The sequence below is a fragment of the Salmonella sp. 741265050_HSA genome (assembly GCF_046569445.1).
Classification (GTDB): Bacteria; Pseudomonadota; Gammaproteobacteria; order Enterobacterales; family Enterobacteriaceae; genus Salmonella; species Salmonella enterica.
The window spans coordinates 1-56,951 of record NZ_JBKFSV010000021.1 but is presented as its reverse complement, the minus strand read 5'-3'; the positions used below and the strand labels follow the sequence as shown (position 1 = coordinate 56,951).

52 protein-coding genes and 1 pseudogene are annotated in these 56,951 nt (G+C 53.8%); 22 read left to right on the top strand and 31 right to left on the bottom strand.

Features of this window, described 5'->3' with window-relative positions:
• Window positions 1-227: 227 nt before the first annotated feature.
• The 20 genes from cpoB to ACLD4F_RS20920 form a co-directional block, all read right to left on the bottom strand.
• On the bottom strand, window positions 228-1,016 hold the full coding sequence (gene cpoB / locus ACLD4F_RS21015; protein ID WP_000097553.1) for a cell division protein CpoB: 789 nt from the start codon (window positions 1,014-1,016) through the stop codon (window positions 228-230).
• Window positions 1,017-1,025: 9 nt separating this feature from the next.
• Entirely contained in the window at window positions 1,026-1,550 is a 525-nt protein-coding gene (gene pal / locus ACLD4F_RS21010; protein WP_001176621.1) for a peptidoglycan-associated lipoprotein Pal, read from the bottom strand.
• A 34-nt stretch (window positions 1,551-1,584) separates the two neighbouring features.
• Window positions 1,585-2,877: a Tol-Pal system beta propeller repeat protein TolB gene (gene tolB / locus ACLD4F_RS21005; protein WP_001562341.1), complete on the bottom strand. Its 1,293-nt coding sequence runs from the start codon at window positions 2,875-2,877 to the stop codon at window positions 1,585-1,587.
• A gap of 123 nt (window positions 2,878-3,000) precedes the next feature.
• Window positions 3,001-4,179: a cell envelope integrity protein TolA gene (gene tolA, locus ACLD4F_RS21000; protein ID WP_000030589.1), complete on the bottom strand. Its 1,179-nt coding sequence runs from the start codon at window positions 4,177-4,179 to the stop codon at window positions 3,001-3,003.
• Window positions 4,180-4,243: 64 nt separating this feature from the next.
• Window positions 4,244-4,672: a colicin uptake protein TolR gene (gene tolR / locus ACLD4F_RS20995; RefSeq protein WP_000124676.1), complete on the bottom strand. Its 429-nt coding sequence runs from the start codon at window positions 4,670-4,672 to the stop codon at window positions 4,244-4,246.
• 3 nt (window positions 4,673-4,675) lie between these two features.
• Window positions 4,676-5,368 carry a Tol-Pal system protein TolQ gene (tolQ, locus tag ACLD4F_RS20990; RefSeq protein WP_000131318.1) on the bottom strand — a complete coding sequence of 231 codons (693 nt, stop codon included), beginning with the start codon at window positions 5,366-5,368 and terminating at the stop codon, window positions 4,676-4,678.
• The gene (gene ybgC, locus ACLD4F_RS20985; protein ID WP_411011015.1) at window positions 5,365-5,769 is read right to left on the bottom strand and encodes a tol-pal system-associated acyl-CoA thioesterase; all 405 of its coding nucleotides are present in this window, start codon (window positions 5,767-5,769) and stop codon (window positions 5,365-5,367) included. Before ybgC ends, tolQ begins: the two co-directional genes overlap by 4 nt.
• A gap of 228 nt (window positions 5,770-5,997) precedes the next feature.
• Window positions 5,998-6,291, bottom strand: a complete 294-nt coding sequence (gene ybgE, locus ACLD4F_RS20980; protein WP_000148790.1) for a cyd operon protein YbgE — start codon at window positions 6,289-6,291, stop codon at window positions 5,998-6,000.
• Window positions 6,291-6,404 (bottom strand): cytochrome bd-I oxidase subunit CydX, encoded by a 114-nt coding sequence (gene cydX, locus ACLD4F_RS20975; RefSeq protein WP_000270278.1) that lies wholly within the window; start codon window positions 6,402-6,404, stop codon window positions 6,291-6,293. Before cydX ends, ybgE begins: the two co-directional genes overlap by 1 nt.
• Before the next feature lie 14 nt (window positions 6,405-6,418).
• Window positions 6,419-7,558 (bottom strand): cytochrome d ubiquinol oxidase subunit II, encoded by a 1,140-nt coding sequence (gene cydB / locus ACLD4F_RS20970; protein WP_000568258.1) that lies wholly within the window; start codon window positions 7,556-7,558, stop codon window positions 6,419-6,421.
• A 15-nt stretch (window positions 7,559-7,573) separates the two neighbouring features.
• The gene (cydA, locus tag ACLD4F_RS20965; RefSeq protein ID WP_000884369.1) at window positions 7,574-9,142 is read right to left on the bottom strand and encodes a cytochrome ubiquinol oxidase subunit I; all 1,569 of its coding nucleotides are present in this window, start codon (window positions 9,140-9,142) and stop codon (window positions 7,574-7,576) included.
• A gap of 1,582 nt (window positions 9,143-10,724) precedes the next feature.
• Window positions 10,725-11,594 carry a succinate--CoA ligase subunit alpha gene (gene sucD, locus ACLD4F_RS20960; RefSeq protein ID WP_000114631.1) on the bottom strand — a complete coding sequence of 290 codons (870 nt, stop codon included), beginning with the start codon at window positions 11,592-11,594 and terminating at the stop codon, window positions 10,725-10,727.
• Window positions 11,594-12,760: an ADP-forming succinate--CoA ligase subunit beta gene (gene sucC, locus ACLD4F_RS20955; protein WP_001048590.1), complete on the bottom strand. Its 1,167-nt coding sequence runs from the start codon at window positions 12,758-12,760 to the stop codon at window positions 11,594-11,596. The genes sucD and sucC overlap by 1 nt, the downstream gene beginning before the upstream one ends.
• Window positions 12,761-12,901: 141 nt before the next feature.
• Window positions 12,902-14,110: a 2-oxoglutarate dehydrogenase complex dihydrolipoyllysine-residue succinyltransferase gene (gene odhB, locus ACLD4F_RS20950; protein WP_000099858.1), complete on the bottom strand. Its 1,209-nt coding sequence runs from the start codon at window positions 14,108-14,110 to the stop codon at window positions 12,902-12,904.
• A 14-nt stretch (window positions 14,111-14,124) separates the two neighbouring features.
• On the bottom strand, window positions 14,125-16,926 hold the full coding sequence (gene sucA, locus ACLD4F_RS20945) for a 2-oxoglutarate dehydrogenase E1 component (protein ID WP_001181500.1): 2,802 nt from the start codon (window positions 16,924-16,926) through the stop codon (window positions 14,125-14,127).
• Window positions 16,927-17,451: 525 nt separating this feature from the next.
• On the bottom strand, window positions 17,452-18,168 hold the full coding sequence (gene sdhB / locus ACLD4F_RS20940) for a succinate dehydrogenase iron-sulfur subunit SdhB (RefSeq protein ID WP_001537859.1): 717 nt from the start codon (window positions 18,166-18,168) through the stop codon (window positions 17,452-17,454).
• A gap of 16 nt (window positions 18,169-18,184) precedes the next feature.
• Window positions 18,185-19,951: a succinate dehydrogenase flavoprotein subunit gene (gene sdhA, locus ACLD4F_RS20935; protein ID WP_000775561.1), complete on the bottom strand. Its 1,767-nt coding sequence runs from the start codon at window positions 19,949-19,951 to the stop codon at window positions 18,185-18,187.
• Complete coding sequence (gene sdhD, locus ACLD4F_RS20930) at window positions 19,951-20,298, bottom strand: succinate dehydrogenase membrane anchor subunit (RefSeq protein ID WP_000254356.1); 348 nt, start codon at window positions 20,296-20,298, stop codon at window positions 19,951-19,953. Before sdhD ends, sdhA begins: the two co-directional genes overlap by 1 nt.
• Window positions 20,292-20,696, bottom strand: coding sequence for a succinate dehydrogenase cytochrome b556 subunit (sdhC, locus tag ACLD4F_RS20925; protein WP_000263340.1), 405 nt, complete (start codon window positions 20,694-20,696; stop codon window positions 20,292-20,294). Before sdhC ends, sdhD begins: the two co-directional genes overlap by 7 nt.
• A 393-nt stretch (window positions 20,697-21,089) precedes the next feature.
• Window positions 21,090-21,335 carry a hypothetical protein gene (locus ACLD4F_RS20920; RefSeq protein ID WP_001539488.1) on the bottom strand — a complete coding sequence of 82 codons (246 nt, stop codon included), beginning with the start codon at window positions 21,333-21,335 and terminating at the stop codon, window positions 21,090-21,092.
• Window positions 21,336-21,435: 100 nt separating this feature from the next.
• Here ACLD4F_RS20920 and ACLD4F_RS20915 point away from each other — a divergent pair, with 100 nt between their 5' ends.
• Both ACLD4F_RS20915 and ACLD4F_RS20910 read left to right on the top strand, forming a co-directional pair.
• Window positions 21,436-22,719 (top strand): citrate synthase, encoded by a 1,284-nt coding sequence (locus ACLD4F_RS20915; RefSeq protein ID WP_000785811.1) that lies wholly within the window; start codon window positions 21,436-21,438, stop codon window positions 22,717-22,719.
• Window positions 22,720-22,854: 135 nt separating this feature from the next.
• A complete protein-coding gene (locus ACLD4F_RS20910; protein WP_411011014.1) occupies window positions 22,855-23,901 on the top strand; it encodes an AbrB family transcriptional regulator in 1,047 nt (348 codons plus the stop codon).
• 54 nt (window positions 23,902-23,955) lie between these two features.
• Here ACLD4F_RS20910 and nei read toward each other — a convergent pair whose 3' ends face one another.
• The 5 genes from nei to ybgI form a co-directional block, all read right to left on the bottom strand.
• Entirely contained in the window at window positions 23,956-24,747 is a 792-nt protein-coding gene (gene nei / locus ACLD4F_RS20905; RefSeq protein ID WP_020839475.1) for an endonuclease VIII, read from the bottom strand.
• Window positions 24,748-24,868: 121 nt separating this feature from the next.
• On the bottom strand, window positions 24,869-25,603 hold the full coding sequence (gene pxpA / locus ACLD4F_RS20900; protein WP_023218325.1) for a 5-oxoprolinase subunit PxpA: 735 nt from the start codon (window positions 25,601-25,603) through the stop codon (window positions 24,869-24,871).
• Window positions 25,593-26,525 carry a 5-oxoprolinase subunit PxpC gene (pxpC, locus tag ACLD4F_RS20895; RefSeq protein WP_080108224.1) on the bottom strand — a complete coding sequence of 311 codons (933 nt, stop codon included), beginning with the start codon at window positions 26,523-26,525 and terminating at the stop codon, window positions 25,593-25,595. The genes pxpA and pxpC overlap by 11 nt, the downstream gene beginning before the upstream one ends.
• Window positions 26,519-27,175 carry a 5-oxoprolinase subunit PxpB gene (pxpB, locus tag ACLD4F_RS20890; protein WP_001188371.1) on the bottom strand — a complete coding sequence of 219 codons (657 nt, stop codon included), beginning with the start codon at window positions 27,173-27,175 and terminating at the stop codon, window positions 26,519-26,521. Before pxpB ends, pxpC begins: the two co-directional genes overlap by 7 nt.
• Window positions 27,176-27,190: 15 nt before the next feature.
• Window positions 27,191-27,934: a radiation resistance protein YbgI gene (ybgI, locus tag ACLD4F_RS20885; protein WP_000798844.1), complete on the bottom strand. Its 744-nt coding sequence runs from the start codon at window positions 27,932-27,934 to the stop codon at window positions 27,191-27,193.
• 328 nt (window positions 27,935-28,262) lie between these two features.
• Here ybgI and ACLD4F_RS20880 point away from each other — a divergent pair, with 328 nt between their 5' ends.
• Window positions 28,263-29,744, top strand: coding sequence for an MFS transporter (locus tag ACLD4F_RS20880; RefSeq protein WP_001041123.1), 1,482 nt, complete (start codon window positions 28,263-28,265; stop codon window positions 29,742-29,744).
• A 38-nt stretch (window positions 29,745-29,782) separates the two neighbouring features.
• Here ACLD4F_RS20880 and phrB read toward each other — a convergent pair whose 3' ends face one another.
• Together phrB and ACLD4F_RS20870 are read right to left on the bottom strand one after the other, a co-directional pair.
• On the bottom strand, window positions 29,783-31,204 hold the full coding sequence (phrB, locus tag ACLD4F_RS20875) for a deoxyribodipyrimidine photo-lyase (protein WP_064012877.1): 1,422 nt from the start codon (window positions 31,202-31,204) through the stop codon (window positions 29,783-29,785).
• 110 nt (window positions 31,205-31,314) lie between these two features.
• The gene (locus ACLD4F_RS20870; protein WP_000401435.1) at window positions 31,315-31,521 is read right to left on the bottom strand and encodes a YbfA family protein; all 207 of its coding nucleotides are present in this window, start codon (window positions 31,519-31,521) and stop codon (window positions 31,315-31,317) included.
• Between the two features lie 336 nt (window positions 31,522-31,857).
• Here ACLD4F_RS20870 and kdpF point away from each other — a divergent pair, with 336 nt between their 5' ends.
• The 10 genes from kdpF to ACLD4F_RS20820 all read left to right on the top strand — a co-directional run bounded on the left by kdpF (window position 31,858) and on the right by ACLD4F_RS20820 (window position 44,470).
• Window positions 31,858-31,947 carry a K(+)-transporting ATPase subunit F gene (gene kdpF, locus ACLD4F_RS20865; RefSeq protein ID WP_001670793.1) on the top strand — a complete coding sequence of 30 codons (90 nt, stop codon included), beginning with the start codon at window positions 31,858-31,860 and terminating at the stop codon, window positions 31,945-31,947.
• Complete coding sequence (gene kdpA, locus ACLD4F_RS20860) at window positions 31,947-33,626, top strand: potassium-transporting ATPase subunit KdpA (protein WP_411011013.1); 1,680 nt, start codon at window positions 31,947-31,949, stop codon at window positions 33,624-33,626. The genes kdpF and kdpA overlap by 1 nt, the downstream gene beginning before the upstream one ends.
• Before the next feature lie 20 nt (window positions 33,627-33,646).
• Window positions 33,647-35,695 carry a potassium-transporting ATPase subunit KdpB gene (gene kdpB / locus ACLD4F_RS20855; RefSeq protein ID WP_000088039.1) on the top strand — a complete coding sequence of 683 codons (2,049 nt, stop codon included), beginning with the start codon at window positions 33,647-33,649 and terminating at the stop codon, window positions 35,693-35,695.
• Window positions 35,696-35,703: 8 nt separating this feature from the next.
• Complete coding sequence (kdpC, locus tag ACLD4F_RS20850; RefSeq protein WP_000579804.1) at window positions 35,704-36,288, top strand: potassium-transporting ATPase subunit KdpC; 585 nt, start codon at window positions 35,704-35,706, stop codon at window positions 36,286-36,288.
• Window positions 36,285-38,969, top strand: a complete 2,685-nt coding sequence (gene kdpD, locus ACLD4F_RS20845) for a two-component system sensor histidine kinase KdpD (protein ID WP_000997487.1) — start codon at window positions 36,285-36,287, stop codon at window positions 38,967-38,969. Before kdpC ends, kdpD begins: the two co-directional genes overlap by 4 nt.
• Complete coding sequence (gene kdpE, locus ACLD4F_RS20840) at window positions 38,966-39,643, top strand: two-component system response regulator KdpE (RefSeq protein WP_076726267.1); 678 nt, start codon at window positions 38,966-38,968, stop codon at window positions 39,641-39,643. The genes kdpD and kdpE overlap by 4 nt, the downstream gene beginning before the upstream one ends.
• Window positions 39,644-39,920: 277 nt before the next feature.
• Window positions 39,921-40,025 (top strand): leader peptide SpeFL, encoded by a 105-nt coding sequence (gene speFL / locus ACLD4F_RS20835; RefSeq protein WP_015632840.1) that lies wholly within the window; start codon window positions 39,921-39,923, stop codon window positions 40,023-40,025.
• A 380-nt stretch (window positions 40,026-40,405) separates the two neighbouring features.
• Window positions 40,406-42,604, top strand: a complete 2,199-nt coding sequence (gene speF, locus ACLD4F_RS20830) for an ornithine decarboxylase SpeF (protein WP_001292402.1) — start codon at window positions 40,406-40,408, stop codon at window positions 42,602-42,604.
• The gene (gene potE, locus ACLD4F_RS20825; protein ID WP_000042658.1) at window positions 42,601-43,920 is read left to right on the top strand and encodes a putrescine-ornithine antiporter; all 1,320 of its coding nucleotides are present in this window, start codon (window positions 42,601-42,603) and stop codon (window positions 43,918-43,920) included. Before speF ends, potE begins: the two co-directional genes overlap by 4 nt.
• A gap of 64 nt (window positions 43,921-43,984) precedes the next feature.
• On the top strand, window positions 43,985-44,470 hold the full coding sequence (locus tag ACLD4F_RS20820) for a pyridoxamine 5'-phosphate oxidase family protein (protein ID WP_000070056.1): 486 nt from the start codon (window positions 43,985-43,987) through the stop codon (window positions 44,468-44,470).
• Between the two features lie 114 nt (window positions 44,471-44,584).
• Here ACLD4F_RS20820 and pgm read toward each other — a convergent pair whose 3' ends face one another.
• A complete protein-coding gene (pgm, locus tag ACLD4F_RS20815; RefSeq protein WP_000974372.1) occupies window positions 44,585-46,225 on the bottom strand; it encodes a phosphoglucomutase (alpha-D-glucose-1,6-bisphosphate-dependent) in 1,641 nt (546 codons plus the stop codon).
• 24 nt (window positions 46,226-46,249) lie between these two features.
• Window positions 46,250-46,792: a replication initiation negative regulator SeqA gene (gene seqA / locus ACLD4F_RS20810; RefSeq protein ID WP_064044423.1), complete on the bottom strand. Its 543-nt coding sequence runs from the start codon at window positions 46,790-46,792 to the stop codon at window positions 46,250-46,252.
• A gap of 184 nt (window positions 46,793-46,976) precedes the next feature.
• On the opposite strand from seqA, the gene ybfF reads away from it, so the two are divergent.
• The 9 genes and pseudogenes from ybfF to tcuC all read left to right on the top strand — a co-directional run bounded on the left by ybfF (window position 46,977) and on the right by tcuC (window position 54,612).
• Entirely contained in the window at window positions 46,977-47,747 is a 771-nt protein-coding gene (gene ybfF, locus ACLD4F_RS20805; RefSeq protein WP_197390526.1) for an esterase, read from the top strand.
• A gap of 133 nt (window positions 47,748-47,880) precedes the next feature.
• A complete protein-coding gene (ybfE, locus tag ACLD4F_RS20800; protein ID WP_001040939.1) occupies window positions 47,881-48,174 on the top strand; it encodes a LexA regulated protein in 294 nt (97 codons plus the stop codon).
• A gap of 150 nt (window positions 48,175-48,324) precedes the next feature.
• A complete protein-coding gene (gene fldA, locus ACLD4F_RS20795) occupies window positions 48,325-48,855 on the top strand; it encodes a flavodoxin FldA (RefSeq protein ID WP_001018621.1) in 531 nt (176 codons plus the stop codon).
• A 203-nt stretch (window positions 48,856-49,058) separates the two neighbouring features.
• Window positions 49,059-49,144, top strand: a pseudogene (locus ACLD4F_RS20790) (ryhB-regulated fur leader peptide).
• Window positions 49,137-49,589, top strand: a complete 453-nt coding sequence (fur, locus tag ACLD4F_RS20785) for a ferric iron uptake transcriptional regulator (RefSeq protein WP_000131699.1) — start codon at window positions 49,137-49,139, stop codon at window positions 49,587-49,589. The pseudogene ACLD4F_RS20790 and the gene fur overlap by 8 nt, the downstream one beginning before the upstream one ends.
• A gap of 114 nt (window positions 49,590-49,703) precedes the next feature.
• Window positions 49,704-50,630: a tricarballylate utilization LysR family transcriptional regulator TcuR gene (gene tcuR, locus ACLD4F_RS20780; RefSeq protein WP_000423371.1), complete on the top strand. Its 927-nt coding sequence runs from the start codon at window positions 49,704-49,706 to the stop codon at window positions 50,628-50,630.
• A gap of 97 nt (window positions 50,631-50,727) precedes the next feature.
• The gene (gene tcuA, locus ACLD4F_RS20775) at window positions 50,728-52,131 is read left to right on the top strand and encodes an FAD-dependent tricarballylate dehydrogenase TcuA (protein ID WP_000228705.1); all 1,404 of its coding nucleotides are present in this window, start codon (window positions 50,728-50,730) and stop codon (window positions 52,129-52,131) included.
• Window positions 52,118-53,257 (top strand): tricarballylate utilization protein TcuB, encoded by a 1,140-nt coding sequence (tcuB, locus tag ACLD4F_RS20770; protein ID WP_020839477.1) that lies wholly within the window; start codon window positions 52,118-52,120, stop codon window positions 53,255-53,257. The genes tcuA and tcuB overlap by 14 nt, the downstream gene beginning before the upstream one ends.
• A 50-nt stretch (window positions 53,258-53,307) precedes the next feature.
• Window positions 53,308-54,612 carry a tricarballylate/proton symporter TcuC gene (gene tcuC, locus ACLD4F_RS20765; protein WP_000057014.1) on the top strand — a complete coding sequence of 435 codons (1,305 nt, stop codon included), beginning with the start codon at window positions 53,308-53,310 and terminating at the stop codon, window positions 54,610-54,612.
• 48 nt (window positions 54,613-54,660) lie between these two features.
• Here tcuC and chiQ read toward each other — a convergent pair whose 3' ends face one another.
• Both chiQ and chiP read right to left on the bottom strand, forming a co-directional pair.
• Window positions 54,661-54,993 carry a ChiQ/YbfN family lipoprotein gene (gene chiQ / locus ACLD4F_RS20760; protein ID WP_000722260.1) on the bottom strand — a complete coding sequence of 111 codons (333 nt, stop codon included), beginning with the start codon at window positions 54,991-54,993 and terminating at the stop codon, window positions 54,661-54,663.
• A 49-nt stretch (window positions 54,994-55,042) separates the two neighbouring features.
• Window positions 55,043-56,449 (bottom strand): chitoporin ChiP, encoded by a 1,407-nt coding sequence (chiP, locus tag ACLD4F_RS20755; protein WP_411011012.1) that lies wholly within the window; start codon window positions 56,447-56,449, stop codon window positions 55,043-55,045.
• Window positions 56,450-56,951 lie beyond the last annotated feature (502 nt).

The following is a 56,951-nucleotide window of genomic DNA, read 5'->3' as shown; positions in this document are numbered from 1 at the left end:
AGGATTCGAACCTGCGACCAATTGATTAAAAGTCAACTGCTCTACCAACTGAGCTAACGACCCACTTTTGCGTTGCTTTCGAGTTGTTTAATATCCCGTGGCAACGGCGGCATATATTACTGATTTCAGATTTGAGCGCAACAAAAATTTCGACGCAGGGGGCTCAACTGCTTAGGAATCGCACGACGCGACCAGAAAAAAGGCGTTTTCTGGTCGCATGGTACGCATTACATCGCGTTAAGACGCTTCTGCGCCTGTTTCGCGCCATCAGTGCCAGGATATTTGTTAATCACCTGCTGATAAACCGCTTTCGCTTTTGCCGTATCACCTTTGTCCTGCATGATAACGCCAACTTTGTACATCGCGTCCGCAGCCTTCGGCGACTTAGGATAGTTTTTTACTACCGAGGCGAAATAATAGGCGGCGTCATCTTTTTTACCCTTGTTGTAATTCAACTGGCCCAGCCAATAATTGGCGTTCGGCTGATAAGTAGAATCAGGGTATTTCTTGATGAAGTTCTGAAACGCCACAATCGCATCATCCTGGCGAGACTTATCCTGCACCAGCGCAATTGCCGCATTGTAATCGGTATTCGCATCGCCACTTTGTACCGGCGCCCCTGAGGTTGCCGTACCGGCATCCGGGGCGGGGGTCGCAGTGGTTGCCGTCCCGCTCTGGTCACCAGCCGCTGGCTGCGCTGCGCCGCCATTATTTAAGCTCCCCAGCTGCAGCATAATTTGCTTCTGGCGCTCCATCACCTGATTCAGTTGATACTGATTTTCCTGGATTTGGCCGCGCAAAGAATCGATATCGGACTGATTATCGGAGAGCTGCTGCTGAAGTTGGGTTAAAAGCTGGCTGTGAGCGTTAGAGATACGCTCAAGTTGAGTGACGCGGTCTTCGACCGAGCCTGAGCCGACACTACTGATTGGCGCCTGAGCAAAAGCGGCCCAGGGGGCCGCTATGCCAACCAGTAACGACAGACTCAACAGGTGATGTCTGAAGTTACTGCTCATGCAATTCTCTTAGTAAACCAGTACAGCGCGACGGTTCTTAGCGTAAGCCGCTTCGTCGTGGCCCAGTACGGCAGGTTTTTCTTTACCGTAAGAAACGATGGAGATCTGGTCAGCGGAAACGCCTTTACCCTGCAGGTACATTTTAACGGCGTTAGCACGACGTTCGCCCAGGGAGATGTTGTACTCCGGAGTACCGCGTTCGTCCGCGTGACCTTCTACGGTGACTTTGTAAGACGGGTTGCTACGCAGGAAGTTAGCGTGCGCATCCAGCATTGCCGCGAAGTCAGAACGGATATCGTACTTGTCGAGATCGAAGTAAACGATGTTGTTCTGCTGCAGCTGCTGCATCTGCAGACGCGCTTGCTCTTCAGATGACATGTTGCCGTTGCCGTTAGCGTCCATACCAGTGCCGGCGCCGTTCAGCATGCCGCCTTCGCTACCGTCATTGCTGGCGTTCTTGTTGGAAGAACATGCCGCGATTGCCATAACAGGCAGGGCAATCATCAGGCCCTTCAGCACTTTGTTCAGTTGCATTTCTTTAATTCCTTTAGTAATCAATTAATTATTATCACAGATACGGCGACCAGGCAGGCGATTTCACCTGACCATCAGTTGCCGGAAGACGCGCTTTGAAACGCCCATCTGTAGAAACCAAATTCAGCACAGATCCCATCCCCTGAGAAGAGCTGTAGATTACCATCGTGCCGTTAGGTGCCAGACTTGGCGTTTCATCCAGGAACGTTGACGACAGAACCTGTACGCCACCCGTCACCAGATCTTGTTTGGCAATGTGCTGCTGCCCGTTATTTGAGCTTACCATTACCATAAATTTACCGTCGCTGCTGACATCCGCATCCTGGTTTTGCGAACCTTCCCAGGTAATACGCTGCGCCGCACCGCCGTTAATGTTCATTTTATACACTTGCGGACGTCCAGCCTGGTCAGAGGTAAAGGCCAGAGTCTGGCTGTCCGGGAACCAGGTCGGCTCCGTATTGTTGCTACGCCCGTCCGTTATCTGACGAATCTGGCCGGAGGCGAGATCCATAACGTACAGGTTCAGACTTCCGGTTTTCGATAACGCGAACGCCAGTTTCGTCCCATCCGGCGAGAAGGCCGGCGCGCCGTTGTGACGCGGGAAGGACGCAACCTGACGCACTGCGCCGTTTGCCAGCGTCTGGATAACCAGCGCGGAGCGACCGCTTTCAAATGTCACGTAAGCCAGTTTTGAGCCGTCCGGAGACCACGCCGGAGACATCAGCGGCTGCGGAGAACGGTGCACTACGAACTGATTGTAGCCATCGTAATCCGACACACGCAGTTCATACGGGAACTGACCGCCGTTAGTCTGTACCACATAGGCGATACGAGTACGGAACGCGCCCTTAATGCCCGTCAGTTTTTCAAAGACTTCGTCACTGGCGGTGTGGCCTGCATAACGCAGCCACTGCTTGTTCACTTTATAAGAGTTTTGTGCCAGTACAGTCCCCGGCGCGCCGCCAGTGTCAACCAGCTGATAAGCAACATTGTAGGAACCGTCCGGATTCGGCGTGACCTGTCCAACAACGACAGCATCAATACCCAGCGCAGACCATGCGGTAGGCTGAACTTCCTGAGCGGTGGCTGGCTGCTGCGGCAGTCGGGACCGGTCTAACGGATTAAATTTACCGCTGTTGCGTAAATCTGCCGCCACGATGCCGCCGATATCTTCAGGCGCAGCGCCCGGCCCGGCCCATTTAAAAGGCACAACGCCAATCGGTCGCGCCGAGTCCACCCCCTGGGTGATCTCGATACGGACTTCTGCGTGCAGCACCGCCGCCCACAGCATCAGAAAACCAAATGCTACTCGTAATGCCTGCTTCATCATATCTCCCATACCTGGGCCTGCGACCCACGATAATTTAGCAGAATGTTAACAAACTCAAATACACAAAACCACCAGGACCAGTAACAACTCAACCGCTCCAACTTCCATAAAGAAAAGTATCTACAGTTTAAAGTCTAGTTTGGCATCCTTTATTTTCTCATAAACAGCCTGGCTTGGCGGTTTAGGAATTTTCGCGGTTTTTGCCGCCATTAACGCCGCCTGACAAAGCGCCGGATCGCCGCCCTCAGACGTAATGCTTTTTAATGAGCCATCCGGCGCCAGGCTAATATGCAAGACACATTGTTTGCCCTGATACAGGCTCGCATCATACAGACGGCTCTGAATGGCGACCTGAATCTGTTTCGCGTAGGCGCTGATATCAGCGCCTGTCGCCCCACCGTTAGCGCCCGATGTACCGCTATCTTTCGATGGCTGACCATTCCCTTTCGCGCCACCGCCGGTTTTCGGCGCATTCTTACCCGAGCTGAGATCGCCAAGCAGATCATCGACGCCTTCTGCGGCGGCCGCTTTTTCGGCAGCCGCTTTCTTCTTAGCGTCCGCCGCAGCTTTCGCCGCCGCGGCATCCGCTTTCTTCTTCGCCTCCGCCGCCGCTTTCGCCGCCTCGGCATCCGCTTTCTTCTTCGCCTCCGCCGCCGCTTTCGCCGCTTCGGCTTCCGCTTTCTTCTTCGCCTCCGCCGCCGCTTTCGCCGCTTCGGCTTCCGCTTTCTTCTTCGCGTCCGCCGCCGCTTTCGCCGCTTCGGCTTCCGCTTTCTTCTTCGCGTCCGCTGCCGCTTTTACCGCCTCGGCTTCCGCTTTCTTCTTCGCGTCCGCCGCCGCTTTCGCCGCCTCGGCCTCCGCTTTCTTCTTCGCGTCCGCCGCCGCTTTCGCCGCTTCTTCGGCCTGTTGCTGCTGCTGTTGCGCCAGTTTTGCAGCTTCTTCAGCCTGCTTTTGCTGCTCCTGAGCCGCTAAACGTTCTTTCTCAAGTTGTTTCAACCGCTCCTGTTCGGCAGCCTGCTTCTGCTGCAACTCCTCTGCTTGCTGCTGTTGCAGCTTTTTACGCTCTTCTTCCGCGCGTCTGGCGCTGGCCTGTTGATCCTGCTGACGGTTGTACTGCTGCACAACGGCGCCAGGATCGACCATCACCGCGTCGATAGCGGAACCACCGCCGCCGCCGGCAGAAGCCTCTATATGCTCATCAAACGAACTCCAGATCAGCACTGCAAATAAGATGATATGCAGCACGGCTGAAATAATTATCGCCCGTTTGAGCTTGTCGTTTTGTTCGGTTGCCTTTGACACTCTCGGTTCCCAAAAAACTGTTCGCCTGTTACTCGCCGTCTTTCAAGCCAACGGGACGCAGACTTCAGATTGGCTGCGTCATTAAGCCAACCGATTTTACGCCCGCGCTGTGTAACAAGTTCAGCGCTTTAATTATTTCATCGTACGGCACCTCTTTCGCGCCGCCGATTAAAAAGACTGTTTTCGGATTAGCCTGCAGATGACGCTTTACTTCTGCGATCACCTGTTCAGACGGCAGTTGATCCATTCGATCTTTATCAACCACTACGCTGTATTGCCCTACTCCGGAAACCTCAATAATGACCGGTGGATCGTCGTTACTACTGACCGCCTGCGACTGATTCGCCTCCGGCAAGTCGACTTCCACGCTCTGGGTAATGATCGGCGCGGTTGCCATAAAGATCAGCAGCAGCACCAACAGTACGTCGAGCAGCGGTACAATATTGATTTCGGACTTAAGTTCGCGACGACCTCGTCCACGCGTTCTGGCCATGGCTTACCCCTTGTTGCTTTCGCTTACGGTAAACGCCTGGCGGTGCAGAATCGCGGTGAACTCTTCCATAAAGTTGTCGTAATTCAGTTCCAGCTTGTTCACGCGCTGATTCAGTCGGTTGTAAGCCATAACCGCAGGGATGGCGGCAAACAGACCAATCGCCGTGGCAATCAATGCTTCGGCAATACCCGGCGCAACCATTTGCAGAGTCGCCTGTTTCACCGCGCCCAGGGCGATAAACGCATGCATAATCCCCCATACGGTGCCAAACAGACCGATATAAGGACTGATAGAGCCTACCGTGCCAAGAAACGGGATATGCGTTTCCAGCGTTTCCAGCTCTCGGTTCATGGAGATGCGCATCGCACGCGACGCCCCCTCTACCACTGCCTCCGGCGCATGGCTGTTGGCGCGATGGAGCCGGACAAACTCTTTGAACCCGCTATAAAAGATTTGCTCCGAGCCCGACAGACTATCGCGTCTCCCCTGGCTTTCCTGGTACAGACGCGATAGTTCGATTCCGGACCAGAATTTATCTTCAAACGCTTCCGCCTCACGCGCAGCGGCGTTCAGGATACGCGTTCGCTGGATAATGATGGCCCAGGATGCTATTGAAAAACCAATCAAAATCAACATGATAAGTTTAACCAGAAGGCTTGCCTTCAGGAACAAATCAAGGATATTCATGTCAGTCACTGCTTAAACTCCGCGACAATAGACTTAGGAAGCGCACGAGGCTTCATTTTGAGTGGATCAACGCAAACAATCAGAACCTCTGCTTCATTTAGCAGCGTGTTCTCTGCGTTGACAATGCGTTGCGTGAAAACCAAAGCGGTGCCACGCATTGACGTAATTTCTGTTTGAACTTCAAGCATATCGTCGAGCCGCGCAGGCGCATAGTATTCCAGCGTCATCTTGCGCACCACAAAGGCGACCCGCTCCGCCAGCAGCACCTGTTGGCTGAAGTGATGGTGACGCAGCATCTCCGTGCGCGCTCTTTCATAAAAAGCGACATAGCTGGCGTGATAAACCACACCGCCGGCGTCCGTGTCTTCGTAATAAACTCGAATTGGCCATCGAAATATATACTTATTCATCCCTGCAGCCTCTTTGTTGGCGTCATCCGCTTGCCGCCGTAATGCCTCAAGAATGCCGTTGTATATCGCCTTGTATTCACTTTACATCCCGGTAATGCAACAAAAGTAGAGCTTTTAAACGTTGCTACTATACGCGTGGGAATGAGGCTTGGGAATGGGGGGAAGTTAAGGGAGAGTAAAAATATATGGGCTTATGCAAGCCCCTATATTTTTAAGGAGGTTTCTTATTCACAAGAAGAAGAAAATCAGGCCGACGATAAGGACGATATCCGCAAGGAGCGGACAAAAAATCCCTTGCCAGTGTACGGATTCAGGGCGAAAACCCACGCCGTGGATTATGCCTGCGCAAACCGCCCACATCAGCAGTAATCCGTGCCAGATTTCAAGCGTGCTGGTCCTGGCGGCAAACCGTGACGGGTCCCAGAACATACATCCTGCCAGCACTATCGCCATCACGAAGGAAAGCGCCCTTAACGGGCGCTTGTCCATTACCGCATACAGTTTTGCGATAATATGGGTCATTAGCTTTCTTCTTGACCGGTTTTACCCGCTTCAACGTGCTCAAGCGCCAGGGCGGTAATGATCCCGAATGCACAGGCAAGAAGCGTTCCCAGAATCCATGCGAAATACCACATTTTAAGCTCCTTACTTAGTACAGAGAGTGGGTGTTGCTTTCAATATGTTCTTTAGTGATACGACCGAACATTTTCCAGTAACACCAGCTGGTGTAGATCAGAATGATCGGTACGAACACCGCCGCAACCCAGGTCATCAGGTTCAGCGTCATCTGGCTGGATGTCGCATCCCACATGGTCAGGCTGGCATTCATCATCGTGCTGGACGGCATCACAAATGGGAACATAGCGATACCCGCCGTCAGAATAATGCAGGCCAGGGTCAGCGAAGAGAACAGGAATGCCCACGCGCCTTTCTCCATACGGGAAGTCAGGATAGTCAGCAGCGGCAGAACCACGCCCAGAGCCGGAACCAACCACAGGATCGGAGCATTATTAAAGTTCACCAGCCAGGCGCCAGCTTCACGCGCCACTTCTTTAGTCAGCGGGTTAGAGGCGGCATGATGATCAATCGCGGATGTCACGACATAACCATCAATACCATACATTACCCAAACGCCCGCCAGCGCAAAGCACACTAATGTCACCAGCGCCGCAATCTGCGAGGTGGCGCGCGCGCGCAGGTGCAGTTCGCCAACGGTACGCATTTGCAGGTAAGTCGCCCCCTGCGTGATGATCATCCCTACGCTTACGATGCCCGCCAGCAGACCAAACGGGTTCAGCAACTGGAAGAAGTTACCGGTGTAGTACAGACGCAGATACTCATCTACATGGAACGGTACGCCCTGCAACAGGTTGCCAAAGGCCACGCCAATCACCAGCGGCGGCACAAAGCTACCGATGAACACGCCCCAGTCCCACATGTTGCGCCAGCGCGGGTCTTCAATCTTGGAACGGTAATCAAAACCGACCGGACGGAAGAACAAAGACGCCAGCACCAGGATCATCGCTACATAGAAACCGGAGAACGCCGCAGCGTAAACCATCGGCCAGGCAGCAAACAACGCACCGCCCGCGGTGATCAACCACACCTGGTTACCGTCCCAGTGCGGGGCGATAGAGTTAATCATAATTCGACGTTCGGTGTCGTTACGACCGAGGAAACGGGTGAGCATCCCCACCCCCATGTCGAACCCATCGGTGACGGCGAAACCAATTAGCAAAATGCCAACCAGCAGCCACCAGATAAAACGTAGTACTTCATAATCGATCATTTGACGACTCCTGTCTTAGCGTGCCGGCTGAGAAGTCACGGTGGACTGCTCAAAGTGATAGCGACCGGTTTTCAGGCTGCTTGGGCCAAGGCGTGCAAATTTGAACATCAGGAACAATTCTGCCACCAGGAACAGGGTATACAGGCCGCAAATCAGGAACATGGAGAACAGCAGATCGCCCACGGTCAGCGATGAGTTCGCCACGGCTGTCGGCAACACTTCGCCGATCGCCCACGGCTGACGACCATACTCGGCGACGAACCAACCTGCTTCAACCGCAATCCACGGCAGTGGAATACCGTACAGCGCCGCGCGCAACAGCCATTTTTTCTCACCGATGCGGTTACGAATCACGCTCCAGAAGGAGAGTGCGATAATCGCCAGCAGCAGGAAGCCGCACGCCACCATAATACGGAAAGCGAAGTACAGCGGCGCAACGCGAGGAATGGAATCTTTCGTCGCTTGCTGGATCTGCGCTTCGGTAGCGTCAGTCACATTAGGCGTATAGCGTTTCAGCAGCAGGCCGTAACCGAGATCTTTCTTCATGCTGTTGAACTGGTCGCGAACGGCCTGGTCGGTAGAACCGGCGCGCAGTTGTTCCAGCAGTTCATAGGCTTTCATCCCGTTACGGATACGCTCTTCATGCTGCACCATGAGATCTTTCAGGCCAATAACCGGCGTGTCCACGGAACGCGTAGCGATAATGCCGAGCGCATAAGGGATCTGAATCGCCAGATGGTTTTCCTGTTTGTCCTGGTCAGGAATGCCGAACAGGGTAAAGGAGGCCGGAGCAGGTTGCGTTTCCCATTCTGCTTCAATCGCAGCGAGCTTGGTTTTCTGCACGTCGCCCATTTCGTAACCGGATTCGTCACCGAGTACGATAACGGACAGTACGGCAGCCATACCGAAGCTGGCAGCAATAGCAAAGGAGCGTTTAGCAAAGGCGAAGTCACGACCTTTCAGCATGTAGTAAGCGCTGATACCGAGGATGAACATCGCGCCGGTGACATAGCCGGACGCCACAGTGTGAACAAATTTCACCTGTGCTACCGGGTTCAGCACCAGTTCAGAGAAGCTCACCATTTCCATACGCATGGTTTCGAAATTGAAATCCGCAGCGATTGGGTTTTGCATCCAGCCGTTCGCTACCAGAATCCACAACGCGGAGAGGTTGGACCCCAGAGCCACCAGCCAGGTGACGCACATGTGCTGAACTTTACTCAGACGATCCCAGCCGAAGAAGAACAGACCTACAAAGGTGGATTCGAGGAAGAAGGCCATCAAACCTTCGATGGCCAGCGGCGCACCGAAGATGTCCCCAACATAGTGGGAGTAGTACGACCAGTTTGTCCCGAACTGGAACTCCATGGTCAAACCGGTAGCCACACCCAGAGCAAAGTTGATACCAAACAACTTGCCCCAGAACTTGGTCATATCTTTATAAATCTGTTTGCCGGAAAGGACGTATACCGTTTCCATAATGGCCAGCAGGAACGCCATACCAAGCGTTAGCGGCACAAACAGGAAGTGGTACATCGCGGTCAAGGCAAACTGTAAGCGCGACAGTTCGACTATATCTAACATCATGACTCCTTGCTCATCGCATGAAGACTCCGAGAGTGAACCCCGTTAGAAAGGGTCACACGCATGCCCCAATACAAATTTATTTGCGGCCTTCCATCGTACTATCCCCTCGGGAAGGAAACAGTAATGATGAAAAGTTACAAACATGTTAATAAAAAACCCAAATTGATCCCGCAAATATATTACGCCGTAAAACCCTTACAATAAACAGGTTTTTAGTGGGTCAGATTTGCTTTTTTCGACAGCGATCAATTTATGGCTAATCTATCGCTTTTCAGGGAATTTGATCACGGACAATTTAACCAGTTTTGATGCTCTTTTCCAACATTTAAATATTGATTAAAATCAATTTTTGAAGTTAATGTTAATAATGTTTATTCATTGAATGCATGGTGAATTTTTTGTTAACTTTTTGTTTTTGCAAAGAGTAATTTCAAACCCCTTGTAAAAAGAGGCTTATTCGATAAGGCTAAACATTTTGTGCGTTTTTTACTGCCCCGCATCCAGTAAAAAACATTCCACATTGATGTTCAATTATTGCTAAATAGCTCACAGATTTTTTCTGTAGGTTATCAACACTTATTATTTTATACATTTAGTCTATTTTTATTTTACTTATAATTAACACCGCAAAGAAACTATCTCATTGCACACGCGCCATCATCCCACCGGGATTACCCTGCCCCAACTTCCCTTTCCCGACGACTAACGGCCAGGATCATCTTGCCAGGTTATCGCCTTAATTATCGCTAATAAGCTTTCCAGATAGCCAGAAACAAACATTTTATTCGCTAATTTTTCTTTATTTCAATAACACCGTATTTGCCTCTCTATAATTATTATAGTGAAGATTCTGTTATCACCTTCACAGATTTACCCTCAATTTCTACGTCACTCATAGTGATAATTCTGTTTATTCGCAGCCATAAATACCCTTTAAACATGATTAATCACGAACGAATAGTGTCAATAAGTTCTTAATAATTTTTAAAGTTAACCTCTTTTAACCAGCAAAAGTTCATATAATTTATTAAACGATATCTTTAATACTTCAGGGAAATAATGCCGGTACTCTTATGATTAAAATAGCTGTTTTATTCTGCCATTAAACAAGCAGTCTGTGTAAGCGCGATACATCTGAGGAGACATGTAGTTCGCGCTCAGGCAAACATGCGCGGCCACAGAGTCAAGCGTCAATTTACTATAGAGGTTAGCGTCAACATAGTGTAATGCTGCAATGCGTTTTTTTCATGGCGGAAAGCGCATAATCCGTCTCCAGTGAGGTCGGCAGGTATTTCACTAAGACAGCATCTGTATTTGCTGCAAAAGAGTTAACCAGCAAACTGAGTAAATTTACTGCCGCTGCCAGACGGTTATTATCAATTATTTTTAGACTCCACCATGTTTTTTTAATGAGGCATTATTTTCCTATAGTTCAATATTTACAAAGCCAATAATTTTATATCCCGGATGCTTCACCCGTACTTTGCCACAAACAATAAAGCCATAAAAAAGGCCACCGTAAAGGTGGCCAACCATGTCGAAAACGGACATTTATCTGTTCCCGCAGGAACAGCGAGTTTTATTTTATAATTGCTTTCAGCGCTTCGCCGATATCGGCCAGGCTGCGAACCGTCTTCACGCCAGCCGCTTCCAGAGCAGCGAATTTCTCATCAGCGGTACCTTTACCACCGGCAATGATGGCGCCAGCGTGGCCCATACGTTTGCCTTTCGGCGCGGTAACGCCCGCGATATAGCCAACAACCGGCTTGGTCACGTGGTCTTTAATATAAGCCGCCGCTTCTTCTTCTGCGCTACCGCCGATCTCGCCGATCATCACGATCGCTTCAGTCTGCGGATCTTCCTGGAACAGTTTCAGAATGTCGATGAAGTTAGAGCCCGGAATCGGGTCACCGCCGATACCCACGCAGGTGGACTGGCCGAAACCGTAGTCGGTGGTCTGCTTAACCGCTTCGTAGGTCAGCGTGCCGGAACGGGAAACGATACCCACTTTACCCGGCTTATGAATGTGACCCGGCATGATGCCGATTTTGCATTCGCCCGGGGTGATCACACCTGGGCAGTTCGGGCCGATCATGCGTACGCCAGCTTCGTCCAGCTTCACTTTCACGGTCAGCATATCCAGCGTCGGAATACCTTCGGTGATGGTGATAATCAGTTTGATGCCTGCGTCGATCGCTTCCAGAATGGAGTCTTTGCAGAACGGCGCCGGGACGTAGATAACGGATGCGGTCGCACCGGTAGCTTCTACCGCTTCGCGCACGGTGTTGAACACCGGCAGACCCAGATGCGTGGTGCCGCCTTTGCCCGGCGTTACGCCGCCGACCATTTGCGTACCGTAAGCAATCGCCTGTTCGGAGTGGAAAGTCCCCTGGCTACCGGTGAAGCCCTGGCAGATAACCTTGGTATCTTTATTAATTAAAACGGACATTATTTCCCCTCCACTGCGGCAACAACCTGCTGAGCTGCATCCGTCAGACTTTTCGCTGCAATAATATTCAGGCCACTGTCAGCCAGTTTCTTCGCGCCGAGTTCGGCGTTGTTGCCTTCCAGACGCACCACCACCGGAACATTCACGCCCACTTCTTCCACCGCGCCGATGATACCGTCGGCAATCAGGTCACAACGGACGATACCGCCGAAGATGTTAACCAGAACCGCTTTCACGTTGTCATCCGAGAGGATGATTTTAAACGCTTCGGTGACGCGCTCTTTGGTTGCGCCGCCGCCCACGTCAAGGAAGTTAGCCGGTTCGCCGCCATGCAGCTTAACGATGTCCATAGTGCCCATCGCCAGGCCCGCGCCGTTCACCATGCAACCGATGTTGCCGTCCAGCGCGACGTAGTTCAGTTCCCACTGCGCCGCCTGCGCTTCACGCGGATCTTCCTGAGACTGGTCGCGCATTTCGCGCAGATCCGGCTGGCGGAACAGCGCGTTGCCGTCAGCGCCCAGCTTGCCGTCGAGGCAAATCAGATCGCCCTGCTTAGTGATCACCAGCGGGTTGATTTCGATTAGCGCCAGGTCGCGCTCAAGGAAAATGGTTGCCAGGCCCATAAAGATTTTGGTGAACTGCTGCACCAGTTTACCTTCCAGACCCAGTTTGAACGCCAGTTCACGCCCCTGATACGGCATCGGGCCGGTCAGCGGATCGAGCGCGACTTTATGGATCAGATGCGGGGTTTCTTCCGCCACTTTTTCGATCTCTACGCCGCCTTCGGTAGACGCCATAAAGACCACGCGACGAGAACTACGGTCAACTACCGCGCCGAGGTACAGTTCTTTGCCGATGTCGGTCGCCGCTTCAACCAGAATCTGGTTTACCGGTTGGCCATTAGCGTCTGTTTGATAGGTCACCAGACGTTTGCCCAGCCAGTTTTCCGCAAAGGCGCGAATCTCTTCCTTGCTTTTTACTACCTTCACACCGCCCGCTTTGCCGCGGCCGCCAGCGTGAACCTGACATTTCACTACCCACGGGCCGGCACCGATTTTAGACGCGGCTTCTTCGGCTTCACGCGGAGTAGTACAGGCATAACCCACCGGCGCCGGTAAGCCATAGCGGGCAAAAAGTTGTTTTGCCTGATATTCATGTAAGTTCATGTGTTCTGTCCATCCTTCAGGTAATCGTTATCTTTAGACCTGTAGGCCTGAAAGCTGCGCGCCATCAGGCATTACACCATCGCCGGATGGCGGCGTGAACGCCTTATCCAGCCTACAGGTAGCAGGTGATGCTCTTGCTGACTACACGTCCAACAGCAGACGGGTCGGATCTTCCAGCAACTCTTTGATGGTGACCAGGAAGCCCACGGATTCGCGACCATCGATCAGGCGATGATCGTAAGAGAGCGCCAGATACATCATCGGCAGGATTTCCACCTTGCCATCCACCGCCATCGGCCTGTCTTTAATAGCATGCATTCCCAGAATCGCGCTCTGCGGCGGGTTGATGATCGGGGTAGACATCAGCGAACCGAATACGCCGCCGTTGGTAATGGTAAAGTTACCGCCGGTCAGGTCTTCTACGGTCAGCTTGCCGTCGCGGCCTTTGACAGCCAGTTCTTTAATTTTTTTCTCAATGTCAGCCATGCCCAGCGTATCCACGTCACGCAGGACCGGCGTGACCAGGCCGCGCGGCGTAGACACCGCCATGCTGACGTCGAAGTAGTTGTGATACACCACGTCATCGCCGTCGATAGAGGCGTTCACTTCCGGATAACGCTTCAGCGCTTCCACTACCGCTTTCACGTAGAAGGACATAAAGCCCAGGCGGATACCATGACGTTTTTCAAACACTTCGCCATACTGCTTACGCAAATCCATAATCGGCTTCATGTTGACTTCATTGAAGGTCGTCAGCATGGCGGTGGAATTTTTCGCTTCCAGCAGACGCTCGGCCACGCGCTTACGCAGGCGGGTCATTGGCACGCGTTTTTCGCCGCGCGCGCCCAGAGCGGGTTGTGCTGCAGGTTCAACAGCGGGTGCTTTAGACTCGCCTTTCGCCAGATGTTTTTCCACATCTTCACGGGTCAGACGCCCACCCACACCAGTGCCTTTAATGGCGCTGGCTTCCAGATTGTGTTCAGCCAGCAGGCGACGGATCGCCGGGCTGAGCGCATCGTTGTTTTGTTCTTCCAGCGACGCCTGCTGGCGCTGTGCCGGCGTAGACGCTTTCTCTTCAGATTTCGCGCTGGTCTCTTTACCCGCGCTGTTGCCTTCACGCAGGCGACCCAGGATCTGGCGAGAGGTGACAGTCGTCCCCTCTTCTTCCAGAACCGCATCCAGAATGCCGTCCGCTGATGCCGGTACTTCCAGTACCACTTTGTCAGTTTCGATTTCTACCAGCACTTCGTCACGAACAACCGCATCGCCCGGTTTTTTATGCCAGGTGGCGACGGTCGCGTCCGCTACGGACTCAGGCAGGTCGGGAACAAGAATATCTACGCTACTCATTATTTATCCTTTATTTAATCGACGTTCAGCGCGTCATTAACCAGATCTTGTTGCTGTTTCTGGTGAACGGACATATACCCTACCGCCGGAGAGGCGGAGGCCGGGCGACCTGCATAACGCAGAGCGGCCCCAAACGGAATCACTTCACGGAAATGATGCTGACTGCAGTACCATGCGCCCTGGTTGAGCGGCTCTTCCTGGCACCAGACAAAATCATGGACGTGAGCGTATGGTTGCAGCGCTTCCTGCACCGCTTTATGCGGGAACGGATAGAGCTGTTCGATGCGCACGATAGCGACATCTTTCTGGTCGTTTTTGCGCCGTTGTTCCAGCAGGTCGTAATAAACCTTACCAGAACACATTACCACGCGTTTTACGGCTTTAGGGTCCAGCTCGTCAATTTCGCCAATGGCCGGCTGGAAGGAACCGTTCGCCAGTTCATCAAGCGTGGAAACCGCCAGCGGGTGACGCAGCAGCGATTTCGGCGACATCACCACCAGCGGACGACGCATCCCGCGCAGCGCCTGACGGCGCAGCATATGGTAGACCTGCGCCGGGGTGGACGGCACGCAAACCTGCATATTCTGCTCGGCGCAAAGTTGCAGATAACGTTCCAGACGCGCGGAGGAGTGCTCCGGGCCCTGCCCTTCATAGCCATGCGGCAACAGCATCACCAGACCGCACATCCGGCCCCATTTCTGCTCGCCGGAGGAGATGAACTGGTCAATCACTACCTGCGCGCCGTTGGCAAAATCGCCAAACTGCGCTTCCCAGATAGTCAGGGTACGTGGTTCCGCCGTGGCATAACCGTATTCAAAGGCCAGCACCGCTTCTTCGGACAGCACGGAGTCCCAGACTTTAAACTGTCCCTGACCGCTGTGAATATGCTGCAACGGCGTATACGTTGAGCCGTTCGTCTGGTTGTGGATCACCGCATGACGATGGAAGAAGGTGCCGCGACCGGAGTCTTCCCCGGACAGGCGCACCGGAATGCCTTCATCGACCAGCGTGGCGTAAGCCAGATTTTCCGCGCCGCCCCAGTCAAACAATTTCTCGCCTGCCGCCATTGCCTGACGGTCGCCATAAATTTTCGCCACACGAGACTGCATTTCAATGGCTTCCGGCACGGTGCTGATACGTTTTGCCAGCTCCTGCAGGCGCTTCATTTCTACCTTGTTCGGGTATGCTTCATCCCATTCGTGGTTTAGATACGGCGACCAGGTGAACGAGTGCATATTCATTGGACGCCACTCTTTCACCACGCATTCGCCTGCATCCAGCGCATCGCGATAGAGGTTGACCATTTCAGTGGCATCTTCCAGCGTTGCGACCTTATCAGCTTCCAGTTTGTCGGCGTAGATTTTACGCGGTGTCGGATGCTTTTTGATTTTCTGGTACATCAGCGGCTGGGTTGCGCTTGGCTCGTCGGCTTCGTTGTGGCCGTGACGGCGGTAGCACACCAGATCGATGAACACATCGCGTTTGAAGGTGTTACGGAAGTCCAGCGCCAGACGGGTCACAAAAGCGACGGCTTCCGGATCGTCCGCATTGACGTGGAAAATCGGTGCCTGGACCATTTTACCGATATCGGTGCAGTAAGGCGTTGAACGCGCATCCAGTGGGTTAGAGGTGGTGAAGCCCACCTGGTTGTTGATAACGATACGTACCGTACCGCCCACTTCGTAACCGCGCGCTTTCGACATGTTCAGAGTTTCCTGAACCACGCCCTGGCCGGTCACCGCGGCGTCGCCGTGAATAGTGATCGGCAACACTTTGTTGCTGCTCGGTTCGTCCAGTCTGTCCAGACGGGCGCGCACGGAGCCCATCACCACCGGGCTCACAATTTCCAGATGCGATGGGTTAAACGCCAGCGCCAGGTGAACCAGACCGCCTTCGGTTTCGATATCTGACGAGAAGCCCATGTGATACTTCACGTCGCCGGTACCCAGATGTTCTTTATGCTTACCGGCAAATTCGTCGAACAGATCCTGCGGTTTTTTACCCAGTACGTTGATCAGCACGTTCAGGCGACCGCGGTGCGCCATCCCCAGCACCACTTCGCGAGTGCCGCTGTTACCCGCATGGCGAACCATCTCTTTCAGCATGGGTATCAGCGCATCTCCCCCCTCGAGCGAGAAACGTTTCGCCCCCGGGAATTTGGCGCCCAGATAACGTTCCAGCCCTTCAGCGGCGGTCAGTTCGTTCAGGAAGCGTTTTTTCTCGTCAGCGCTAAAGGCCGCACGACCGGATTCGATGCGCTGTTGGATCCAGCGTTTCTCTTCGGTGCTGGTGATGTGCATATACTCAGCGCCAATCGGGCCGCAGTAGGTCTGTTTGAGCGCGTCGAGCAGCTCGCCCAGCTTCATCGTCTCTTTGCCGCTGGCAAAGGAGCCGACATTGAAGGTTTCCTGGAAATCGGCCTCGGTCAAATCATGGAAAGAAGGATCGAGATCCGCCACGCGTTCTTGTTTCCACAGTCCCAGCGGATCGAGGTTTGCATGCTGATGGCCACGGAAACGATAAGCGTTGATAAGCTGCAGGACTTTAACCTGCTTCACATTGGTGTCAGGGTCGGAAATCGTAGAAGAGTGACGTGAGCCAGCCAACGCCTGCCGCCGGAAATATTCACGTGTTTTTGAATGGAGTTGATCCGGTTTGACTCCGGTACCAGGTAACTGCTGGAACGTCAAACGCCAGTTAGCGTCTACCGAGTCAGGATCGGTTAAGAAGTCTTCATAGAGCTGTTCTATCCAGCTCTGATTCGAACCAGAGAGGTAAGAAGAGTCCAACCAGGCTTTCAAAGCGCTGTTCTGCATCGTGATCCCTTAAGCATCTTTTCTGCTTATTTAATACTCTAAATAGGTCACGTTTCAGGAAGGCGGCAAGCTTGCGAATCCCAGGGAGCTTACATCCAGTAAGTGACCGGGGTGAGCAAGTGCAGCCAACGCACATGCAACGTGAACTATGACGAGTATTTCGCCGTGGATACTAACCACGCATACGCCGTATGCGTGCCGGGGTTCACTTGTTGCGGACTGTCGTGTCATCTGCGTCCGCTAAGGAACCTTTAAAAACTGTCTAATAATCTTCGCTGTTCAGGCTACGACTGCGTTGCGGCCTTCGCTCACTCCGGTCACATAGTTAACTATGCTCCCGAAGATTCGTTCAGACCGCGCCTTGTCTCGCTCTGAACATCTCGATTATTACTAATCATATGGCAGTTTTTAGAGGTTTCCTGCACTTCTATTGCCCGATGGCGCCTGGCTTATCAGGCCTACAGAATACGTAACCCGTAGGCCGGATAAGACGGTACGTCGCCATCCGGCAACCACTACAACTACTTATGCGCTACGCTGCAACAGCATCGACTTAATATGGCCGATAGCGCGCGTCGGGTTCAGTCCCTTAGGACATACACTGACGCAGTTCATAATGCTGTGACAGCGGAATACGCTGAATGCATCACTCATCCCTTCCAAACGACTGTCAGTCTCGGTATCACGACTATCGATCAGGAATCGATACGCCGCGAGCAGACCCGCCGGACCGATAAACTTATCCGGGTTCCACCAGAATGACGGGCAGGATGTTGAGCAACAGGCGCAAAGAATACATTCATACAGCCCATCGAGTTTTTCACGCTGCTCTGGCATCTGCAGATGCTCACGAGCCGGTGGATTTTGCCCATTATTCAATAAGTAAGGCTTAATCTTCTCATATTGTGCGTAGAATTGCCCCATGTCTACCACCAAATCGCGGATCACCGGCAAACCGGGCAGCGGGCGAATCACAATCTTCTTACCCGGCTGAGTCAGCGCCGAAATAGGGGTAATACAGGCCAGACCATTCTTACCGTTCATATTCAAACCATCAGAACCACACACACCTTCGCGGCAGGAACGGCGGAAAGAAAGGCTGGGATCTTTTTCTTTAAGCTGGATTAACGCATCCAGCAGCATCATGTCACGCCCTTCTTCGCCTTCCAGGGTGTAATCCTGCATACGCGGAGCGTTATCGACATCCGGGTTATAACGATAAATCGAAAATTCGAGTTTCATCATCCTGTCTCCGCAATTAATAAGTACGAATCTTCGGCGGGAACGCCGGACGCAGTTTCGGTTCCATATTGACGCTTCGGCGCGTCATGGATTCCGTTTGCGGTTGATACAGGGTATGACACAACCAGTTGGCATCATCTCGCTCCGGGAAATCGAAGCGGCTATGCGCGCCGCGGCTTTCCGTCCGGAAGTTGGCTGATACGGCAGTGGCGTAGGCAGTTTCCATCAGGTTATCCAGCTCCAGACACTCAACACGCTGGGTATTAAACTCGCTGGACGTGTCATCCAGACGGGCGTTTTTCAGACGCTCGCGGATCACTTTCAACTGCTCAAGCCCTTTCGCCATCGCGTCGCCTTCACGGAATACGGAGAAGTTATGCTGCATACACTCCTGCAACGCTTTGCGGATAGCCACCGGATCTTCGCCATTGCGGTTATTGTTCCAGCGATTCAGGCGCTCCAGAGAACCTTCAACGTCAGACTCGCTGGCGTCGCGCAGCACGCCCTGCTCGGCGATGGATTCCTGTAAATGCAGCCCCGCAGCACGGCCAAAGACCACCAGATCCAGCAGTGAGTTACCGCCCAGACGGTTGGCGCCGTGAACCGATACACAGGCGATTTCGCCTACCGCAAACAGCCCCGGAATCACCACGTCTTCGCCCTGCTCGTTCACGGTCAGCGCCTGACCGGTCACTTTAGTCGGAATACCGCCCATCATGTAGTGGCAGGTCGGGATAACCGGAATCGGCTCTTTCACCGGGTCAACGTGGGCGAAAGTACGGGACAGTTCCAGGATACCCGGCAGGCGAGATTCCAGCACCTCTTTACCCAGATGATCCAGTTTCAGTTTAGCGTGCGGCCCCCACGGACCATCGCAGCCGCGACCTTCACGGATTTCGATCATGATGGAACGCGCCACCACGTCACGACCCGCCAGGTCTTTGGCGTTCGGCGCATAACGCTCCATAAAGCGCTCGCCGTGTTTGTTCAGCAGGTAACCGCCTTCGCCGCGGCAGCCTTCTGTCACCAGCACGCCCGCCCCGGCGATACCGGTCGGGTGGAACTGCCACATTTCCATGTCCTGCACCGGGACACCGGCACGCAGCGCCATACCGACACCATCACCAGTATTGATGTGAGCGTTGGTGGTGGACTGGTAGATACGGCCTGCGCCGCCGGTCGCCAGCACCGTCGCGCGGGCTTTGAAGTACACCACTTCACCGGTTTCGATGCACAGTGCGGTACACCCCACCACCGCGCCATCCTGGTTTTTCACCAGATCCAGCGCATACCATTCGGAGAAAATCGTGGTGTGGTTTTTCAAATTCTGTTGATACAGCGTATGTAGCAAGGCGTGACCGGTACGGTCAGCCGCTGCCGCGGTACGTGCCGCCTGCTCGCCGCCAAAGTTTTTCGACTGGCCGCCGAACGGGCGCTGATAGATACGTCCATCATCAAGACGGGAGAACGGTAGCCCCATGTGCTCCAGTTCCAGAATCGCTTCCGGTCCGGTCTTACACATATATTCGATGGCATCCTGGTCACCAATGTAGTCCGACCCTTTTACGGTGTCGTACATGTGCCATTCCCAGTTATCTTCATGGGTATTGCCGAGCGCCACGGTGATACCGCCCTGCGCGGAAACGGTATGGGAACGGGTCGGGAAGACTTTCGAGAGCAGCGCACAGGTTTGGCCGCTTTGGGAAATTTGCAGCGCCGCGCGCATACCTGCGCCACCGGCACCAATCACAACAGCATCAAATTCTCTGACTGGCAGTTTCATTACACACCCCACACCACAACAAATCCATAGATGACGTAAACCACCAGCGCAACAACAATAACGAGTTGCAGTATCAGACGCACTGCCAGTGGTTTAACGTAGTCGGTTAACACCTGCCACATGCCGATCCAGGCATGAATCAAGATGGAAAAAAGCGCCAGCAGGGTGAAGACTTTGGTGAAGGCCGATGAGAAGAAACCGGTCCAGGCTTCAAAGGTCAGTTCGCCGCTCGTGGCGAAAAAACCCACCATGTAGATGATGTATAACGTCAGAACGATAGCGGTAGCACGGACCAGGATGAAGTCATGTACGCCATTGCGTCCTAATGCGGAGGCGTTGCTTACCATACGAGGACTCCTGCGAGAAGTGAAAGCACGACAGTGATAACAAAAGAGATTTTGGCAGAGCGTTGACCCGCTTCGAATGTTTCTTCCAGATAGCCAAAATCCATTAACATGTGACGAATTCCCACGATGACGTGATACGCCAGCGCGGTAAGGATGCCCCACATGATAAATTTAACGATGAAGCCGTCCATGATATCGGCGGCCTGCTGGAATCCTTCCGGAGAAGAGAGGCTGGTGCCCAGTAGCCACAGTAGTATGCCGACGGCGATGAAAGTAATCACACCGGATACGCGATGGAGAATGGACGCTATCGCTGTGATGGGGAACCGAATCGTTTGTAGATCCAGATTGACAGGTCTTTGTTTTTTCACATTTCTTATCATGAATAACGCCCACATGCTGTTCTTATTATTCCCTTAAGACTTCGGTTACAGAGGTGAATCTACCTGTAGCCAGAAAGACGACGGGATTTCCTTCCTCCGGTCTGCGTGCGGGTCAGACAGCGTCCTTTCTATAACTGCGCGTCATGTAAAACACTGCTTCCAGTAGCTAAAACGACACGTTACAACGCTGGGTGGCTCGGGATTGCAGGGTATTCCGGAGACCTGGCGGCAGTATAGGACGTTCACAAAATCATTACAATTAACCTACATATAGTTTGTCAGGTTTTATCCTGAACAGTGACACAGGTCACGATAACAACATTTTTTTAATTTTCAATCATCTGATTTGACAAACATTAAACAAAATTGTTACAAACGACACCAGAAAAAGCATATAATGCGTAAAAGTTATGGGGTCACTCTTTCACCTGTTAATAAGTTATGCAACAGTACAATGATATTGACCCATTCTTTCAGGACAGTTATTAGTGATAGACAGGTTACATTACTCGGATTGCTACGTTCCTGATTTGCTGCTAATTCGAAATTAATCAAGCCGTTACCTGCAAGCGCCCATTGCTCTGTACCCAGGTCATCCCCTCTTTCACAGAGCGGCGAGCCAAATAACAAACTGGTAACGGTTGATTGATGCATACACAGAATCTTCCCTGCACTAACGACGAGGAAGATGACGTGGAGAAGGCAAGTCTGAGTTCCGGCAGTCTTAAGCAATAAGGCGCTAAGGAGACCGTAAATGGCTGATACAAAGGCAAAAATCACCCTTACTGGTGACACTGCTATTGAACTGGATGTGCTAAAAGGTACACTCGGTCAAGATGTTATTGATATTCGTAGTCTCGGTTCAAAAGGAGTTTTTACTTTTGACCCTGGTTTCACCTCTACCGCATCCTGCGAATCTAAAATCACCTTCATCGACGGCGACGAAGGCATTTTGTTGCATCGCGGTTTCCCGATTGACCAGCTTGCTACCGATTCCAACTATCTGGAAGTCTGTTACATCCTGCTGTACGGCGAAAAACCGACGCAGGAAGAGTATGACGAGTTCAGAACGACAGTCACCCGCCATACGATGATCCATGAGCAAATCACTCGCCTGTTCCATGCTTTCCGTCGCGACTCACATCCGATGGCGGTAATGTGCGGGATCACTGGCGCGCTGGCAGCGTTCTACCACGACTCGCTGGATGTGAACAATCCGCGCCACCGTGAAATTGCGGCGTTCCGCCTGCTGTCCAAAATGCCGACCATGGCGGCGATGTGTTACAAATACTCAATCGGTCAGCCGTTTGTTTATCCGCGCAACGACCTTTCCTACGCCGGTAACTTCCTGAACATGATGTTCTCCACGCCGTGTGAAACCTATGAAGTGAATCCGGTACTGGAGCGCGCGATGGATCGTATTCTGATCCTGCACGCTGACCATGAGCAGAACGCCTCTACGTCAACGGTACGTACCGCAGGTTCAAGCGGCGCCAACCCGTTCGCCTGCATTGCCGCCGGGATCGCCTCCCTGTGGGGACCCGCGCACGGCGGCGCCAACGAAGCCGCGCTGAAAATGCTGGAAGAAATCAGCTCTGTTAAACACATTCCGGAATTTGTTCGTCGTGCGAAAGACAAGAATGATTCTTTCCGCCTGATGGGCTTCGGTCACCGTGTTTACAAAAACTACGATCCGCGCGCTACCGTGATGCGTGAAACCTGCCACGAAGTGCTGAAAGAACTGGGTACCAAAGACGATCTACTGGAAGTGGCCATGGAGCTTGAGCACATTGCGCTAAACGACCCGTACTTCATCGAGAAGAAACTGTACCCGAACGTAGACTTCTACTCCGGCATCATTCTGAAAGCGATGGGCATTCCGTCCTCCATGTTCACCGTGATCTTCGCCATGGCGCGTACCGTCGGCTGGATTGCACACTGGAATGAAATGCACACTGACGGCATGAAAATCGCCCGTCCTCGTCAGCTGTATACCGGCTACGATAAACGCGATTTTAAATCGGCGCTGAAGCGTTAATTGACAACCGGATGGCGACGCAACCCTCGCCATCCGGTACATTTTCCCTTTTTCTTATCCTCATTATTTTATTCTTATCCCGTTACTCTCTATGATTAATTAAGGTTTCGCTAAATATCATTCAGGGAGCATGGAATGCCGATTCTGCAGTGGTTTTTGTTGTTCCTGTTATCGCTGCTCATTTCCCTTATTTTTCTCTATCTGCACCTTCCGGCGGCGATGCTGCTCGGTCCAATGATTGCGGGTATCGTGTTGAGTTTGCGAGGTAGTACGCTACAACTTCCGCGCGGTATTTTTCTCGCCGCGCAGGCAATTCTCGGCTGTATGATCGCCCAAAATCTAACCGGTTCGATATTGACCACCCTCGCCCTCTACTGGCCGGTCGTGCTTTTAGTGTTGCTGGTGACGCTGCTTTCCAGCGCGGTAGTCGGCTGGCTGCTGGTACGTTACAGCTCGCTGCCCGGCAACACCGGCGCATGGGGGTCTTCGCCGGGCGGCGCGGCGGCAATGGTAGCGATGGCGCAAGATTACGGGGCGGATATCCGCCTGGTGGCGTTTATGCAGTATCTACGGGTACTGTTTGTGGCTGGCGCGGCGGTGCTGGTGACACGCCTGATACTCGGCGACAGCGCGGCAACGGTCAGCCAACAGGTGGTCTGGTTTCCGCCGCTTAGCGGTAATGTATTGACGACGCTGTTATTAGCGATCGTGGCGGGCATTGCCGGTCGCCTGGTGCGTATCCCTTCCGGCACGATGCTGCTCCCCATGTTGGCGGGCGCGCTTCTCCATTCGCAAGGCATCATTGAGATTGAAATACCCGAATGGCTGCTGGCCGTGGCGTATATGGCGATAGGCTGGCGTATTGGGCTGGGTTTTGACAGACAGGTGTTTTTTATGGCGCTGCGGCCATTGCCGCAAATCTTATTGTCAATTTTCGCGCTGATGGCGATTTGCGCCGCGATGGCGTGGGGAATGGCTTACTACATGCAGATTGATTTTATGACGGCTTATCTCGCCACCAGTCCCGGTGGTCTGGATACGGTTGCCGCGATCGCGGCAGGAAGCAGTGCCGATATGGCGCTCATCATGGCAATGCAAACCCTACGGCTGTTCAGCATTCTGTTAACTGGGCCAGCAGTGGCCCGTTTTATATCAACCTATGCGCCCAGACAACCTCTGTAGGACTGATAAGCGTCGCGCCATCAGGCAATAGCTGCTCGCCGATGGCGGTTCCGGCTATTTCTGGCAATGCGGGCACCAGTAAAACGGGCGTGAGGACAGTGTTGTCTTTTCAATAATGCCGCCACACCGCTCGCACGCTTCGCCGTCACGGTGGAAAACCTTAAAGCGAAACAGTGCGCCATGATGCTTGTTTTCATCCGCCTGACCGCGAGTCGTGTAGGACAGGCGCGGAATATCCAACAGCGCGTGAGAAAGCGTATTCAGTTGCGCCTCGTTGAGATCTTTCGCTTTATGCTGTCCGGTTAACCCTACCTGCCAGAGGATTTCAACGCGCAGATAATTCCCCAATCCCGCCAGAAAGGCCTGATCCAGCAACAGTCCGGAAAATTGTCGGTTGCGAAAACGCGGCGACAGCAATCGAGCTTTAACCTCTTCCGGAGTGAGACGCGCGTCCAGCACATCCGGACCGACTCGCTGTAAAAAGGGGTGCGTCGTGAGCTGCTCTGCTGTCAGCATTTCGATATCAGACGCGCTATAAAGCAGAATAGTTTTATCCGCCGTTTGTAGCCTGACGCGCAATATACGCGTGGTCTGCGGTATTTCACCGGTGTCGATCACCCGCCATACGCCATAGAGTTGGTTGTGGCTGTAGAGCGTCAGGCCATTTGAAAAGTGGGTCAATAACGCTTTTCCCCGCGTCTCTATCCGGGTAACAAGTTGACCGGTAAGCTGCGATTCATACGGTTTTAACTGTGCAAAGGCGAACCAGACATCGGTTAAGGGTTTGCCTTTGATTGCCGCCTCCAGATTATCCGCCGCACGACGAATTTCCGGGCCTTCAGGCATGATAATATCCTTTGTTAACAGTTGATTAATGGACTACACCGCCTCTGACTATCTGGAATGCACATCGAACGCCATAATGAACATCCACAGCCGTAATATAATAACTTCAATCGTCGGGCTCTCAGGCAATAACGTGTATATTACGCGCATTGAACGCGGCGCGTAACCTGCGAGCGAATGCAAGCGCATACTCGCCGTCGCCATGAATGCACACCGTTTGCGCCGTGACAGTCGTCCACACGCCAGTAACGCTTTTCACTCTCCCGGCTTGTACCATATCCAGCGTTTGCGCCAGCGCCTGCTCTTCGTCGTGAATCAGCGCGCCAGGTTGCATGCGCGGCACCAGGCTACCGTCGGCCTGATAGCCGCGATCGGCAAACACCTCCTGCCGCGTCACCAGGCGATGGCGCTCACCGGCCCGGATCAGCTCACTTCCCGCCAGTCCAACCAGTATCAGTGACGGATCATAGTCGTGTACCGCTTTCGCAATCGCCTGTGCCAGATGAGGATCTTTCGCCGCCTGGTTATAGAGCATACCGTGCGGTTTGACATGGCGCATCACGCCGCCTTGCGCCTGGACAATCGCCCCCAGCGCGCCGATTTGGTACAGCGTCTGGGCGTATACCGTTTCCGGCGGCAAAACCATCGCCGTCCGCCCAAAATTATCCCGATCCGGAAAGCTGGGATGCGCGCCGATCGCCACGCCGTTTTTCAGCGCCTCGCGCACGCAGGTCAGCATGGTTTGCGCATCACCGGCGTGAAAACCACAGGCGATATTGGCGGAGGAGACCAGCGTTAATAATTCGTTGTCGCTGGCGCAACCTTCGCCCAAATCCGCATTTAAATCAATGTTCATGCTGAAGTCGCCAGGTAAGCTGCTCCAGATAGCGCTGACGCTCGCGGCGCGCGTTGAGCGCCTCTTCCAGCGAACATTGCACAAAATGGATCGGTTGCCCTAGCGGGATCTGCGCCAGATGGTACATATCTGCCTCGATGATGCAGGCAATACGCGGATAGCCGCCAGTTGTCTGGGCATCATTCATTAGCACAATAGGTTGACCGTTGTAAGGCACCTGTACGACACCGGGCAGCAAACCGTGCGACAGCAGTTCGCGATCCGTTGTCCGCGTTAACGATTGTCCCTGCAAACGATAGCCCATGCGATTACTTTGCGGACTGAGCTGCCACGGCGAACGCCAGAACGCTTCTTGCGAGGCGCGATCGAACTCACGGTATTCCGGCCCCGGTAGCGCACGGATGCGATTCCCCCACAGTAACTGCTTCACGCCCTGCGGCCCGCTAAACTGTCGCGATGGTTTACCCGTCGCCAGCCGATCGCCATCTTTTAGCAGCCGTCCTTCCAGCCCACCGATGCCGGACTTCAGATCGGTACTACACGATCCCATCACCTCCGGCACAGCAATACCGCCCGCCACCGCCAGATAGCTACGCATCCCGTGAAGCGGTCGATGCAGCGTAAGACGCTGACCCGCTTTTACCGGCAATCGCCAGCCTGTCCAGACCGGTTGATCATCCAACTGCGCCTCGCAGCCTGCGCCGGTAAGAGCGAACCAGGTCTCATTTTCAAATTCGATAACCAGTTGACCGAGAGTGATTTCCAGCGCCGGGGCATTCGCATCGTTCCCGACCAGGAGATTAGCGGTCTGAAAGGCGGGTTTATCCAGCGCACCGCAGTGACTCAGCCCCGACTGACGAAAGCCGTGACGCCCGCTATCCTGCACGGAGGTGTAAATCCCCGCGCGAATAATATTCAGCATATTCCCTCCTTTTGCGGCACAAAGCGTACGCTATCGCCAGGGCGTAGCAGAACCGGGGGCTCTCGCATTGGATCGAATAACTTCAACGGCGTGAGGCCGATCAGCTGCCAGCCGCCCGGCGTGGATAATGGATAAATCCCCGTCTGCGCGCCGCCGATGCCGACAGAACCGGCCGGAACCTGCAGGCGCGGCTCCGCACGTCTGGGCATATGGAGCGGTTCTGGTAAATTCCCAAGATAGGGAAAGCCAGGCTGAAAGCCTAAAAACCAGACGACATATTCAACGGAGGCATGTAGCTCCACGACCTGCTTTTCACTCAAACCGCTGTGCCGTGCCACCGCCGCCAGATCCGGCCCGCCTGCGCCGCCATAGATCACCGGGATCTCAACCGAACGCGAGTCCGGCTCCAGCGCCTCGCTCTCTTCCCACCAGCGCTGCAGACGCTCAATCGCATCCAGCGCCAGGGTTTGCGGTTCCCGCAAGATCACGGTGATATTGTTCATTCCGGGAATGGCTTCCACCACGTTCGGCATATCGACCAGACGCTGCGTCAGACGCCAGATGCGTTTCTGGCTCGCCAGCGTAATCGGCGGTTCAAGTTCCAGGACGACTGCCGTTTCGCCTAACAGATAACAACGCGCTCGCTGCACTTTATTACCTCTCAGTTATGCCGGGTTAGGGATATCAATAAACGTCACATCCAACGCCGTGTTTTCGTTCAACCATTCGCTCAGGGCGCGAATACCGCCGCGTTCAGTGGCATGGTGCCCGGCGGCATAAAAATGCAGCCCCTGTTCGCGCGCGGAATGAATGGTCTGTTCAGACACCTCGCCGGTAATGAAAGCATCCACGCCGAAGCGGGCGGCGCTATCAATAAAACTTTGCCCGCCGCCGGTACACCAGGCGACACGCTGCACATTCTCTGGCCCGGTATCGCCGCACCATAGCGGTTTACGCCCCAGACGCGCTTCAATCCATGAGGCCAGTTCCAGCCCTGGCACCGGCATTGAGAGCTCTCCCCACGGCACCAGCGGCTCAATTTCTCCTTTCACGGTAATGCCCAATAGCGCCGCCAACTGCGCATTGTTGCCCAGCTCAGGGTGCGCATCCAGCGGCAGATGCCAACCGTAAAGGTTAATATCATTTGCCAGTAACGTTTTTAAGCGACGGCGTTTCATGCCGCGAATAACCGGAGACTCGCCTTTCCAGAAGTAACCATGATGAACAATGACCGCATCGGCCTGCAAACGCACCGCCTCATCGAGCAGCGCCTGACTTGCGGTCACGCCGGTAACGATTTTCTGTACCGTCTCTTTTCCTTCGACCTGTAAACCATTCGGCGCATAATCGCTTATTGCCGCACTGTTCAGCTTGTCGTTAATCAGTTGTTCCAGCTCGGTGTTTTTCATCATCGCTCCCTTTAACCCACGTTCTACTTTCCCGTTACGGGTTCAGTCTCCGTTAACATAGCCTCCCGTTGGCCGTTCGTCGATAAACATTTGTTTGACACATCAAGAAACAATCACCCCCGGGTTTGGCGCAAATTACTTAGCAAAACACGATCGGTTTCATGTATATTTATGCAATCAGAACGCATATTGCAGAAAAAATCAGTTCTGTATCATGTTGGTAACTTTAAGGAAACACGGCGATACGGCAGGCTTAATAAGCCCACAAAGAAAGGCATTATCTGAGAATGCCGCGTTCTTGCCGCAGCGTCTCTATCCCGGAAATACGATGAATAAACAAGCATCTCAACCCCGCGCTATTTACTACGTTGTCGCCCTGCAAATTTGGGAGTACTTCAGCTTTTATGGTATGCGCGCCCTACTGATTCTTTATCTCACCAATCAGCTAAAATACGACGATAACCACGCCTATGAGTTATTCAGCGCTTATTGTTCGCTGGTCTACGTAACGCCGATTCTTGGCGGCTATCTGGCGGATAAGGTGCTTGGCAACCGAATGGCAGTCATGCTGGGCGCATTTTTAATGGCTATAGGTCATTTAGTGCTGGGCGCCAGTGAGATCGCGCCGACATTCCTTTATCTGTCGCTGGCGATCATTGTCTGCGGCTACGGCCTGTTTAAATCGAATATTAGCTGCCTGCTGGGCGAACTGTACCAGCCGGAAGATCCGCGCCGCGATGGCGGGTTCTCGCTGCTTTACGCAGCGGGTAATATTGGTTCGATCGTGGCGCCTATCGCCTGCGGCTATGTGCAAGAGGAGTACAGTTGGGCGATGGGCTTTGCGCTCGCCGCCATTGGTATGCTGGCAGGGTTAGTGATCTTCCTGTGTGGAAATCGTCATTTCACCCACACTACCGGCGTGAATAAAGCCGTGTTGTGCGCCAGAAACTACCTGCTGCCGAACTGGGGCTGGCTGTTAATTCTGCTGGTAGCGGCGCCGTTGCTGATTACCGTTCTGTTCTGGAAAGAATGGTCTGTCTATGCCTTAATCGTGGCGACCGCGATCGGCCTGGTCGTGCTGGCAAAAATTTATCGTCAGGCGCAAACGGCCAAACAGCGCAAAGAACTGGGGCTGATTGTCACCCTGACCCTGTTCAGTATGCTGTTCTGGGCGTTTGCCCAGCAGGGCGGTAGCTCTATCAGCCTGTATATCGACCGCTTTGTGAACCGCGATATTCTGGGCTATTCCGTTCCTACCGCCATGTTCCAGTCGGTGAACGCCTTTGCCGTGATGCTGTGTGGGGTCGTCCTGGCCTGGCTGGTTAAAGAGAGCGTAAGCGGTAATCGCACCGTGCGTATCTGGGGCAAATTCGCGCTGGGTCTCGGTCTGATGAGCGCCGGATTCTGTATTTTGACCCTGAGCGCACGCTGGTCCGCCGCTTACGGACACTCTTCAATGCCGCTAATGGTGCTGGGACTGGCGGTGATGGGCTTTGCCGAGCTGTTTATCGACCCGGTCGCCATGTCGCAAATTACGCGCATTGATATCCCCGGCGTCACCGGCGTATTAACCGGAATTTATATGCTGCTGTCCGGCGCGATAGCTAACTATCTGGCAGGCGTCATCGCTGACCAGACCTCGCAAAGCGCCTTCGACGCCAGCGGCGCGGTTAATTACGCCATCAACGCCTATGTGGATGTTTTTGAACAGATCACCTGGGGCGCGCTAGCCTGCGTAGGGGTTGTCCTGCTGATTTGGCTGTATCAGTCCTTCAAATTCAAAAGCCGCGCGCTGGCCGTCGAATCCTGATAGCAGAAGGCCCGGTAGTTTGCGCTACCGGGCCTGTATCACGCCCCTTTTCTCGCCGCCTCATAGGCGGAAAGCGTCGCGATTCTCGCCTGTTTGTGTTCAACAATGGGCCGAGGATAATCAAGCACGACTCCCGCTTTTTCCGCCCACCGCCACGGCTCGTGAATCGCTTTTCCAGGGATATCGCGTAATGCCGGTAGCCACTGGCGGATAAATTCGCCGTCGCGATCGAACCTCTCTCCCTGAGTCGTGGGATTAAAAATACGAAAATAAGGCGCGGCGTCAGTACCGGTTGAGGCGGCCCACTGCCAGCCGCCATTATTGGCGGCAAGATCGCCGTCAATAAGCTGCGACATGAAATAGCGCTCCCCCAACCGCCAGTCAATCAGCAGATCTTTTACCAGAAAGCTGGCGGTAATCATGCGTAAACGGTTATGCATCCAGCCCGTCGCGTTAAGCTGGCGCATCGCCGCATCGACAATGGGATAACCGGTTTCGCCTTTCTGCCATGCCTGAAAATAGTGCGGGTTCTCCTGCCACGCGACGCGTTTTGTCCAGCGGATAAACGGCTGGTGTTTGCATAATGCCGGATACCAGGTCATTAAATGACGGTAAAATTCCCGCCAGATGAGCTCATTCAACCAGACGCTTCCCGGTCCGCCGTCCAGCGCCTGCGGCTGCTCCGCCAGTAATCGGTGCAGGCACTGTCGCGGCGACAGGCCGCCCGTCGCCAGGCTGGCGGAAAGCCGACTGGTGCCTTCAACCGCAGGGAAATCCCGCTGTGACTCATACCCGTCTGCGCCCTGCGCGCAAAACTGACGTAGCTGCGCGATAACCGCGTTTTCTTCCACCGGGAAAAGCGCGGCGTCAAACGCCTGTTGCGGGTAGTTAAGCGAGACTGGCGTTAAGGGTGTAGAAAGCGCGCCGCTCACCCGGATCTTCGGGGCCGGAACGCATGGCGGAATATCCTCTTTTAGCCGTTTCAACCAGGCGTTTTTAAACGGCGTAAAAACTTTATACATTTCATGATTGCCGGTCATCACCGCGCCGGGCGCCAGAATCACGCTATCGTCAAAGCCTTCGCAGATGACAGAGGGCAGCGTTTTTTCCACCGCCGCATCACGCTGACGCTCGTTAAACTCATACTGATAGTTATAAAACAGATGGCTGACGTCATGCTGTCGGCAAACGTTTTTGACCGTTTCAATACTGGCGTTAAAATCCGCCACTTCATGAAACAGCAGCGGAATGCCTTTCTCTGCAAGGGCCGCCTGTAGCGCATTGAGCTGCGCGCTGATGAATGCCGCCTGCCGCGGCGCCATATCATGGGCCTGCCACTGCGCGGGGGTGGAAATATAAAGCGCCAGCACCCGCGCGGATGCATCGCGGCAGGCGGCGGCCAGCGCAAGGTTATCCTGTAAACGCAGATCGCGCCTGAACCAGACTAAATGGGTGGGCATACAACTCCTGAAAGATGAAACGTCACGGCGAATAGCGTTAAACAGTGTAGACCCTGGCGCATAAAAAAACCGCCAGCGTGGCGGCTGACGGTTTTTCAGGCTGGTCGCGATTAATAAAAGTCGCAGGTGGCTTTTTCAGCCTGCGCCATCCATACCGGTTTATCACTGGTTTTCGACCAGACACGGTGCAGATAACTATAAAAACGCGCGCGGTCTTTCCAGAAGAGCATCACCGGCAGCGCCAGCACGCCTGCGGTCACCGCGAAAGCACGACGGGCAAAAATGACATGCGCCGGATAGTCTTTATAGTGTTCCATACGTTTCCCCCCTTTATACCGACGCTACCCGCCCCGGTATAGATTGAATCGGTGAATAGCACCGAAAAATTGAACCTCGTTACCTGATTAAAATAGTACCGCTTTCGGTGTAATTTTACTACTCATCCGACCACTTATTTTCACGCTTTTCCAGCAGATTTACATTCAAAGCGTAAATTAGTTACAAAAAGGTTAAATTAATACTAATCATTAGTTAAATAATGGTCTTTGCCATTTTTATACTTTTTTTACACTCCGCCCGCCAATTTTTGCGAAATCTTTGCAGCCAAAAAATTACCTTTCTCAGGAGTAAAACAATGCCACTGGAGGTGCTCTGTGAGTGCAGGCGTGATAACCGGCATCGTGCTGGTTTTCTTACTTTTAGGTTATCTGGTCTATGCCCTGATTAATGCGGAGGCGTTCTGATGGCCGCGCAAGGATTTTTACTGATCGCCAGTTTTTTACTGATTTTATTAGTACTGGCGAAACCGTTGGGTTCGGGCCTGGCAAGGCTCATCGCCGCCGTTCCGTTGCCGGGCGTGGCTGGCATTGAGCGTATCCTCTGGCGGACTCTTGGCATTACCGACCATGAAATGAACTGGCGTCAGTATTTACTGGCGCTACTGACGCTCAATCTGCTGGGACTGGGCATCCTGTTTTGCCTGCTATTCTGGCAGGAGTGGTTGCCCTTAAATCCGCAGCGGCTACCGGGTCTGTCCTGGGATCTGGCGCTGAATACCGCCGTCAGCTTTGTCACCAATACCAACTGGCAAGCCTACAGCGGCGAAAGCACGCTGAGCTACTTTAGCCAGATGACCGGGCTGACGGTGCAAAATTTCCTGTCGGCGGCGACCGGGATTGCGGTGGTTTTTGCGCTTATCCGCGCCTTTACGCGCCAGAATGTGCACACGCTGGGTAATGCCTGGCAAGATCTGGTACGCATTACGCTATGGATATTATTTCCTGTCGCGTTAATTATCGCGCTGTTTTTTATCCAACAGGGCGTACCGCAAAACCTGTCGGCTTATCAGCCCATCACCACTCTTGAAGGCGCTAAACAACTCTTGCCGATGGGGCCGGTTGCTTCGCAGGAGGCGATCAAAATGCTTGGCACCAACGGCGGCGGTTTCTTTAACGCCAACTCTTCGCATCCGTTCGAAAATCCCACCGCGCTCACTAATCTGGCGCAGATGCTGGCGATATTTTTGATTCCAGCCGCGCTCTGTTTCGCCTTTGGCGAAGCGGCGGGCGATCGCCGTCAGGGACGCGCGCTACTGTGGGCGATGTCATGCATTTTTGTGGTCTGCGTAGCGGTAGTGATGTGGGCGGAAGTTCAGGGAAATCCACATCTGTTGGCGGCAGGCGCGGACAGTAGCGTCAACATGGAGGGTAAAGAAACACGCTTTGGCGTGCTGGCCAGCAGCCTGTTTGCCGTCGTCACGACCGCGGCGTCCTGCGGGGCGGTAAATGCCATGCACGACTCGTTTACCGCTCTGGGCGGTATGGTGCCGATGTGGCTGATGCAAATTGGCGAAGTGGTCTTTGGCGGCGTCGGTTCAGGGCTGTACGGCATGTTGCTGTTTGTCCTGCTGGCGGTGTTTATCGCGGGGCTGATGATCGGTCGCACGCCGGAGTATCTGGGGAAAAAAATCGACGTGCGCGAAATGAAAATGACCGCGCTGGCGATTCTGGTCACGCCGATGTTGGTCTTGTTGGGTTCGGCGCTGGCGATGATGACGGATGCCGGACGCAGCGCAATGCTGAACCCTGGCCCGCACGGTTTTAGCGAAGTGCTATATGCCGTCTCCTCTGCCGCCAACAATAACGGTAGCGCCTTTGCGGGTCTGAGCGCTAACTCGCCTTTCTGGAACTGTTTGCTGGCGTTCTGCATGTTCGTCGGACGTTTCGGCGTGATTATTCCTGTCATGGCCATCGCCGGATCGCTGGTCAGTAAAAAAGTACAGCCGGCCAGTCAGGGAACGCTGGCGACCCACGGCGCGCTATTTATTGGACTGCTTATCGGCACGGTACTGCTGGTCGGCGCGCTGACATTTATTCCTGCCCTGGCGCTTGGCCCGGTAGCGGAACATTTCTCTTTACCTTGAGCGATGCGGAGTACATTGATATGAGTCGCAAGCAACTGGCGCTGTTTGAACCTGTTTTACTCGTACAGGCGCTAACGGATGCCGTAAAAAAATTAAGCCCACGCGCCCAGTGGCGTAACCCGGTGATGTTTGTGGTCTGGGCCGGCAGCGTGCTAACCACTCTGTTAACGCTCGCTATGGTAACAGGACAAATAACGGGAAGCGCCTTGTTTACAGGGGTGATCAGCCTGTGGTTATGGTTCACCGTACTGTTCGCCAATTTTGCCGAAGCGCTGGCGGAAGGCCGCAGCAAAGCCCAGGCAAACAGTCTGAAAGGAGTGAAAAAGACCGCGTTCGCTCGCCGCCTGCGCGCCCCTCGCCATGATGCGCAAGCTGATAACGTGCCCGCCGCTGAACTGCGGAAAGGCGACATTGTCCTGGTCAAAGCGGGCGATATTATTCCCTGCGATGGCGAGGTCATCGAAGGCGGCGCCTCGGTGGATGAAAGTGCGATTACCGGCGAATCCGCGCCCGTGATCCGTGAGTCCGGCGGCGATTTCGCCTCTGTCACCGGCGGCACGCGAATTCTTTCCGACTGGCTGGTGATTGCCTGTAGCGTCAATCCTGGCGAAACCTTTCTTGACCGGATGATCGCGATGGTGGAAGGCGCACAGCGGCGGAAAACGCCTAACGAGATTGCCCTGACGATTTTGCTCATTGCCCTGACCATTGTCTTTTTGCTGGCGACCGCCACCCTGTGGCCCTTCTCCGCCTGGGGCGGTAACGCGGTCAGCGTCACCGTGTTGGTGGCGTTGCTGGTGTGCCTGATCCCCACCACCATCGGCGGGCTACTCTCCGCCATTGGCGTAGCCGGAATGAGCCGAATGTTGGGCGCGAACGTCATCGCCACCAGCGGCCGCGCCGTAGAAGCCGCGGGCGATGTCGACGTGTTACTGCTGGATAAAACCGGCACTATCACGCTCGGCAATCGCCAGGCGTCCGATTTTATTCCCGCCCGAGGGGTGGACGAACGCACGCTGGCTGACGCCGCGCAGCTCGCTTCGCTGGCCGACGAAACGCCGGAAGGCCGCAGCATTGTGATCCTCGCCAAACAGCGCTTTAACCTGCGTGAACGCGATGTGCAGTCGCTTCATGCCACCTTTGTTCCGTTTACCGCGCAAAGCCGCATGAGCGGAATTAATATCGATAACCGGATGATCCGTAAAGGCTCGGTGGACGCGATTCGGCGTCATGTCGAGAGCAATGGCGGCCATTTTCCCGCCGATGTCGAGCAAAACGTCGAGAACGTGGCGCGTCTTGGCGCGACGCCGCTGGTGGTCGTGGAAGGCGCGCGCGTACTGGGTGTTATCGCCCTCAAGGATATCGTTAAAGGCGGTATTAAAGAACGTTTCGCTCAGCTACGAAAGATGGGCATTAAAACGGTGATGATCACTGGCGATAACCGCCTGACGGCGGCAGCGATTGCCGCCGAAGCCGGTGTGGACGATTTTCTTGCCGAAGCCACGCCGGAAGCCAAGCTGGCGCTGATCCGTCAATATCAGGCGGAAGGACGGCTGGTCGCCATGACCGGCGACGGCACTAACGATGCCCCGGCGCTGGCGCAGGCTGACGTCGCGGTGGCGATGAACTCCGGCACCCAGGCGGCGAAAGAAGCCGGTAATATGGTGGATCTGGACTCTAACCCGACCAAGTTGATTGAAGTGGTGCATATCGGTAAGCAGATGCTGATGACGCGCGGCTCGCTCACCACTTTCAGTATCGCGAATGATGTAGCGAAATATTTCGCCATTATTCCCGCCGCGTTTGCCGCTACCTATCCGCAGCTAAACGCGCTCAACGTGATGGGGCTACATTCGCCGAACTCCGCCATTCTGAGCGCGGTGATCTTTAACGCCCTGATTATTATTTTTCTGATCCCGCTGGCATTAAAAGGCGTGAGTTATAAGCCGCTTTCCGCATCGGCCATGCTGCGCCGTAATTTATGGATCTATGGTCTGGGTGGTCTGGTGGTGCCGTTTATTGGCATCAAAGTGATTGATGTGCTGCTGACCCTGCTGGGTCTGGCATGAGGTGTATGATGATCGGTTTACGTCCTGCTTTTTCGACAATGTTATTTCTGCTGTTATTGACCGGCGGCGTGTATCCGCTTCTGACCACGGCGTTGGGGCAGTGGTGGTTTCCCTGGCAGGCTAATGGCTCGCTGATTCATAAAGACAATGTGATACGCGGCTCAGCGCTTATCGGACAATCGTTTACCGCCGCGGGTTATTTTCATGGCCGGCCCTCCGCCACCGCCGATACGCCTTATAATCCATTGGCGTCGGGCGGAAGCAACCTGGCCGCCAGCAATCCCGAACTGGATGCGCAAATACAGGCCCGCGTCGCCGCGCTACGCGCCGCTAACCCCCAGGCGAGTTCCGCGGTTCCGGTTGAGCTGGCGACGGCCTCGGCAAGCGGGCTGGATAATAATCTGACGCCCGGCGCCGCGGCATGGCAAATCCCCCGCGTGGCGGCGGCTCGCCAGCTTCCCGTTGAACAGGTCGCGCAACTGGTTGCAGAATATACGCACAGGCCGCTGGCGCGCTTTCTTGGGCAACCGGTGGTGAATATTGTTGAGCTTAATCTGGCGCTGGATGCGCTACAGGGACACAGAGCGAAATGAACGACGAACCCTTGCGTCCTGACCCGGATCGCTTGTTGGAACAAACGCCCCCGCCCCACCGGGGGAAGTTGAAAATTTTCTTCGGCGCCTGCGCAGGCGTCGGAAAAACCTGGGCGATGCTGGCTCAAGCGCAGCGGCTGCGAGCGCAGGGGCTGGATGTGGTGATCGGCGTGGTAGAGACACATGGCCGTAAAGAGACCGCCGCGCTACTTGACGGGCTGACCATTCTGCCGCCAAAACGTCACTCGCACCGGGGGCGGCAAATTCGCGAATTTGACCTGGATGCCGCCCTCGCCCGGCGTCCGGCGCTGATTTTAATGGATGAGCTGGCACACAGTAACGCGCCTGGCTCACGCCATCCTAAGCGCTGGCAGGATATTGAAGAGCTGCTGGAAGCGGGAATCGACGTTTTCACCACCGTGAACGTACAACATCTGGAAAGTCTGAACGATGTAGTGAGCGGCGTCACGGGGATTCAGGTGCGCGAAACCGTCCCCGATCCCTTTTTTGATGCCGCCGATGAAGTCGTACTGGTCGATCTGCCGCCCGACGATCTGCGCCAACGGCTCAACGAAGGTAAAGTGTATATCGCCGGTCAGGCGGAACGCGCTATTGAACATTTTTTCCGCAAGGGCAATCTGATCGCCCTCCGCGAGCTGGCGCTACGCCGGACAGCCGATCGCGTGGACGATCAGATGCGCGCCTGGCGCGCGCATCCGGGCGAAGAAAAAGTATGGCATACGCGTGATGCGATTTTACTGTGTATCGGGCATAACACCGGCAGCGAAAAACTGGTGCGTACCGCGGCGCGTCTGGCCTCCCGGCTCGGCAGCGTCTGGCACGCCGTCTATGTCGAAACACCAACGTTACACCGCTTACCGGAAAAGCAACGGCGGGCTATTTTAAGCGCGCTGCGCCTGGCGCAGGAGCTTGGCGCGGAAACCGCCACCCTGTCCGATCCCGCCGAAGAGAAAGCGGTCGTGCGCTATGCCCGCGAACATAATCTGGGGAAAATCGTCATGGGCCGCCCGGCGTCGCGACGCTGGTGGCGACGTGACGCTTTCGCCGACCGTCTTGCCAGGCGCGCGCCGGATCTCGATCAGGTGATCGTCGCGCTGGAAGAGCCGCCAGCCCGCGCGTTGGCGCAAACGCCTGATAACCGACCTTTTAAAGAGAAATGGCGTGGGCAGATTCAGGGCTGTCTGGTCGCCGTGGCGCTTTGCGCCATCACCACGCTTATCGCTATGCAGTGGCTTGTCACCTTCGACGCCGCCAATCTGGTGATGCTCTATTTGCTGGGTGTAGTGGTGATTGCGCTGCTTTACGGACGCTGGCCGTCGGTGGTGGCGACGGTGATTAACGTGGCGAGTTTCGATCTCTTTTTTATCGCGCCACGCGGTACGCTCGCCGTTTCGGACGTGCAATATTTGCTAACCTTTGCCGTGATGCTGACGGTAGGTCTGGTGATTGGCAATCTTACTGCCGGGGTGCGCTATCAGGCGCGCGTCGCCCGTTATCGGGAACAGCGTACCCGCCATTTATATGAAATGTCTAAAGCGCTGGCCGTCGGGCGTAGCGAACATGATATCGCCGCGACCAGCGAGCGGTTTATCGCCTCGACGTTTCAGGCGCGCAGCCAAATTTTATTACCTGATGCTAACGGTAAGTTGCTGCCTCTCACCCACCAGCAAGGCATGACGCCGTGGGACGACGCAATTGCGCGCTGGAGTTTTGATAAAGGCCAGCCTGCCGGCGCAGGCACCGATACCCTCCCTGGCGTGCCTTATCAAATCCTGCCGCTGAAAAGCGCCGATAAAACGTACGGTCTGGCTATCGTCGAACCGGGTAATTTGCGTCAGTTAATGGTGCCGGAGCAGCAACGCCTGCTGGAAACATTCACTCTGCTTGTCGCCAACGCGCTGGAACGACTGACGCTGACCGCCAGCGAGGAACAGGCGCGTCTCGCCAGCGAGCGCGAAAGTATTCGCAACGCTCTGTTGGCGGCGCTGTCGCATGATTTACGCACGCCGCTGACGGTATTGTTCGGCCAGGCGGAAATTTTGACGCTGGATCTAGCCAGCGCAGGATCGCCCCACGCGCGTCAGGCCAGTGAAATTCGCCAGCATATTCTCAACACCACCCGGCTGGTGAATAATTTGCTGGATATGGCGCGTATTCAGTCCGGCGGGTTTAATCTTAAAAAAGAGTGGCTGACGCTGGAAGAGGTCGTCGGGAGCGCGTTACAGATGTTAGAGCCGGGTTTATTGCATCCGATTACATTGTCGCTGCCGCAACAGTTAACGCTTATCCATGTCGATGGCCCCTTATTTGAGCGCGTCCTGATCAACTTGCTGGAAAACGCCGTTAAGTACGCCGGGCCGCAGGCCAGTATCGGCATTGATGCTGCGGTTAAGGACGATCGTTTACAACTGGATGTCTGGGATAACGGGCCGGGTATTCCTGCGGGGCAAGAACAGAAGATTTTCGATAAGTTCGCCCGCGGCAACAAAGAGTCCGCCGTCCCCGGCGTGGGGCTGGGGCTGGCGATTTGCCATGCTATCGTAGAGGTACACGGCGGCACGCTTACCGCCTATAATCGACCGCAGGGCGGCGCCTGTTTCCGTGTGACGCTGCCGCAAGGAAAGCCACCTGAACTTGATGATTTTCATGAGGATATGTGACAAACGTTCTGATTGTTGAAGATGAACAGGCCATCCGCCGCTTTCTGCGCGCCGCGCTGGAAGGCGACGGCCTGCGCGTGTATGAAGCTGAAACATTACAACGTGGTTTACTGGAAGCCGCCACGCGAAAGCCCGATCTGATTATTCTCGATCTCGGCCTGCCGGACGGCGATGGAATCGATTTTATTCGTGACCTGCGTCAGTGGAGCGCAATACCGGTGATTGTCCTTTCCGCCCGCAGCGAAGAAAGCGATAAGATTGCCGCGCTTGACGCCGGAGCTGATGATTACCTGAGCAAGCCATTCGGCATTGGCGAATTGCAGGCGCGTTTGCGTGTCGCGCTGCGACGGCACGCCGCCAGCCCTTGCGCCGATCCGATCGTCCGCTTTTCCGGCGTGACGGTCGATCTCGCCGCACGGTTGATCCACCGTGGCGACGAAGAAATCCATCTGACGCCGATTGAGTTCCGCCTGCTGGCGGTATTACTCAATAATACCGGCAAAGTATTAACCCAACGGCAGTTATTAAACCAGGTCTGGGGCCCTAACGCCGTGGAGCATAGCCACTATTTGCGCATCTATATGGGACATTTACGCCAGAAACTGGAACAAGATCCCACCCGTCCACGCCATTTTATTACCGAAACCGGAATTGGCTATCGCTTTATGCTGTGAATAGCTATTCATTATTTTTAAATAACTTCTAATTTTTATGTCATTTATTTTCGGCGTCGCGAATAATTATTTTCGCGACGATATTATATTTTATAGATGATATAAAAAACATATAATTAACATTTAAGAAACAATCCGTTATTTCACAGCACGATATGCATAATCGCCGACTAATTATTTTTCAAATGATTGTTTTTTGTTGATCTGGTTCACAGATCGCTGGCGCTCCCTGGATAAAATATCCATGCTTTCAATAAATCAATGAAAGGACCTCAAAATGGAAAATAATAATCGTTTTATGCCCCATATAAGGCGGACAACGCATATTATGATGTTTGCCCACCGTAATAGTTTCGATTTTCATTTCTTTAATGCCCGGTAGTTTTTCTGCTACGGGTACTTCAGCATACAGGTCTTTCCGACCCTTATGTCATTCAGGTCTATTGCCTAAATAACTCGAATTGTTAAAAGCGACAGTACGGTAATTCCTTTACGTCCACCCAGCTAACCATCTGGTTTGATAGAAGAAATTCCGACTCAGCGCAATTTTAGTTATCACGGTTTCTGCCTGTATATCGTAGTACTCAACTCCTTAAATCCTGAATTTCCTGCAACCGGACGGGTTGGGATTTATTACATCTAAAATAAAGCTAATTTACTGATTTTTTTATCAGCGGGATAGCTTTGATTTTTTCCGGAAGAATCAGTTTCTCATGCGAGAAATTGAGGGCCTGCTATTACCTGAAATAAAGAGATGAAAAAATGTCAGAATTAAAAATTGCCGTTAGCCGTCATTGCCCGGATTGTTTTTCTACACACCGTAATATTGTAAATGTTGATGAGAGTCGTTTCATCGACGTGGCTGCCATCGTGTTATCCATCGACGACATTGAACACGGAAAACTCGATGAAATCGACGCAACGGGTTACGGTATTCCCGTGTTTGTCGCGACTCATGACGAAGGGCGCGTACCGCCTGAGTATTTGCCGCGTATCTCTGGTGTATTCGAATATAATGAATCCCGTACTGCCTTCTATGGTCGCCAGTTGGAAACCGCAGCAAGCCACTACGAAACGCAGTTACGTCCGCCGTTTTTCCGCGCGCTGGTGGATTATGTCAACCAGGGCAACAGCGCATTTGACTGCCCGGGGCATCAGGGCGGCGAATTCTTCCGCCGTCATCCTGCCGGTAATCAGTTCGTGGAATACTTTGGCGAAACGCTCTTCCGCTCCGACCTATGCAACGCGGACGTGGCGATGGGCGATCTGCTGATTCACGAAGGCGCGCCTTGCATTGCGCAGCAACATGCGGCGAAAGTCTTTAACGCCGATAAGACCTACTTTGTGCTGAACGGGACCTCCTCCTCTAACAAAGTCGTACTCAACGCGCTGTTAACGCCGGGCGATCTGGTACTGTTTGACCGTAACAACCACAAATCTAACCACCACGGCGCATTATTGCAGGCGGGCGCAACGCCAGTTTATCTGGAAACCGCGCGTAACCCGTATGGTTTTATCGGCGGGATCGACGCTCACTGCTTCGAAGAAGATTACCTGCGCGAGCTGATTAGCGAAGTCGCGCCGCAGCGTGCCCGCGAAGCACGTCCATTCCGTCTGGCCGTCATCCAGTTAGGCACCTACGACGGTACCATTTATAACGCCCGTCAGGTCGTCGATAAAATTGGTCATCTGTGCGACTACATCCTGTTTGACTCCGCCTGGGTCGGCTATGAACAATTTATTCCGATGATGGCCGATTGTTCGCCGCTGCTGCTGGAACTGAACGAAAACGATCCGGGTATTCTGGTGACGCAGTCCGTTCATAAACAACAAGCCGGTTTCTCCCAGACCTCGCAGATCCATAAAAAAGATAGCCATATCAAAGGGCAATCGCGCTACGTTCCGCATAAGCGCATGAACAACGCCTTTATGATGCACGCCTCCACCAGCCCGTTCTATCCGCTGTTCGCCGCGCTGGACGTTAACGCCAAAATGCACGAAGGCGTCAGCGGTCGCAATATGTGGATGGATTGCGTGGTTAACGGCATCGATGCCCGTAAATTGATCCTCGAAAACTGTCATCACATCCGTCCGTTCGTACCGGAACTGATTGATGGTAAGCCGTGGCAGTCATACCCGACGTCAGAGATCGCCAGCGATCTGCGCTTCTTCCACTTCGTTCCGGGAGAACACTGGCATGCGTTTGAAGGCTATGCCGAACATCAGTACTTTGTCGACCCTTGCAAACTGCTGCTCACCACACCGGGCATTAATGCAGCGAGCGGCGAATATGAAGACTTTGGCGTTCCTGCCACGATCCTCGCCAACTTCCTGCGCGAGAACGGCGTTGTGCCGGAAAAATGCGACCTCAACTCCATTCTGTTCCTGCTGACGCCGGCAGAAGACATGGCGAAGTTACAACAGCTTGTCGCCCTGCTGGCTCGTTTCGAAAAACTGCTGGAAGCTGATGCGCCGTTAGCGGAAGTATTACCGTCCATCTACAAACAGCATGAAGCGCGTTATGCCGGCTATACCCTGCGTCAGCTTTGCCAGGAGATGCACGATCTCTATGCGCGGCACAACGTGAAACAACTGCAAAAAGAGATGTTCCGTAAATCGCATTTCCCGAAAGTCAGTATGAATCCGCAAGAGGCCAACTATGCCTATCTGCGCGGCGAGGTCGAACTGGTTCGCCTGCCGGAAGCGGAAGGTCGTATCGCGGCTGAAGGCGCTCTGCCTTACCCGCCGGGAGTGCTGTGTGTAGTTCCGGGTGAAATCTGGGGCGGTTCTGTCCTGCGTTACTTCAGCGCCCTGGAAGAAGGGATCAACCTGCTGCCGGGCTTTGCGCCTGAACTGCAGGGCGTTTATATCGAAGAACACGACGGCCGTAAGCAGGTCTGGTGCTACGTCATTAAACCTCGTGACGCGCAGCGCTCCCTGCTGAAGGAGGAAAAATTATGAGTAAACCTAAATCCAATAAAATGGGTGTCGTGCAGCTCACAATTCTGACTATGGTCAACATGATGGGCTCCGGGATCATCATGCTACCGACCAAACTGTCTGAAGTCGGCACGATATCCATTATCTCCTGGCTGGTCACCGCCGTCGGCTCGATGGCGCTGGCCTGGGCGTTTGCGAAATGCGGTATGTTTAGCCGTAAATCCGGCGGCATGGGCGGTTACGCCGAATATGCCTTCGGTAAATCCGGCAACTTTATGGCGAACTATACCTACGGCGTCTCGCTGCTGATCGCCAACGTGGCTATCGCCATTTCCGCTGTCGGCTATGGCACCGAGCTGTTCGGCGCCGCGCTGACGCCGCTCCAGATCGGCCTGGCGACTATCGCCGTATTGTGGGTTTGTACCATCGCAAACTTTGGCGGCGCGCGTATTACCGGACAGATCAGTAGCGTTACCGTCTGGGGCGTCATCATTCCGGTTGTCGGCCTGTGCATCATTGGCTGGTTCTGGTTTAGCCCCAGCATGTACGTAGCGTCATGGAACCCGCACCATGTTCCGTTCTTTAGCGCGGTCGGTTCTTCCATCGCCATGACGTTGTGGGCATTTCTTGGACTGGAATCCGCCTGCGCCAACGCAGACGTGGTCGAGAATCCAGAAAAGAACGTCCCCATTGCGGTACTGGGCGGTACGCTGGGCGCGGCGGTCATCTATATCGTTTCGACTAACGTGATTGCCGGGATTGTGCCGAACATGGATCTGGCGAACTCCACGGCGCCGTTTGGTCTGGCGTTTGCACAGATGTTCACGCCTGCGGTAGGTAAAGTGATCATGGCGCTGATGGTAATGTCCTGCTGCGGCTCGCTGCTGGGCTGGCAGTTCACTATCGCCCAGGTCTTTAAATCCTCCGCTGACGAAGGCTATTTCCCGAAAGTCTTCTCTCGTGTAACGAAAGTCGACGCGCCGGTTCAGGGGATGTTGATTATTGTGATTATTCAGACTGGCCTGTCGCTGATGACCATTAGCCCGTCGCTGAATAGTCAGTTTAACGTCCTGGTTAACCTGGCGGTGGTGACGAACATTATTCCGTATATTCTGTCGATGGCCGCGCTGGTTATCATTCAGAAAATGGCGAATGTGCCGTCATCAAAAGCGAAAGTCGCTAACTTCGTGGCCTTCGTTGGCGCCATGTATAGCTTCTACGCGCTATATTCCTCCGGTGAAGAAGCCATGCTGTACGGCTCAATTGTGACCTTCCTCGGCTGGACGTTATATGGCCTGGTCTCACCGCGTTTTGAATTGAAAAATAAACACGGCTGATGGCATGCCCGGGCTGCGGTAACGGTAGTCCGGGCATTTTCACTCTTTGAATAAGATAATAGAAATGAGTAATCCAGAACGGGAAGTCACTGATATAGCAGAAATACTGGCTATTCTCAGTAAACACGAAGTGTGTCGGATAGGGTTTAACGACAATCTCTGTCCGTATGTTGTCCCCGTAAATTTTGGCTACGAGTATCAGAACGGACGCTGGATATTTTATTTTCACGGCGCACGCACCGGGAAAAAGATGCGTCTGTTACGTAAGAACCCGGCAGTATGCATTGAAATGGACGGCGACCATGCATTACTACGTGCCGATGACCCCTGTGATTATAGCTACGCCTACACCAGCGTTTTCGCCACCGGGCTGGCATCGATATTGCAAACACGCGAGGAGATGCGCTACGGCCTGGACGTCATTATGCGCCAGACCGATCCGGGAAAAACCTTCAGTTATCGGGAAGATATGATGAAAGCGGTTTGCGTGGTGCGTATCGAATGCGACGCCCTCACCTGCCGCCGACATCTGGCGACTCAGAGCGAATAAGTCAGATATCACACGCGCCTTATCCGGCCTGGAGGCGATTTACAGGCCTGATAAGCGCAGCGCCGTTAATACAAAAAAGGAGCCTTACGGCTCCTTTTTCTTCCATATCGCCCATCAGGCGTTTTTCAATACTTCGCTAACGATTTCAACGGCTTCTTTCTCAATCTGCTTGCGATGTTCTTCCCCCAGGAAGCTTTCGCAATAGATCTTGTAAGCGTCTTCCGTACCGGATGGACGCGCGGCGAACCAGCCGTTGTCGGTCATTACCTTCAGGCCGCCAATCGATGCGCCATTACCCGGCGCTGCGGTAAGACGCGCGGTGATCGGGTCGCCTGCCAGCGTGCTGGCGCTGACCATTTCCGGAGACAGTTTAGACAATGCCGCTTTCTGGGCCGAGGTCGCTGCCGCCTGCAGACGGTTATAGCTCGGCGCGCCAAAACGCGCTGCCAGTTCATTGTAATGCTCTTGCGGGTTTTTCCCGGTAACGGCGGTGATTTCCGCCGCCAGCAGGCACATGATGATTCCGTCTTTATCGGTAGACCACGGCGTACCGTCGAAACGCAGGAACGAAGCGCCCGCGCTCTCTTCCCCGCCGAAACCAAAGCTGCCGTCGAACAAACCGTCAACAAACCATTTGAAGCCAACCGGCACTTCCACCAGCTTGCGTCCCAAATCATTCACCACGCGGTCAATCATCGCGGAAGAGACCAGCGTCTTACCGACGGCAACATCTTTGCCCCACAGCGGACGATGCTGGAACAGGTAGTTAATGGCGACCGCCAGATAATGGTTCGGGTTCATCAGCCCTGCAGGCGTCACGATGCCATGACGGTCGTAGTCCGGGTCGTTAGCGAAGGCCAGGTCAAACTTGTCACGCAGCGCCAGCAAACCCGCCATCGCGCATTCGGAGGAGCAATCCATGCGGATCGCGCCGTCTTTATCCAGATGCATAAAGCGGAATGTTTGATCAACCTGATCGTTGACTAACGTCAGGTTAAGCTTGTAATGCTCTGCGATACGTTTCCAGTATTCAATACCGGAGCCGCCCAGCGGATCAACGCCCAGCGTCAGACCGGCTTTCTGAATCGCCGCCATATCAACGATATCCGCCAGCCCTTCGACAAACGGCTGTACCAGATCTACCGCTTTAACGTGGCCCGAGGCCATTGCCGCATCCAGAGAGATGCGCTTAACGCCTTGCAGGCCATCCGCCAGCAGCGCATTGGCGCGATCTTCTACCACTTTAGTAACGTTGGTATCCGCCGGGCCGCCATTGGGCGGATTATATTTAATACCGCCATCTTCCGGCGGGTTGTGCGACGGCGTAATGACAATACCATCTGCCAGCGGGCCGCCTTTTTTGTTATGGACCAGGATAGCATTTGACACGGCAGGCGTTGGCGTAAAGCCATTATTTTCCTGCACGATAACGTCCACGCCGTTTGCCGCCAGCACTTCCAGCACGGAAATGAAGGCCGGTTCCGAGAGCGCATGGGTGTCTTTCCCCACATAGCAGGGGCCGGTAATGCCATTTTTCGCCCGCTCTTCAGCAATCGCCTGGGCGATCGCCAGAATATGCGGTTCGTTGAAACTGTGACGACCTGCGCTGCCGCGATGGCCGGAAGTGCCAAATTTCACGGCATGTTCTGCATTCCCTGCCTCCGGTTTCAGTACATAATACTGCGCCGTCAGTTGGGCGACGTTAATCAAATCACTCTGTTGCGCGGGTTGTCCTGCGCGGTTGTGGATTGCCATTGCCTGGTCCTTCTAATGCAAGGATTAAATTGTTCCGCAAACCTTTTCAATCAATTCCGCCGGGAATTGCATTGACTGCATGATGTGTTCGATCATGCTGCATTTACGGCCGGTGTTGGTGTTGGTGATCACCCAGTACGGCGTGCCGGGAACGTGCTTAGGTTTAGTTTGATTCCCATTTTTCAGCAGCGTTTGTTCATCCGCCGCAAAATAGACGCGCGTGCGGCCATGCAACGACTCCGTCGCCTCCGCAAACGCGTGGTGATCCAGTGAATAGAGTGTAGTCAGAATCAGCATAAAGCGGTTGACCGCTTTTTTCTGCTCGGCATATTCGTCAGACAACAACAGCTCACGCATCGCGCGAACTTTGTCTTTTACCGGGTTAACCGGTTTCGCTTCGGCAACGGGTTGCGCCGCAGGCGCCCCCTTCACCGCTGAAGCCGTTGGCTGTGTCGTGGCGGAAAACTTCAACATACGCCGTAAAATGTCGGATGCGCTCTCGCCGATATGCTTGGTGTGGCTGGCAATATAGCTATAGAGTTCATCATCAACTTCAATCGTTTTCATCTTAATCCAGTGCGATGTCTTTGCTGAATACAAGTCATTGGGATTATAGGAACAAATCCCAACAGCGGATAGCGTTAAGCCCGGCTGACAAAAAAACTCGGAGTAAACCTTAGAGGTTGCAGCCCAGTGGCAGAATGGTCAACATAATACCCTAACCCGACAGAGCGAAAAAAAGAACTTTGCCATGAAATTAAACATCCGAGCGCAATCTGCACAAAACCTGCACAATAATTCCCCCATCGTTCTCGTTCATGGCCTGTTTGGCAGCCTGGACAACCTCGGCGTACTGGCGCGCGATCTGGTGACCGATCACGACATTATTCAGGTCGATATGCGCAATCATGGTTTATCGCCGCGCGATCCGGTCATGGATTATCCGGCAATGGCCCAGGATCTTCTGGATACGCTTGACGCGCAGCAGATTGAAAAAGCGACGTTTATTGGTCATTCCATGGGCGGAAAAGCGGTAATGGCGCTGACGGCGCTGGCGCCCGATCGCATCGATCGTCTGGTCGCGATTGATATCGCCCCCGTGGATTATCACGTTCGCCGCCACGATCGCATTTTCGCGGCCATTAATGCCGTCAGCGAATCCGACGCGACATCCCGCCAACAGGCGGCAGGGATTATGCGCCAACACCTCAACGAAGAAGGCGTGATCCAGTTTCTGTTAAAATCCTGGGCTGAAGGCGAATGGCGTTTTAATGTTCCGGTATTATGGGAGCAGTATCCGCATATCGTCGGCTGGGAAACCATTCCGCCCTGGGAACATCCGGCGCTGTTTATTGCAGGCGGTAACTCGCCGTACGTGACCGAAGCGTACCGCGACGCGCTGCTGGCGCAATTCCCTCTGGCGCGCGCGCATGTGATCGCCGGCGCGGGCCACTGGGTACATGCTGAAAAACCAGAGGCGGTTCTGCGCGCCATCCGCCGTTATCTGCACGATAAACGCTAACTGATTAAAAACTCATCGCCTGTGCGCGATTACGCGCGCGGGCGTTGGCGTCGCTTCCTCGCTGATGTATGATGGCGCGCTATCCATCCGGGCATAAGCCTGGCTGATTGTTTCCCCCGAAGTCACCAAAATCATGGCCAAAGAACAAACGGACCGTACGACATTAGATCTGTTCGCGCACGAGCGTCGCCCGGGACGACCTAAAACGAATCCGCTTTCGCGCGATGAACAGTTACGCATCAACAAGCGCAACCAGTTAAAACGCGACAAAGTTCGTGGCCTCAAGCGTGTCGAATTAAAACTCAACGCACAAGCGGTTGACGCGCTGAATGAGCTGGCCGAAGCGCGCAACATTAGCCGCAGCGAGCTCATTGAAGAAATATTAATGAAGCAGCTTATGGCGCTGCGCGGCCAGGGTTTAGTCTGAAAATAAGTTTTGTTTCATATTTCGTGTAGCAGAGCGTGCAGTCCCGCGTGATTGCTGTTTCCGCATATCTGCCTGTTCTGCTATGATTGCCCTTATCCGTGGGCAATTCGCCACCACCATTTCAATAAGTTTCAAGAGGTTATTTTACTCATGGCAATCACTGGCATCTTTTTCGGCAGCGACACCGGTAATACCGAAAATATCGCAAAAATGATTCAAAAACAGCTTGGTAAAGACGTTGCCGATGTGCATGACATTGCAAAAAGCAGTAAAGAAGACCTGGAAGGGTATGACATTCTGCTGCTGGGCATCCCAACCTGGTACTATGGCGAAGCGCAATGTGACTGGGATGACTTCTTCCCGACTCTCGAAGAGATTGACTTTAACGGTAAGCTGGTGGCGCTATTTGGCTGTGGCGATCAGGAAGACTACGCGGAATACTTCTGTGATGCGCTGGGCACGATTCGCGACATTATTGAGCCGCGCGGCGCCACGATTGTGGGTCACTGGCCAACTGCAGGCTATCATTTTGAAGCCTCTAAAGGTCTGGCTGACGACGATCATTTTGTCGGTCTGGCGATTGACGAAGACCGTCAGCCTGAACTGACCGCCGAGCGTGTTGAAAAATGGGTTAAGCAAGTTTCGGCTGAATTGCACCTCGACGACATCCTCAACGCCTAATCTTATGCGGCGCAGCGTTATATCTGCGCCGCATCAATAGACAAGACCAATCAAAATAATTGCTACAAATTTGTAACTTTCGCACCCATCCCTGTACAATGTCCGGGTGTAATCAGGTGGCGCCAGAATTTGCAGGCAAAACCACAGTTTTATTAACATCTGCGAGAGACTTGCGGTTTTCATTTCGGCATGGCAGTCCTATAATGATACGCATTATCTTGAGTGCAATTTCTGTCACTTCTCTAATGAAGTGAATCGTTTAGCAACAGGACAGATTCCGCATGACTGACAACAATACCGCATTAAAGAAGGCTGGCCTGAAAGTAACGCTTCCTCGTTTAAAAATTCTGGAAGTTCTTCAGGAACCAGATAACCATCACGTCAGTGCGGAAGATTTATACAAACGCCTGATCGACATGGGTGAAGAAATCGGTCTGGCAACCGTATACCGTGTGCTGAACCAGTTTGACGATGCCGGTATCGTGACCCGCCATAATTTTGAAGGCGGTAAATCCGTTTTTGAACTGACGCAACAGCATCATCACGACCATCTTATCTGCCTTGACTGCGGAAAAGTGATTGAATTTAGTGATGACTCTATTGAAGCGCGCCAGCGTGAAATTGCGGCGAAACACGGTATTCGTTTAACTAATCACAGCCTCTATCTTTACGGCCACTGCGCTGAAGGAGACTGCCGCGAAGACGAGCACGCGCACGATGACGCGACTAAATAAGTGTAAATCTTTCGAAGAGCCAACCGCCCGGTTGGCTTTTTTATATCCTCCTCTTTCCTGCCGCTTGATGTTGATTTAATGTAAAAAACGCTATCGCATCTCAGGAGAGCAGGAATGGAGCTTCGCCAGTTACGCTATTTCGTGCGTATTATTGAAACCGGCAGTATGGGCAGCGCCGCGCAGGATCTTGATATTGGCGTTTCAGCATTAAGTCAACAGATGTCCCGTCTGGAAAACGAGCTTGCCATCCGTCTGCTGCAGCGCACTTCGCGCGGCGTAACGCCAACCAACGCCGGGCTGGCCTTTTATTCGCAGGCGCAACTCGCCCTGCGTCATGCCGACGACGCGATTCTCGCCGCCAGAGAAGCGCGCCTTTCCGGCCATGTGAGCGTAGGAATGGCCCCCAGTACCGCCTCCATACTGGGTATACCGTTTATCCATGCCATGCAGGAAAACTATGCCGATGTCCGACTGCATGTGGTGGAAAGCTTGTCCGGTAATCTGGAAAGAATGATCAATACCCGCCAGATTGATTTAGCCGTTGTTTTTCAAAAAGATAAAATCCTGCGCTGGAGCGCCAGACCGATCCTTGAAGAACAGCTTTTTCTGATTGGCTCCCATGCCCTGCTGGCGGCGCTTCCTGATAACCCGATCACACCTGAACAACTGGCAGGCATTCCGCTCATTATGCCAAGCCAGGGACACGGGCTGCGCGGCAGGCTGGACGCTGTCTGCCAGGAACATGCGCTTAACGTTGAAATCGTCGCGGAAATTGACGGCCTGGCGTTGTTGATGCGCGCCGTGCGCGACGGTCTTGGCGCCACGTTGCAGCCCGGCGCGGCGATTTCTCATCTGGATAACGACGCGCTACGCGTGATCGGCGTCCATAATCCGGTACTCAGCCGCCCCAATTTTTTAGTCAGCCTGTCGGATGATGAACTGACGCCCGCCGGCCTTGCCGCCAGAGTAGTCCTTACCAAAGTTATGCGTCAGTTAGTCGACGCTGGTGAATGGCCAGGCGCAACCCTTTACGCTTACTAAACCCCTGTTTAGCGCTACCTGATAGCGCGCCGCTTATTTATCCGTATACATTTCAATTACAAATTTAACAAATTGTTAAATGGTACGGGAGTATAAGATGGTTGATGTACTGGTGATAGGCGGAGGCAATGCCGCATTATGCGCCGCCCTGACCGCACGGGAAGCGGGCGCATCGGTTCTGCTGCTGGAGGCTGCCCCGCGAGAATGGCGCGGCGGAAATTCTCAGCACACACGAAACCTGCGCTGTATGCATGATGCGCCGCAGGATGTGCTGGTAGAAAGCTATCCTGAAGAGGAATTCTGGCAGGATCTGTGGCGAGTCACCGACGGCAACACCAACGAGGCGCTGGCGCGGCTGGTCATTCGCACCTCTTCACAATGCCGCGACTGGATGCGCAAACATGGCGTTAACTTTCAACCGCCACTATCTGGTGCGCTCCACGTTGCGCGCACCAATGCGTTTTTTATGGGCGGAGGGAAAGCGCTCGTCAATGCCTATTACCGTAGCGCCGAACGGCTGGGCGTACAGATTCGCTATAACACGCCGGTTCACGCGCTTGAACTTCATGACGGCGAATTCGTAGCAGCGCTGGCAGGTAGCGAACGTATTACCGCCAAAGCCTGCGTATTAGCGGCTGGCGGTTTCGAATCAAACCGTGAATGGCTGCGGGAAGCCTGGGGAGAAAACGCCCGCGGCGAATGGCCCGCGGATAATTTCCTGATTCGCGGCACGCGTTTTAACCAGGGCGTATTACTCAAATTTATGATGGATGCCGGCGCGGATATCATTGGCGATCCGTCCCAGTCGCACTGCGTAGCGATTGATGCCAGGGCGCCGCTGTACGACGGCGGTATTTGTACTCGCGTGGATTGCGTATCGCTGGGTATTGTCGTGAATCGCGACGCCGAACGTTTTTATGATGAAGGCGAAGATTTCTGGCCGAAGCGTTACGCCATTTGGGGGCGGCTGGTTGCTCAACAGCCAGGACAAATTGGCTATTCGATTATTGACAGCAAAGCCATCGGCCACTTTATGCCGCCGGTTTTTCCTGGCGCGCAGGCCAATACGCTGGCTGAGCTGGCCTGCCAGTTGGGGCTGGACGCGGAAAAATTTACCCATACCGTCACGCAGTATAACCAGGCCTGCCAACCCGGTCATTTTGATCATACCTTGCTTGATGACTGCGCTACTAAAAACCTGACGCCGGCGAAAACCCACTGGGCGCGCCCGCTTGATGCGCCGCCCTACTACGGTTATGCGCTGCGACCCGGCATCACGTTTACCTACCTGGGTCTGAAAGTCAATGAACGTGCCGCGGTGCATTTTGCCGGTCATCCAAGCCGCAACCTGTTTGTTGCCGGCGAGATGATGGCAGGAAATGTTCTGGGCAAGGGGTATACCGCAGGCGTAGGCATGTCTATCGGCACAACCTTTGGCCGCATTGCGGGAATAGAAGCCGCCCGCGCGGCGCACAAGGAGGCGCAGCATGAAACAGCTTGAAAAATTAATCATTGAGGCCACCGTGCTTACCGAACCGGAAGCCGAGGTCGAACGCGTCATGCAAGTGTGTAACGCGTGTCGCTACTGCGAAGGTTTTTGCGCGGTATTTCCGGCGATGACCCAGCGGCTCGAATTCGGTAAAGCCGATATTCATTATCTGGCGAATTTATGTCATAACTGCGGTGCCTGCCTGCACGCGTGCCAGTACGCGCCACCCCATGAATTTGCCATTAACGTGCCGAAAGCGATGGCGCAAGCCCGCCTGGAGACGTATCAACAGTATGCCCAGCCCGCCGCTTTTGGCGCGTTATACCGCCGGGCGGGGATCACCGTCGCGCTGGCGCTGATAGTCGGTCTGACGCTCTTTTTATTACTGGCGATGGCGCTGAAAGGGTCGCTGATTCATCCGCCGCTGGCCGGTGACTTCTATCAAATTTTTCCGCATAGCCTGCTGGCATGGATGTTTGGCTCAGTTTTTGTGCTGGCAATCGGTTTGCTTATGGCGGGCGTAATCCGCTTCTGGCGTGAGATCTCGCCGGGTGTACCGCGTTCGGCGGAGATTGCGGAAGCGTCGCACAATGCGTTAACGCTGAAATATCTCGACGGCGGTCACGGCAAAGGCTGTAACGAAGCGGACGATGCGTTCACGCTGCTGCGCCGTCGCTTTCATCACTTTACCTTCTACGGTTTTATGCTCTGTTTTGCCGCCACGGTCGTGGCGACGGGCTATCACTACGTCGCCGGTTGGGAAGCGCCCTACCCGTTCTTTAGCCTGCCGGTCATGCTCGGCACGCTGGGCGGTATCGGCCTGCTTATCGGCCCGGCCGGGCTACTGTGGCTCAATCTGCGGCGGTCGCCGTTACATGGCGATGTGCGCCAGAAACCCATGGATCGCGGCTTTATTCTGCTGCTGTTCTTAACCAGTCTTACCGGGCTGGCGCTGCTGGCAGGCAGAGACACCAGCGGAATGGGCATACTGCTGGCGCTCCATTTAGGCGTGGTGATGGCGCTCTTTCTCACCCTTCCCTACGGAAAATTCGCCCACGGATTTTTCCGCTGCGCGGCCTTACTCAAATGGGCAGTTGAGAAGCGACGCGGAAAACATGCGGGGGATACAGGCAACTGACCCGCAACATCTTACCCATAAAACAATAAAGACAGTGGAGAGCAAACCCTATGGCACAACACACACCTGCAACATCGCGCGCCGGCACGTTCGGCGCAATACTGCGCGTGACAAGCGGCAATTTTCTTGAACAGTTTGATTTTTTCTTGTTCGGATTTTACGCCACCTATATCGCCAGAACGTTTTTTCCGGCGGAAAGCGAATTTGCCTCATTAATGTTGACCTTTGCCGTCTTTGGCTCCGGTTTTTTAATGCGCCCCGTCGGCGCGATTGTGCTTGGCGCCTATATTGACAGAATCGGACGCCGTAAAGGGCTGATGGTGACGCTGGCGATTATGGGCTGCGGTACGTTGCTCATCGCCCTCGTCCCCGGCTACCAGACGATCGGCCTGGCAGCGCCTGCGTTGGTGCTGTTGGGCCGGTTATTACAAGGATTTTCTGCGGGCGTTGAGTTAGGCGGCGTCTCGGTCTATCTGTCCGAAATCGCAACGCCAGGCAATAAAGGGTTTTATACCAGCTGGCAATCCGCCAGTCAGCAGGTCGCGATCGTTGTCGCCGCGTTGATTGGTTATAGCCTGAATATCACGCTGGGACACGACGCGATATCGGAGTGGGGCTGGCGAATTCCGTTCTTTATCGGCTGTATGATCATTCCGCTGATTTTTGTTTTACGTCGTTCATTACAAGAAACAGAAGCGTTTTTACAACGCAAGCATCGCCCCGACACCAGGGAAATTTTTGCAACTATCGCCAAAAACTGGCGCATTATTACAGCCGGAACGCTGCTGGTGGCGATGACCACCACAACATTTTATTTTATCACCGTTTATACGCCGACCTATGGCAGAACCGTGCTTAATCTCAGCGCGCGGGACAGTTTGATCGTCACCATGTTAGTGGGGGTGTCCAATTTTATCTGGTTACCCATTGGCGGCGCGATTTCCGACCGGATTGGCCGTCGCGCCGTGTTAATGGGCATTACGTTGCTGGCGCTGATCACCACCTGGCCCGTCATGCAGTGGCTGACCGCCGCGCCCGACTTTACCCGCATGACGCTGGTACTGCTGTGGTTCTCTTTCTTTTTTGGCATGTATAACGGCGCAATGGTCGCGGCGTTAACCGAAGTGATGCCAGTCTATGTGCGTACCGTTGGTTTCTCGCTGGCCTTTAGCCTGGCGACGGCAATTTTTGGCGGCCTGACGCCGGCCATCTCTACCGCGCTGGTAAAGTTAACCGGCGATAAAAGCTCGCCCGGCTGGTGGCTGATGTGCGCAGCGTTATGTGGACTTGCCGCGACGGCGATGCTGTTTGTACGTCTGAGTCGCGGCTATATCGCAGCAGAAAATAAAGCCTGAAAAAACCACGGGCGGAAAACATTCGCCCGTGGGTGGCAAGGCAGGGTTTTATTGCACGTTATTATGACTGCGAATTTCCTGCCAGACCTTATCGCAGTCAGCCTTGACCGCCTGATCGTTACCCGTGCGCGTCGCCTGAATGCACTGCTGATAGTCCAGTACCCGCACGCTTTCTTCGTTAGCAAATTGCTGATGTTTGCGCTCTTTTTTAAGGACATTCAGTACGCTTTGGCAGGCCTCTATCTTCTCAGGCGAGCCCTGTGCGGTATTGATACAGGCGCTGTACGCCTCTTTCAGCCGGCTATCTTCTTCCGGCGCGGGTGATGACGCGCAGGCCGTCAAACCGGCGGTCATGCTGGCGATGAGTAAAATTTTTTTCATAGGTCGTTCCTCAACAGCGCGGCAGACCGGCAGCCTGCCGCATCTGACATCAGAAAATAGTGAATGGCGCAATAACGATAAATTTCACGTCACGTTCATCCTGGAAGATGTTGCCGTAACCACCGCCCCAGCTTGGAATATTGGAGTGGTTGTCATATTCGGTGAAGTGCAGTTTGAACATGGTGCCTTTGGCACGCCCCTCCTGCAGGGTATAGACCGCATCCAGACTGTATGAGGACTCTTCGATAGTGCGGTTTTTGTCGTAGTAAACATCCGGGTTACTTTGCCAGGTTGCCGGTTTAGCATCCCAGGCGTAAACGTAAGACGCGCCCACAGCCCAGCCCGGCAGATTCCAGTTTTTCAGGTCATACATCGCGCCGAAGAAAACCGCCTTTTCACCGTTAGCGTTAAAGTCGGAGCGGTTATCCCACCAAATATCCAGACGACCGTTTGAAGAGGCGTAGGTTGGCGTCATACGTTGCAGAAAATAGCCCTGCTGACCGTCCGCTTTCACCCAGGTGCCTTCCAGACGCAGGTCAACCACTTCCGCGACTTTGTAGCCGAAGGTCAACGCCTGCAGCCAGGCCGTACCGTCGTAAATATCATTCACGCTGCGATCGTCTACTTTGTCGCGCGCGCCGTAGAACTGGTAACTGGTGGTGAACGGATTGCCGCCTAAATCAAATTTATAGCTGGCCTTTGCGAAATATTGATCGACATAGCCTTCGGACTGACCAAACGCCGCTTCCAGCACCAGATCATTTTTGAAGTCGTACTTCGCGCCGATGGAGTGGAGGTAGTCCACATTGGTTTTTTTATCCGCCTGATAAAACTTATCCATTTCGGTATGCCACGGCGCTTTATATTCGTTAGTCCACATGTAGGAAAAACTTAACGCGCCCGCATCGCCATAGTCAAAACTGGCGCCGGCTTCCGCACCCTGATAAGTACCCGGCATAAAACTCCAGTGCGGCGCTAACAGCGTCTGACCGGTAGGCTGAATATAACCGGCGCGCGCCCAGACCGGGCCATATTTAAATTTCGCTGCGGCTTTATAAAGACTGATACCGCTCTTATCGCCGGAATAGTCTTCGTCGTAGCCTTTATTCTTTTTCGAGAAGGCAATTTCGTTTGGATGACCGCTGTCGCCGTTTTCTGCCATTTCAATCGCGGTAAACGCCGCGATATCCAGACCGAACATATCCGCAGCGTAACCAGACTGAAAATCCAGGTTAGCGTTCCAGGTCGCATGAGAAAGGTTAGTTTTATATTTGTCGCCGTCGGTCACATCTTTGCGATCGCGTTCACGCTGCCAATAATAGATGCCGCCCGTTAACGTGGAGTCGTCGAAAAAGCCGGAGGCTTGCGCCTGCGGAACAACGATCCACCCCGACATTGCTGTGATACCGGCGATAGCCAGAGCCAGCGTACTACGTTTGCCACTAAACGTACGCATAAGTTAATCCTCTTTGACGTATAAATTGCTGCCGACAAAAGCGAACAGCGAAAAAATAAAAATAAAAAGTAGCGCTGAGAAACCTCATTTACTACGTTAAATAGACTATTTTTCGCGATGCGAATTATCAATCTCTTTCTGTAACCAGTATGTAATAATATGAGCAACCGCACATATTTAATTGCTTTCTGTTACATTCGACTGCTGGTGGGGGAAGCAGACCGCCAGAAAGAAAATTGACTTGTTTTCCATAGGCATGAAAATAATTGTCTCCTGTTGACCTGACGCTTATAACATTTAGATTAATAATCATTTATCAGATCAATAATTTTCAGAGAATAATTAATTCGCCTCGCAAAAAAGAGAATCGACTTAGAGGCTATCCCACCAGGCGTTATTGGCGCAGCCAGTTTGGACACGGACAGCGCGCAAAAACCGAAGCGTACACGTAGTACGTGAGGTTTGACTCGCTACGCTCGCCCTTCGGGCCGCCGCAAGCGGC

Coding starts and splice junctions, on each gene's coding strand:
- cpoB (WP_000097553.1), bottom strand. CDS start 1,016: ATGAGCAGTAACTTCAGACATCACCTGTTGAGTCTGTCGTTACTGGTT.
- pal (WP_001176621.1), bottom strand. CDS start 1,550: ATGCAACTGAACAAAGTGCTGAAGGGCCTGATGATTGCCCTGCCTGTT.
- tolB (WP_001562341.1), bottom strand. CDS start 2,877: ATGAAGCAGGCATTACGAGTAGCATTTGGTTTTCTGATGCTGTGGGCG.
- tolR (WP_000124676.1), bottom strand. CDS start 4,672: ATGGCCAGAACGCGTGGACGAGGTCGTCGCGAACTTAAGTCCGAAATC.
- ybgC (WP_411011015.1), bottom strand. CDS start 5,769: ATGAATAAGTATATATTTCGATGGCCAATTCGAGTTTATTACGAAGAC.
- ybgE (WP_000148790.1), bottom strand. CDS start 6,291: ATGACCCATATTATCGCAAAACTGTATGCGGTAATGGACAAGCGCCCG.
- cydX (WP_000270278.1), bottom strand. CDS start 6,404: ATGTGGTATTTCGCATGGATTCTGGGAACGCTTCTTGCCTGTGCATTC.
- cydB (WP_000568258.1), bottom strand. CDS start 7,558: ATGATCGATTATGAAGTACTACGTTTTATCTGGTGGCTGCTGGTTGGC.
- cydA (WP_000884369.1), bottom strand. CDS start 9,142: ATGTTAGATATAGTCGAACTGTCGCGCTTACAGTTTGCCTTGACCGCG.
- sucD (WP_000114631.1), bottom strand. CDS start 11,594: ATGTCCGTTTTAATTAATAAAGATACCAAGGTTATCTGCCAGGGCTTC.
- sucC (WP_001048590.1), bottom strand. CDS start 12,760: ATGAACTTACATGAATATCAGGCAAAACAACTTTTTGCCCGCTATGGC.
- odhB (WP_000099858.1), bottom strand. CDS start 14,110: ATGAGTAGCGTAGATATTCTTGTTCCCGACCTGCCTGAGTCCGTAGCG.
- sucA (WP_001181500.1), bottom strand. CDS start 16,926: ATGCAGAACAGCGCTTTGAAAGCCTGGTTGGACTCTTCTTACCTCTCT.
- sdhB (WP_001537859.1), bottom strand. CDS start 18,168: ATGAAACTCGAATTTTCGATTTATCGTTATAACCCGGATGTCGATAAC.
- sdhA (WP_000775561.1), bottom strand. CDS start 19,951: ATGAAACTGCCAGTCAGAGAATTTGATGCTGTTGTGATTGGTGCCGGT.
- sdhD (WP_000254356.1), bottom strand. CDS start 20,298: ATGGTAAGCAACGCCTCCGCATTAGGACGCAATGGCGTACATGACTTC.
- sdhC (WP_000263340.1), bottom strand. CDS start 20,696: ATGTGGGCGTTATTCATGATAAGAAATGTGAAAAAACAAAGACCTGTC.
- ACLD4F_RS20920 (WP_001539488.1), bottom strand. CDS start 21,335: ATGCATCAATCAACCGTTACCAGTTTGTTATTTGGCTCGCCGCTCTGT.
- ACLD4F_RS20915 (WP_000785811.1), top strand. CDS start 21,436: ATGGCTGATACAAAGGCAAAAATCACCCTTACTGGTGACACTGCTATT.
- ACLD4F_RS20910 (WP_411011014.1), top strand. CDS start 22,855: ATGCCGATTCTGCAGTGGTTTTTGTTGTTCCTGTTATCGCTGCTCATT.
- nei (WP_020839475.1), bottom strand. CDS start 24,747: ATGCCTGAAGGCCCGGAAATTCGTCGTGCGGCGGATAATCTGGAGGCG.
- pxpA (WP_023218325.1), bottom strand. CDS start 25,603: ATGAACATTGATTTAAATGCGGATTTGGGCGAAGGTTGCGCCAGCGAC.
- pxpC (WP_080108224.1), bottom strand. CDS start 26,525: ATGCTGAATATTATTCGCGCGGGGATTTACACCTCCGTGCAGGATAGC.
- ybgI (WP_000798844.1), bottom strand. CDS start 27,934: ATGAAAAACACCGAGCTGGAACAACTGATTAACGACAAGCTGAACAGT.
- ACLD4F_RS20880 (WP_001041123.1), top strand. CDS start 28,263: ATGAATAAACAAGCATCTCAACCCCGCGCTATTTACTACGTTGTCGCC.
- phrB (WP_064012877.1), bottom strand. CDS start 31,204: ATGCCCACCCATTTAGTCTGGTTCAGGCGCGATCTGCGTTTACAGGAT.
- ACLD4F_RS20870 (WP_000401435.1), bottom strand. CDS start 31,521: ATGGAACACTATAAAGACTATCCGGCGCATGTCATTTTTGCCCGTCGT.
- kdpA (WP_411011013.1), top strand. CDS start 31,947: ATGGCCGCGCAAGGATTTTTACTGATCGCCAGTTTTTTACTGATTTTA.
- kdpB (WP_000088039.1), top strand. CDS start 33,647: ATGAGTCGCAAGCAACTGGCGCTGTTTGAACCTGTTTTACTCGTACAG.
- kdpC (WP_000579804.1), top strand. CDS start 35,704: ATGATCGGTTTACGTCCTGCTTTTTCGACAATGTTATTTCTGCTGTTA.
- kdpD (WP_000997487.1), top strand. CDS start 36,285: ATGAACGACGAACCCTTGCGTCCTGACCCGGATCGCTTGTTGGAACAA.
- speFL (WP_015632840.1), top strand. CDS start 39,921: ATGGAAAATAATAATCGTTTTATGCCCCATATAAGGCGGACAACGCAT.
- speF (WP_001292402.1), top strand. CDS start 40,406: ATGTCAGAATTAAAAATTGCCGTTAGCCGTCATTGCCCGGATTGTTTT.
- potE (WP_000042658.1), top strand. CDS start 42,601: ATGAGTAAACCTAAATCCAATAAAATGGGTGTCGTGCAGCTCACAATT.
- ACLD4F_RS20820 (WP_000070056.1), top strand. CDS start 43,985: ATGAGTAATCCAGAACGGGAAGTCACTGATATAGCAGAAATACTGGCT.
- pgm (WP_000974372.1), bottom strand. CDS start 46,225: ATGGCAATCCACAACCGCGCAGGACAACCCGCGCAACAGAGTGATTTG.
- seqA (WP_064044423.1), bottom strand. CDS start 46,792: ATGAAAACGATTGAAGTTGATGATGAACTCTATAGCTATATTGCCAGC.
- ybfF (WP_197390526.1), top strand. CDS start 46,977: ATGAAATTAAACATCCGAGCGCAATCTGCACAAAACCTGCACAATAAT.
- ybfE (WP_001040939.1), top strand. CDS start 47,881: ATGGCCAAAGAACAAACGGACCGTACGACATTAGATCTGTTCGCGCAC.
- fldA (WP_001018621.1), top strand. CDS start 48,325: ATGGCAATCACTGGCATCTTTTTCGGCAGCGACACCGGTAATACCGAA.
- fur (WP_000131699.1), top strand. CDS start 49,137: ATGACTGACAACAATACCGCATTAAAGAAGGCTGGCCTGAAAGTAACG.
- tcuR (WP_000423371.1), top strand. CDS start 49,704: ATGGAGCTTCGCCAGTTACGCTATTTCGTGCGTATTATTGAAACCGGC.
- tcuA (WP_000228705.1), top strand. CDS start 50,728: ATGGTTGATGTACTGGTGATAGGCGGAGGCAATGCCGCATTATGCGCC.
- tcuB (WP_020839477.1), top strand. CDS start 52,118: ATGAAACAGCTTGAAAAATTAATCATTGAGGCCACCGTGCTTACCGAA.
- tcuC (WP_000057014.1), top strand. CDS start 53,308: ATGGCACAACACACACCTGCAACATCGCGCGCCGGCACGTTCGGCGCA.
- chiQ (WP_000722260.1), bottom strand. CDS start 54,993: ATGAAAAAAATTTTACTCATCGCCAGCATGACCGCCGGTTTGACGGCC.
- chiP (WP_411011012.1), bottom strand. CDS start 56,449: ATGCGTACGTTTAGTGGCAAACGTAGTACGCTGGCTCTGGCTATCGCC.